This is a genomic window from Amycolatopsis sp. NPDC049159 (assembly GCF_040648295.1).
GTDB classification, from domain to species: Bacteria; Actinomycetota; Actinomycetes; order Mycobacteriales; family Pseudonocardiaceae; genus Amycolatopsis; species Amycolatopsis pretoriensis_A.
The window spans coordinates 56,830-97,286 of sequence record NZ_JBEZDL010000033.1; the positions used below are offsets into that span (position 1 = coordinate 56,830).

The window sequence follows — 40,457 nt, forward strand, 5'->3', positions numbered from 1 at the left end:
GCGTGTTCACCGTGCTGGCGAGCGCGGTGGTGCTGATGAACCTGCTCGCGGAGCTGCTCTACCGCGTGCTCGACCCGAGGGTGCGTACCTCATGACCACCGCGGAGACACCGCGCCGGATCGCGTGGAGCCGGCGGCGCGCGTCGATCGTCCGGACCTGGCGGGAGTTCGCCGGGCAACGGGCCGCGCTCGTCGGGCTGGTCCTGCTCGGCGCCACCGTGCTCGTCGCCCTGCTGCTGCCGCTGATCAGCGACCAGAGCGGCCTCGACGTCACCAAGGCGACCGGCGAGCCGCTTTCCCCGCCCAGCGGCGAGTTCTGGCTGGGTACCGACAACTTCGGCCGGTCCGTGCTGCTGATGACCGTCTGGGGCAGCCGGATCTCCCTGCTCGTCGGGTTCTCCGCCGCGCTGCTGTCGGTCATCATCGGCACGCTCATCGGCATCGCCGCCGCGCACTTCGGCGGCTGGGTGTCGGCCGCGCTGCTGCGGTTCACCGACTTCTTCCTGGTCCTGCCGTCGCTGATCCTCGCGATCGCGCTCTCGGCGGTGCTGCCCAAGGGCGTCGGCACGATCATCGTCGCCATCGGCCTCACCGCCTGGCCCAGCACCGCCCGGCTGGTCCGGGCGCAGACGCTGACCATCGAAAGCCGCCCCTACATCGAACGCGCCCACGCCCTCGGCGGCAGCCACCTGCACGTCATCGGCAAGCACGTCCTGCCCGGCGTCATGCCGCTCGTGCTGGCCAACACCACGCTCGTGGTCGGCAACTCCGTCATCGCCGACGCGACCCTGTCGTTCCTCGGCGTCGGCGACCCCAACTCCGTCACCTGGGGCCTGGTGCTCGAAAGCGCGCTCAACAACGGCGCCATCAGCCGCGGCGCCTGGTGGAACGTGCTCCCGCCGGGCATCGCGATCGTCCTCGTCGTCCTCTTCTTCACCCTGGTCGGCCGGGGCCTGGAGACCGTGCTCAACCCGAGGTTGAAGAAGTGACCACCCCGCTGCTGCAGCTCACCGACCTCACCGTCACCTACGCGGTGGGCGATCAGGAGGTGCCCGCCGTCCGCGGCGTCGACCTCACCCTCGACCCCGGCGGCACCCTCGGCGTCGCCGGGGAGTCCGGGTCGGGCAAGTCCACCGTCGCGATGAGCGTGCTGCGGCTCCTGCCGCGCTCGGCGAAGATCACCGGTGAGATCGCCCTCGACGGCGAAGACGTCACCGCCATGAAGTGGGGCCGCCTGCGCGCGGTCCGCTGGGCCGAAGCGTCGGTGGTGTTCCAGGGCGCCATGCACGCGCTCAACCCGGTCCGCAAGATCGGCGAGCAGATCGCCGAGCCGATCCGGCTGCACCCGCCCGAAGGCGGCGCGCTCACCGACGCCGCGGTCGACGCCCGCGTCGCCGAACTGCTCACCCAGGTCGACCTGCCCCCGGGCCGCGCCGGCGCCTACCCCCACGAGCTGTCGGGCGGGCAGAAGCAGCGCGTCATGATCGCGATGGCACTGGCCTGCTCGCCGCGGCTGATCATCGCCGACGAGCCGACCACCGCCCTCGACGTCATCGTCCAGGCCCAGGTCCTCGCCCTGCTCTCGCGGCTGGTCGCCGAACAGGACATCGGGCTGATCATGATCAGCCACGACCTCTCCGTCCTCGCCTCGACCTGCGAGCGCATCGCCGTGATGTACGACGGGCAGATCGTCGAGGAAGGGCCCAGCGCCGAGGTGATGGGCGCGCCGAAACACGAGCACACCCGGGCGCTCGCCGCGGCGTTCCCGACCGTCGGCGACCCCGTGTCCCGCTTCGCGCCGGCGACCGGCACCCCGCTGCCGCCCGAACCGGCCGACCGCGTCGCCGGCGGCGAGCCGCTGCTGGCCGCGGAGAACCTGCGCGTGTCCTTCCGCGACCGCACCGGCAAGCGGATCGACGCCGTCGCCGGGGTCGACCTCACGGTGTCGCGTGACGAGATCGTCGCACTCGTCGGCCAGTCCGGCTCCGGCAAGACGACGCTCGCCCGGACGCTGCTCGGCCTGCAGAAACCCGACTCCGGCGTGGTCCGCTACGACGGCAAGCCGGTCCCGGCCTCCGGCGCCGGCCTCAAGGCCTACCGCCGGCAGGTCCAGCTGGTGCTGCAGGACCCGACCAGCGCGCTGAACCCCGCCCACACGGTGTACGAGGCCGTCGCCGAAGGCCCGCGGATCCACAAGCTCGCCGACGAGCGCGCGGTCGTCCACCGGGCACTGGAGGCCGCGGAACTGCGGCCGGCGGAGAAGTACGCCGACCGGCTCCCGCACCAGCTCTCCGGCGGCCAGCGCCAGCGCGTCGTCATCGCCGGTGCCCTCGCGCTCGAGCCGTCGATGCTGGTGGCCGACGAACCGGTCGCCTCCCTCGACGCGTCGGTCCGCGGCGAGATCCTCGGGCTGCTGCTGCGGCTGCGCCGCGAACTCGGCCTCGCCGCGCTGGTGATCACCCACGACCTCGGGCTGGCCTGGAACATCGCCGACCGCGTCGCCGTGATGTACCGCGGCGAACTGGTCGAAACCGGGACGGTGGAACAGGTCCTGCTCGACCCGCACCACGAGTACACGAAGTCCCTGCTGGCCGCCCTGCCCGGCGGCACGGCCCAGCGCCGCACCGTGGAAACCTGACACTGCGGGAACCCCGCCCGGGCGCGGTGTGTAATCTCCGAACGGAAATGGCGACCACCACCGACCCCGCACAGACGCCCTCGGCCGGACTGGCCGAGCGGCTCCGCGTGCCCTCGCGATTCCCGTACCGCACGATCGCGATGGGCACCGTCGGGAGCACCCTGCTCATGCTCGCCGCGTTCGGCGCCGGCGGCATCCTGATCAAGGACCCCGTGCTCGGCCACGGCCCGCTCTCGTGGATCCGCTACGGCCACGGGCGCATGCTCGCCAACGCCGTCCTCTACACCGGCTTCGGCCTCGTCGTGTGGGCCTGGGTCCGCCTCGGCCGCTACGTGCTGGCCGGGCGCATCGGCAGCCGCCCGATCCTGGTCGCCGCGGGCTGCTGGATGGCGCCGCTGCTCATCTCGCCGCCGCTGTTCACCCGCGACGTCTTCTCCTACCTCGGCCAGGGCGCCCAGCTGCTCTACGGGCTCGACCCGTACGCCAACGGCCCGGCCGAGCTCGACGTGCTGCCGAACGTGGTGCAGAACGTCCACCCGCTCTGGCAGACCACCCCGGCCCCGTACGGGCCGCTGTTCCTGCTGATCTCGAAGGGCGTGGTCGCCACCACCGGCGACAACATGATCCTCGGCGTCATCCTGATGCGCGTCGTCCTGCTGGCCGGGCTCGCGGGGACGCTGTGGGCGCTCCCGCGGCTGGTCAAGCACCTCGGCGGCAAGCTCCCGGTCGCGCTGTGGCTCGCGGTGGCCAGCCCGATGATGGTGATCCACCTCTTCGGCGGCCCGCACAACGACCTGATGATGCTCGCGTTCCTCACCATCGGCGTCCTCGCCGCCCTGGAGCGCAAGCACGTCGTCGCGGTGGTCCTGGTGACGATCGGCATGCTCATCAAGCCGACCGCGGCGATCGCGCTGCCGTTCATCGTCTGGATGTGGGCCAGCCACCTGCCCGGCGAGTCCAAGGTCCGCAACTTCCTGCGCGCCGGCGCGGCCTCGGTCGGCCTGTTCCTGCCGGTGTTCGTCGCGGGCACGTGGATCTCGCTGGGCTCGCTCAACATGGGCTGGTGGTCCGGGCTCAAGGCCCCGCAGCTCATCGCGAACTGGCTCAACATCCCCACCGGCATCGGCGAGGTGTTCTACAACCTGGTCCACATCGTCGTGGACGTCCAGGTGTCGCCGTTCGTGACGGTCGCGCGAGCGGCCGGGATGCTCCTGCTGATCGCCTTCGGCGTCCGCCAGTGGTGGCTCGCCCGCGGCGGCGGCACGGAGGCGGTCTACCGCGCGGGCATCTCCCTGCTGGCGGTGGCGATCCTCATGCCGCCGACCCTGCCGTGGTACCTGACCTGGGGTTTCGTGCTCCTGTCGGCGTTCAAGTGGCAGCCGCGCCACCTGGCGCTGGTGGTCGCGGTGTCGGTGTTCGTGACGCTCGTTTACTACCCCACGGGCGAGCAGGCCCTGTACGACTGGTGGTTCATCGCCCTCGTCGTGGTGGCCAGCCTGTACTCGGCGGCGTCCCTGCTGCGGCCGGACCCGCTGGGCATCATCGACGCGTGGCGCCGCCCGGAGAAGTTCCTCCGCGACTAGGAGCCGGTCCAGCCACGCCAGGTGTTGACCTCCGTCACCACCACCGCGTGCTCCGGCGGCCTCTCGACGTACTGCTCGTACTTCGCCACCAGCCACGAAACCGGCTCGGCACCCGGCGCCAGCACCCGCGCGGTGCCGTCCGCCCGGGCCCACCACAGCCGCGACCAGTCCTCGGCGTAGCCGTCGGCCAGGAAGCACACCGCCGGGTTCTCCGCGATGTTGCGCAGCCGCCGCAGCGACGTCGTCGACTTCGGCTTGTGGTCCACCGCGAACACCACCTGGTCACCCCGCACCGCGAACGTCACCGGTACCAGGTGCGGCACCCCGGCCGCCGACACCGTCGCCAGGCGCGCCACCCGCGCCGCGGCGAAGCGCTCCCGCGCCTCTTCCGGGGTCATGAGAGCGCGGGGGAGTCGAACGTCAACGTCCCCAGGTCCGCGTCGAGCGTCACCGGCACGCCCAGCGGCAACGTCGGCGACGACGCCACGTGCCCGAACCCGAACTCCTCGACCACCGGCACCCCCAACGGCCCCAGCCGCTCCAGCAGCAACCCACGTACCTCCGCCGGGTCGCCGCACGCCGCCCACGAACCCAGCACGATCCCCCGGACGCCGTCGAACCAGCCGGCGCGCAGCAGCTGCGTCAGCATCCGGTCCAGCCGGTACACGCTCTCCGTCACGTCCTCCAGCAGCACCACCGCGTCCCGCGCCGAACCCTCCTCCGGCGTGCCGAGACCGCCCGCCAGCAACGACAGGTTCCCGCCCGTCAACGTCCCCGAAGCCCGGCCCGGCACCAGCGGGGCACCGCCGCGGACCACCAGGTTCCGCTCGGGCTCGAACAGCGCCCGCCGCAGGTGCTCCACCGCGAAGTCGTCGAACAGCACGCTCGCCGGCATGGGGGAGAACAAACTGGACAGTCCCAAGTGGACGTCCACCGCCCGGTGCAGCGCCGTGATGTCCGACGACCCGGCCAGCACCTTCGGGCCCGCGTCCCGCAACGCCGCCCAGTCCACCAGGTCCAGCATCCGCTGCGCCCCGTAGCCGCCGCGCGCGGCCAGCACGCAACGCACGCCCGGATCGAGCCACGCCTCGGTGAACTCCGCCGCCCGCGCCGCGTCCGAACCGGACAGGTACGGCGGCGATCCGGGCGTCGAACGCACGCACGGCCCGACGCGCACCTCGACACCCCAGCCGCTCAGCACCGGCAGCGCTTTCTCCAGCAGGTCCGCCGGCACCGGCCCGGACGGCGCCACCAGCGCCACCGTGTCACCGGCCCGCACCCGGGGCGGCCTCACCGGGACAGCTCCAGCCGCGCCACGCCCGGCGTCTCGAAGCCCAGCACCTGGCCGTAGAACGACAGCTCCGCCTCCAGCGCCGCCACGATCGTCGCCGCCTGCCGGAAGCCGTGCTGCTCACCCGGGAACCGCTGGTAGGCGTAAGCGATGCCGCGTCCGGCGAGTCCGGCCACGAACCGGTCCGCCTGTTCCGGCGGGCAGATCCGGTCCTCCAGCCCCTGCTGGAACAGCACCGGCCCGGCCAGCGACGCGGCGTTCGCCAGCGGCGACCGCTCGACGTACCGCTGCTTCGCCGACGGCAACGGCCCGACCAGCCCGTCGAGGTAGCGCGACTCGAAGTCGTGCGTGTCGCCCTCGTCGCCGGTCCACCCGGCCAGGTCCAGCACCGGGTACATCACCGTGCCCGCCCGGTACGTCTTCGTCGTGGTCAGCGACGCCGCCGCGGTGAACCCGCCCGCGCTGCCGCCGCGGATCCCCAGCCGGCCGCCGTCGGCCAGCCCGGCCGCCACCAGCGCCTCGGCCACCGCCACGCAGTCGGTCACGTCCACCACGCCCCACTGCTCGCGCAGCCGCTCCCGGTAGGCCCGGCCGAACCCGGTCGACCCGCCGTAGTTCACCGCCGCCACGCCGATGCCGCGGCTGGTGAAGTACGCGATCTCCAGGTCCAGCACCGGGAAGTGCTGCCCGGTCGGCCCGCCGTGCACCTGCACCAGCAGCGGCGGCAGCTCACCACCGGGGGCCGCGAACTCCGGGTTCGCCGGCAGGTACAGCACCACCGGGACCTCGTCGCCGCCGGCGGTCGTGATCACCCGCTCCTGCGGCACCGGCAGGTACTCGGCCGGCAGCTCCGGCTGCGGCGTCAGCTCGGTCAGCACCGACCCGGCCAGGTGCACGACCGCGGCTTCCCGCACCGGCCCCGCCGCGACCCCGGCCACCCCGCCGTCGAACGCGGCGAACCCGGTCGAGGACCACGCCGTCAGCTCCTCGCCCAGCGGCGCCACCGAGCCGTCCGCCTCGTCGAGCACGGCGAGCCGTCCCGACGCCAGCACCGCGTGCCGGCCGCCGCCCAGCGGGGCGAACCAGCGCGAACCCGCTTTCCAGAGCGGGCCGCCCAGTTCCTGTTCCACCGGCGCGAGGTTGACCACCGACCCGTCCAGGCCGACCCGGTGCAGGTTCCACCAGCCGTCCGGGTCCAGCAACGCCAGCAACGTCGAAGACGTCTCCCACTCGACCTGGCACACCGAGACCTCGGCGCCGCCGGCGAGGACTTCGTGCGGCCCGAACGAACCGTCTTCGGCCACCGGCGCGACGCACAGCTCGGTCCCGTCCCACGGCATCGCCGGGTGGTCCCAGCCGAACCAGGCCGCGTGCCGCCCGTCCGGCGACAGCTTCGCCACGGTCAGGAACCGGTGGCTCGCAGCCAGCACCCGCTCGCCGCCGGACAGCGCGATCGCCACCAGCTCCCGCTCGACGTCGGTCGGCCGCGGCCCGGTGGCGCGTTCGCGCACCGCCCACACCTCACCCGGCGCCCCGGCCCGGAGGTCGCCGTAGCGGACGCCCTGGGGCTCGGCGGGCTCCGGTGTCAGCGGCACCACACCGGTTTCGCTCAACGCGTAAACCCGCTGATCCGACCAGTGCGTGAACACGACGGCACCGCCGGTGACCGCCCACGGCCGCCCGCCGTACTCGTGCAGCCGGTTGCGGACGTTCCACGGGGCGGGCAGCACGTCCTCGGTCCCGCCCGGCACGGCCTTCACCAGCGCGACCCGGCCCTGCTCACCGGGCCGCGCCTCGGCCCACCACACCTCGTCCCCGACGACGTCGAGCCACTGCGGGCCGCCACCGGCGGCGGCCACCTCGGCGGCGGTGATGGGCGAAGACCAGGTTCCGTACGGGGAGATCCGAGACACCCCCAGAGGCTAGCGGCCCGCGAAGGTGGGGCGGCGGATGCCGATCATGCGGCCGTGGCCTAGGGTCGACAGTGCTATGTCTCGCGTAATCCACGTCTTCCGCCAGCCGGATCGTTTCGTCGCCGGCACCGTCGGCGAGCCCGGCGATCGCACGTTCTACCTCCAGGCATCCGAGGACGTGCGCACCATCAGCGTCACCATCGAGAAGCAGCAGGTCGTCGTCCTCGCGGAGCGGCTCAGCTCGCTCCTCGAAGAGGTCGCCAGCCGCTTCGGCGCCGACGTACCCGACGACGTCCCCGAGGACCTCGTCGACGTCGACCCCCTCACCGTGCCGGTCGAGGAGGAGTTCCGCGTCGGCACGATGGGCCTCGGCTGGGACGCCGACTCCAGCGCCGTCGTCATCGAGCTGCTCGCCATCACCGAGGGCGAGGTCGACGAAACGGTCGTGCTCGACGACACCGAGGAGGGCCCGGACGCCGTCCGCGTGTTCCTCAGCCCGGCCGCCGCCCGCGCCTTCGCCGAGCGAGCCGACCGCGTCGTCAACGCCGGCCGCAAGCCGTGCCCGCTGTGCGGCGAGCCGCTCGACCCGGCCGGCCACATCTGCCCCCGGCAGAACGGCTACCGGCGCGAGACCGACGCGGACGAAGACTGACCATGGCCCCCACCCCCGATCCGGCCGACCCGGCGTCGCGCGAGCTGGTCACCCACGGCCGCATCGACGTCGAAGGCCGGCTGGTGGACGCCTCCAACGTCACGCTCTTCTGCGCCATCGAGCTCGACGGCGTCACCGGCCGGGTCGTCTACAAGCCGGTGTCGGGGGAGCGGCCGCTGTGGGACTTCCCCGACGGCACGCTGGCCGGACGCGAAGTCGCCACCGCGATCATCGCCGACGCCGCCGGCGTCGGCGCCATCCCGCCGACCGTGCTGCGCGACGGGCCGTTCGGTCCCGGCATGGTCCAGCTGTGGGTCGAGACCACCGAGGACGACCTCGTCGAGGTCCTCCCGCCCGACGACGTCCCCGACGGCTGGCGCCCGGTGCTGCACGCCCACGACCGGCTCGGCGAACCCGCGGTGCTGGCCCACGCCGACCACCCCGGGCTGCGCGACCTCGCCGTGCTCGACATCGTCGTCAACAACACCGACCGCAAGGGCGGGCACCTGCTGCCCGGCGTCGACGGCCGCGTCTACGGCGTGGACCACGGCATCTGCCTGCACACCGACCCGAAGCTGCGCACCGTGCTGTGGGGCTGGATCGGCGAGCCGGTACCGCCGGACGTCGTCGAGAAGCTGCGCAAGCTGCGTTCGGAGCTCGACGGCGGCCTCGGCGAGACCCTGGCCGAGCACATCACCGGCTTCGAGATCCGCGCGCTCGCCGACCGCACCGACGTCCTGCTCGCCGAAGGCATCTTCCCCGAGCCGGGCGACGACTGGCGCGCCATCCCGTGGCCGCTGTTCTGATCGACGCCGCGACCCGGGCCAGGCTCGTCGGCCGCTTCGGCCCCGACCTGGCCGAACCCTGGTGCGACACCTTCCCCGGCCTGGTCGCCCGCCTGAGCGCGCGGTGGGGGCTGACCGTCCGCGAGGCCAGGCCCGGCAACACCGGCCGCACCCTGCTGTGCACCGGCCCCGGCGGCGACCTGCGCGTGCTCAAGCTGACCCCGGACCCCGAGGTCGCCCGGCTCGAGGCCACCGGCCTGCGCGCCTGGGCCGGCTGCACGCGGGCGGTGCAGGTCCTCGACACCGACCTCGACGCCGGCGCGATCCTGCTCGAAGGCCTGGTCCCCGGCACCGAACTGCGCGGCCGCGAGGTCCCGTGGCCGGACCTGGGCGAAATGCTGGCCGAGCTGCACGGCGTCAAGCCCCCTGAGGACCTGCCGCCGCTCACCGACCGGGTGACGTTCATGTACGACATCACCGAGCGCACCGTCGTGGGCTCGGGCTCCGCGGCCGAGCCGTACCTGACTCCGGCAGTCCTCGCGCGGGCCCGGCACCGGGCGATGGCACTGGCCCAGGACGGGCCGCTCGCGGTCGTGCACGGCGACCTGCACCCGGGCAACGTCCTCGACGCCGGCCCCGGCCGCGGCCTGGTCGCGATCGACCCGCGACCGAGCGTCGGTGACCCGGCCTTCGACCTCGCCGACTGGCTCTACCTGCCGCTGGCCGCGGGCGGCACGCTGGACGACGGCGTCGAAGCGCTCCGGCCGCACCTGCCCGGCCTCGACGCGGGCCGCGCCCTCGCGTGGTGCGCCGCGCTCGCTCCGCTGGCCGCCCACGCACCGCTGCGCCGGGGCGAGCGCACTCCGTTCACCGAAGCCCTGCTGGAACTGTCCCGCTGACCGGCGTGGCACGCCCCGCCGAGGGCGCCACGGCCGCTAAGTTCCCAGGTCGTGCGCTCCCACTCCTATGACGACGTGCTCGCCGGCAAGCGCCGCAAGAAGGTGCCGGAGGTCCCCGCCGAACCCGGGCTCGTGGTCGAGGACCCGGTCAGCGGTTTCTGCGGCGCGGTGGTGAAGATCGAGTACGGCAACGTCGTGCTCGAAGACGCCAAGGGCCGCCACCGCGTCTTCCCGTTCGCCCCCGCCGGCTTCCTGCTGGAGGGCAAGCCGGTGACGCTGGTGCCGTTCAAGGCCCCGGCCAAGGCACCCGAGCGGCAGATCTCGGCGTCCGGCTCGGTCAAGGTCCAGGGCCTGCGGGCCCGCGTCGCCCGCGACTCCCGCATCTGGGTCGAAGGCAAGCACGACGCGGAGCTCGTCGAACGCGTCTGGGGCCACGACCTGCGCGTCGAAGGCGTCGTCGTCGAACCGCTGGACGGCGTCGACGTGCTCGCCGACCGCATCGCCGAGTTCGGCACCGGCCCCGGCCGCCGCCTCGGCGTACTGGTCGACCACCTCGTCCCCGGCAGCAAGGAGTCGCGGCTGGTCGCGGCCGTCCGCGACGAGAACGTGCTGGTCACCGGGCACCCGTACATCGACGTCTGGGAAGCCGTGCGGCCCGCGGCGGTCGGGATCGAGGCGTGGCCGAAGATCCCGCGCGGCACCGAGTGGAAGCAGGGGATCTGCGACGCCCTCGGCTGGGGGCAACCTTTCGAAGGCTGGCAACGTGTCCTGAGCGGGGTGAGCAGTTTCCGCGACCTCGAGACCCCGCTCATCGGGGCCGTGGAGCGGCTCATCGACTTCGTCACCGAACCCGCCGAGGAGGACTGAATGTCCGATTTGTCCAAGGTCACGCGAAGGTCACGTCCCGTCACTGCGCCGGTGCGATCCGGCGCGATCTGAGAGCATGAAGCCATGTCTTGGGCACTGGTCTGGTTGATCGTCGGCATCGCCCTGATGATCGCGGAAGTCGTCTCCGGCGACTTCGTGCTGATCATGCTGGGGGTCGCCGCGCTCTTCGGCGCCGGCGCCGAGGTGCTCACCGGGAACGTCTTCATCGACGTCGCCGTGTTCGCCGTCGCCTCCGTCGGCATGCTCGTGCTGGTGCGGCCCGCGCTCAAGCGGCGCTTCCTCGCCGGCCCGACCCACCACACCGGCATCGAGGCGCTGATCGGGGCGCGCGCCGTCGTCGTGTCCACAGTGGACTACGAGGCGGGCCGGGTGAAGCTGGCCGGGGACGTCTGGTCGGCGCGCAGCATGTCCGAGCACCTCCCGCCCATCCAGCCCGGCACATCGGTCACGGTCGTCGAGATCTCCGGGGCCACCGCCGTCGTGGCGACCGAGCCGTGAGCCTCGGTCTCGTCACCGTCGGCGAAGGCCGGGCCGCGGTGATCGAACGGCTCGGGAAGTTCCGCGTCGTCCTCGGTCCCGGCCGCCACTTCGTGCTGCCCTTCGTCGACAGCGTCCGGGTGCGCGTCGACCTGGGCGAGCAGATCCTGTCCGCGCCGCCGCGGCCGGTCGCCACGGGGGACGGCAAGGAGGTCGACGCCGGCTTCGAAATCGTCTTCACGATCACCGACCCGCAGCTGGCCACCTACGCGATCAGCAACCCGGCCGTCGCGATCGAACAGCTGGTGCGCACCGCGCTGCGGCAGGAAGCCGGCCGGACCACCGCCGAGCGCGCCGTCGCCGCGCCGGGGGACCTCCACCGCACGGTGTGGACGGTCCTGCGCGACACCACCGGCCGCTGGGGCGTCGCCGTGCGGAAGCTCGAGCTTTCGGTGCGGCGCCCGGCGGCACCCGAGACACCGTCAACCGCGCAAGAATGGTACTAGGTAAGGGGAAATTCTCTTGACCGGATTTGTGATCGGGCTGGTCATAGCCTTGGCCTTGCTCGTGGTCATCACGATAGCCAAGGCGGTCATGGTGGTGCCGCAGGCCCAGTCCGCCGTGATCGAACGGCTCGGCCGGTTCCGCACGGTCGCCTCACCGGGACTGAACATCCTCGTGCCGTTCCTGGACAAGGTGCGCGCCCGGATCGACCTGCGCGAGCAGGTCGTCTCGTTCCCGCCGCAGCCGGTGATCACCGAGGACAACCTGACGGTGTCGATCGACACCGTCGTGTACTTCCAGGTCACCGACTCGCGCGCCGCGGTGTACGAGATCTCCAACTACATCGTCGGTGTCGAGCAGCTGACCACCACCACGCTCCGCAACGTCGTCGGTGGCATGAGCCTCGAGCAGACCCTGACCTCCCGCGACTCCATCAACACCCAGCTGCGCGGGGTGCTGGACGAGGCGACCGGCCGGTGGGGCATCCGCGTGAGCCGGGTCGAGCTGAAGGCGATCGACCCGCCGCCCTCCATCCAGGACTCGATGGAGAAGCAGATGCGCGCCGACCGCGAGAAGCGCGCCATGATCCTCACCGCCGAAGGTCAGCGGGAGTCCGCGATCAAGACGGCGGAAGGTCAGAAGCAGAGCCAGATCCTCTCCGCCGAAGGTGCCCGCCAGGCCACCATCCTCGCCGCCGAAGCCGAGCGGCAGTCCCGGATCCTGCGGGCGCAGGGTGAGCGGGCCGCGCGGTACCTGCAGGCGCAGGGCCAGGCGAAGGCGATCGAGAAGGTGTTCGCCGCGATCAAGGCCGGCCGCCCGACCCCGGAGGTGCTGGCCTACCAGTACCTGCAGACGCTGCCGCAGATGGCGCAGGGCGACGCGAACAAGGTCTGGATGATCCCCAGCGACTACGGCAAGGCCCTCGAAGGCTTCGCCCGCGCGCTCGGTGCCCCCGGTGACGACGGCGTCTTCCGCTACGAGCCGCCGAAGGAGGACGACGTCCCGGCCAAGCCCGACCTCGAGGACGAAGAGGTCTCCAGCTGGTTCGAGACCAAGAGCGACCCGAAGGTCGCCGAGGCCGTCGCGGCCGCGGAGGCCGTGGCCCGCAAGGAGGTCCCGGCGATCGGGGCCCCGTCGGCGCCGGCCGCGCGGCCGGCGATCCCGCGCCCGTCCCAGCCGCAGCCCGCGCCGGAGCCGGACGAGGACCGCGGCACGGAGGTCACGCCGGCCCCGAAGCAGCCGCCGACCCCGCAGAGCGGCCAGCCGGCGCTGCCCCAGCCGCAGTCCCCGGCCGGGCCGCCCCCGGGTGCCCAGCAGTACCAGGGCCAGCCGGTACCGCAGTCGCCGCCCCCGGGCCAGTTCGGCGGCCCGCAGCAGCAGAACCCGGGCAGCGGGCCGTTCCCGCAGCAGCCCCCGTTCGGCGGCCCCCAGGGCGGCCCGCGCCGCTGACGCACCGAACACCGTGAAGGCCACCTCGGCTCGAGGTGGCCTTCACGGCTTTTCAGCGCTGGTACACGGAAACGTCGTCGATGTCGGCCTTCGAACGGTCCTTCAACGCGATCACGCACGCCACCGTGACCACCGCCGAGAGCACGATGTAGCCCGAGATCGAGTACGGCGTCCCGGTCGTGTGCAGCAGCCACGTCGCCAGCAGCGGCGCCGGCCCGCCCGCGAAGACCGACGCCAGCTGGTAACCCAGCCCGGCACCGCCGTAGCGCAGGTGCGTCGGGAAGCTCTCGCCGATCAGCGCCGCCTGCGGCCCGTACTGCAGCGCGTGCGGGACGAACGACACCACCACCGCGACGAACACCAGCGCGTGGCTGCCGTGCGCCAGGATCGTGAAGTACGGGAACGCGATCACCGCGGTGAACACCGCGCCGGTCAGGTACACCTTCTTGCGCCCGAAGCGGTCCGACAGCGACGAGAACAGCGGGATCAGCGCCAGTTCGCACGCGGCCCCGACGAGGACCGCGTTGAGCACGAACGTCTTGCTGAACTCGTGGCGCGCGACGACGTAGATCAGCACGTAGCTGGTGAACAGGTAGAACGGCATCTGCTCGCTGAACCGGACGCCGGCCGAGAGCAGGATTTCCCGCCAGTGGTGCTTGATCGCGTCGAGCACCGGCGTCTTCGCGGTTTGCCGGTTTTCGACGAGCTTGGCGAACATCGGCGTCTCGAGGATCTTCAGCCGGATCACCAGGCCGACCCCGACCAGGATCAGGCTGGCCAGGAACGGCAGCCGCCAGCCCCAGGAGTCGAACGCCTCGGGGGAGAGCGTCGCCGAGAGCAGCGTCATGCCGCCGGTGCCGAGCACCAGCCCGACCGGGACGCCGATCTGCGCGAAACTGCCGAGCAGGCCGCGTTTCTTCTGGTCGCCCCACTCCATCGCGAGCAGCACCGAGCCGCTCCACTCGCCGCCGATGGCGATGCCCTGCACCAGCCGCAGCAGCACCAGGATCAGCGGCGCGGCGAACCCGATCGCCGACGTCCCGGGCAGCATCCCGACCACGCCGGAGGAGATGCCCATCAGCAGCAGGGTGACGATCAGCGTCGCCTTCCGCCCGATCCGGTCACCCCAGTGCCCGAAGATCGCGGCCCCGACCGGGCGTGCGGCGAACCCGACCGCGTAGGTGGCGAAGGACTGCATGGCTCCCGCGTACGCGCTCGACGCGGGGAAGAACAGGTGCGGGAAGACCAGTGCCGCCGCGGTGTTGTAGAGGAAGAAGTCGTACCACTCGATCGTCGTGCCGATCGCGCTCGCCAGCGCGGCCCGCCGGACCTGCACCTTGCCGGACTTGCTGTCCGCCTCCACCTTGTGAGTGACGCCGTTGTCGCCCAGGACCATCTCGCAACACCTCCGGTGACCGATGTCGCACAACAGTGTGACGCCCGTCGACGCTTTCGGCGATCGATGACCGGATTCTCGTCCAGTCGGTGACCAACTAAGTGCAGATTCGGAAACTTTGCAGATTCGGCAAGTAGGGCTATGGTGGGTACATGGACACCCAGAGCCTGCGTGAGCGCAAGAAGCACGAGACGCGCATCGCGCTGAGCTGGGCGGCCATCCGGCTGACCGTCGAACGCGGCTTCGACAACGTCCGGATCGAAGACATCGCCGCCGAAGCCGGGGTCTCCACGCGGACCTTCAGCAACTACTTCGGCAGCAAGGGCGAAGCCATCGTCGCCCGGCACCACGACCGCGCGCGGGCGATCGCCGCCGCGCTGCGGGAGCGGCCCGCCGGCGAACCGATCTGGGAGGCCGTCACCCAGGCGGCGCTCGAAGGGTTCGCGCTCGGCCGGCCCGTCCCGGACGGGCAGGCCGCCGACCAGTCGTGGATCGAAGGACTGCGGCTGATGGTCGCGGAACCCGCACTGCAGGGCGAGTTCCAGAAGGCCGGCGCGGCGGCCGAGGCCGAGTTCGCCACCGCCGTCGGCGAACGCACCGGCACCGACCCGGCCCGGGACGTCTACCCGCGGCTGGTCGCGGGGGTCGTCGGGGCCGCGCTCACCGTCGTCACCCAGCAGTGGCTCGTCACCGAGCCCGCACCACCGCTCGAAACGCTCCTGCGCGACGTGTTCGGCCGGCTCGCCGCCGGCCTGCCCGAACCGCGCTGACCCGGCCCCATCCGAGAAATGCCCGCTCGACGGGCCATTTCGTGCTGCCTCAAGGAGTTTCGCCATGGAAGACGTCGTCATCGCCGGAGCCGGCCCCAACGGCCTCATGCTCGCCTGCGAGCTCGCCCTCGCCGGAGTCCGGCCGCTGGTCCTGGAACGGCTGCCCGAGCCGACCACCGAGAACCGCGCCAACGGGCTCGTCGGCCAGGTCGTGCGCCTCCTCGACCGCCGCGGGCTGCACGAGCGGCTGGCCGGTCCGCTCGGCCCGCCCGCACCCGCGTTCGTCTTCGGCGCGATGCGCCTGGACCTCACCCTGGCCGAACCCAACCCCCTGACGATCCTCGGCGTGCCGCAACGGCGCATCGAGGCGATGCTCGGCGAACGCGCCGCGGAACTCGGCGTCGAAGTCCGCCGCGGCCACGAGCTCACCGGCCTCACCCAGGACGCCGACGCGGTCACCCTCGACGTCGCCGGTCCCGGCGGCCCGACCCGGATCAGCACCCGCTACCTCGTCGGCGCCGACGGCGGCCGCAGCGCCACCCGCAAGCTCGCCGGCATCGGCTTCCCCGGCGTCACCGAAGACCGCACCGTCTCCCACACCGCGAACGCGACCGTGCCGGCGGAATTCGCCGACGCGCGGTCCGGCGGCCTGCGCGTTCCCGGGCACGGCGTCATCCCGCCGTTCTTCCACTACCGCACCGAAACCGGGTTGTTCGTCTACGCGCCGTTCCCGGCCGGCACGCTCGTCACCACGATGGAGTGGACCGACGAGGAGGAAACCGGCGACGAGCCGCCGGCGACCCTCGAGGAGCAGCGCGCGAGCATCCGCCGGGTCCTCGGGTTCGACCTGCCGCTGGGCCCACCCGAAGGCGACGGCCCGCACCTGCTGCGGCGGCTGCGCGGGCGCAACACCCGGCTGGCCGACAAGTTCCGCGAGGGGCGCGTCCTGCTGGTCGGCGACGCCGCGCACATCCACTCCGCGATCGGCGGCCCCGGGCTCAACCTCGGTCTGCAGGACGCGGTCGGCCTCGGCTGGAAGCTCGCGGCGGTCGTGCGCGGCCGGGTCCCGGCGGGGCTGCTCGACACCTACGAGGGCGAACGCCGTCCGGTCGCAGAGCGCGTCGTCATGCACACCCAGGCCCAGTCCGCGCTGATCTCCCCGGGGCGCGACGTCACCGCGCTGCGCGAGCTGTTCGGCGAGCTGCTGCGGCTGCCGAGCACCGTGCAGCACATCGCCGACCTGATGTCCGGCGCCGACGTCCGGTACGAGCCGGCCACCGACCACCCGCTCGACGGCCGCTGGGCCCCGGACCTCGTGCTGGCCGACGGCACCCGGCTCGCCGAGCTGACCACCACGGCCCGGCCGCTGCTGCTGGACTTCACCGGCTCGCTCGGCGACGAGCTGCGCGGCTGGACCGACCGGGTCGACCTCGTGCCCGGCCGGGCGCCGGGCGAGGTGACCGCGCTGCTCATCCGTCCCGACGGCTACGTCGCCTGGGCGTCCGGCTCCGCGGAACCCGGTGACACCGAACGGAAAGCACTGCGCACGGCGCTGGAGCGGTGGTTCGGCACCCCGGTTGACATGTAGGAGATATCCTACGTATGGTCGGCGGCATGACGATCACGCACGTGCAGTTCCTGACCCTGCCCGTCGCCGACCACGCCCGCGCGCGGGACTTCTACGTCGGCAAGCTCGGCTTCGAGGCGCTCGTCGACCGCCGCACGCCCGAGGGCGGCCGGTTCGTGCTGGTCGCGCCGAAGGGGGCGAAGACCGGGGTCGTGCTGACCGACCAGCAGGTCACCGGGATCGAGCCGGGGCCGCGCCACTTCCAGCTGCAGACCACCGACCTCGACACCGACGTCGCCGCGCTGCGGGCCGCCGGGGTCGAGGTGGCCGAGCCGGAAGAGCGGCCGTGGGGGCGGGCGACGTCGTTCAAGGACCTCGACGGCCACACCCTCGGCCTGCTGCAGCCGTCGGACTTCGGCACCGTGCCGAACTGATGCCGGTCAACGACGACGTCTTCGCCGCGCTGGCCAGCCCGGCCCGGCGCGAGGTCCTGCGGCTGCTGCTGGACGGGCCGATGGCGGCCGGCTCGATCGCGGAACGGTTCGAGATGGCCCGGCCGAGCCTCTCGGAACACCTCCGGGTGCTCCGGGAGGCCGGCCTGGTCGCCGAGCAGCGGCAGGGCCGCAACCGCGTCTACCGCCTCGACGCGGCGCCGCTGGAGGAAGTCGCGGACTGGCTCACGCCGTACGAACGCTTCTGGCGGAGCAAGCTCACCACCCTGCGAGACCTGCTCGACGAAGAGGACGACCTGTGACCGACGACGATCCGACCGCGATCCACGTCGACCAGTTCCTCGCCCACCCGGCCCGCAAGGTGTGGCGCGCGCTGACCGAGCCGGACCTGCTCGAGCGGTGGATGAACATGCCCAACGACATCAAACCCGTGGTGGGACACCGGTTCCAGCTGCTGGCCGAGCCGGTGCCCGCGGCCGGGTTCGCCGGTGGCCCGGTGGCGTGCGAGGTGCTGGAGGTCGAGCCCGAACGCAAGCTCAGCATCCGCTGGGGTCCGCAGTGGACGGTCACCTGGCGGCTGGTGCCCGAAGGCACCGGCACCCGGCTGTTCCTCAGCCACGAAGGCTTCGACCCGGACGACGAGTTCCAGCGCGTCTCCCGGCGGATCATGGGCGGCGGCTGGCGCTCCCACGTGCCGAAGGCGCTGGCCCGGTTGCTGGACACGCTGCCGGACCCGGCCCGGTTACGATCGGGTGGTGAGCCCCGCGACCGCTGATCCCGCCGCGTCCAAACCGCTGCGCGCCGACGCCCGCCGCAACCGCGCGCGGGTGCTGGAGGCCGCCGAGAGCGTGTTCGCCGCCAAGGGGACCGGGGCGCCCACGGAAGAAGTCGCCCGCGCGGCCGGCGTCGGCATCGGCACGGTGTTCCGGCACTTCCCGACGAAGGAAGCGCTGCTCGAAGCGGTGCTCTTCGCCCGGTTGCGCCGCTTCGTGGACGAGGCCGAAGCCGCCGTCGCGGCGGACTCGGCGGATCCGGGCGGCGCGTTCTTCACGTTCCTGACCAGCTGGATCGAGATGTCGAGCGCGAAAAACACCTACTTCGAGGCGCTCACCGCGGCCGGGGTCACCGTGCCGGTGTCGAAGTCCGACATCGGTGCCCGCCTGATGGAGTCCCTCGGCGTGCTGCTTTCCCGCGCGCAGGATGCGGGCGCGGTGCGCGAGGACCTCGTCGTCGGCGAGCTGATCACGGTGATCATCGGGGTCGCGCGCGCCGCCGAGTACGCCGGCCCGGACGCGCGCCTGCGCGACCGGGCCGTGACGATCCTCTTCGACGGCCTTCGCCCGTCAGCGTGGGAGCGGCGCTGAGGCGACCGGCTCGAGCGCCGGGCGCTTCGCGGTGAGCGTGTCCCCGGAGGACTCGCCCCGCAGCCGGCGACGCACCCACGGCAGCGCGTGCTCCTGCGCCCACCGCAGGTTCTCGCTGCGCCGGACAGCGGCGCTCGGCACCTCGCGCGGCCCCAGCTCCGCGGCGGTCAGCGGGTGTTCGGCACCGAGAGCCGCCAGCACCGCGATGGCGACCTCGGTGTGGCCGTGGGCGTTGAGGTGCAGGCGGTCCGGGGCCCACCGCCGCCGGTCGCGCAGCTGCCGCATCGCCCACATGTCCACCAGCAGCGCACCGTGCTTCGTCGCGATGGCGCGCACGAACTCGTTGTAGATCGCGACCCGCCCGCGCATCTTGCGGAACAGCGCGTCCTCGACCCCGTCGACCCCGGTGAACAGCACCAGCCGCGCCCCGGTCGCCCGGATCCGCGCGACGGCGGCCTCGTAGTCGACCATCAGCGCGTCGATGTCGACCTTGGGCCGCATGAGATCGTTGCCGCCGGCGTAGAGGGTGACGAGATCGGGCGCCATGGCCAGCGCGGGCTCGAGCTGCTCGCCGAGGATCTGCGGCATCAGCTTCCCCCGGATGGCGAGGTTGGCGTACCGGAACCCGGGCTCCCGCGCGGCGAGCTGTTCGGCGACCCGGTCGGCCCAGCCACGCACACCGTTCGGGTAGGCGGGATCGTCGTCACCGACACCTTCGGTGAACGAATCCCCCAGGGCCACTAAGCGCTTGCTCATGTCGTCAGTTTAAGCATGCCTGCCAGTCGTCCTGACCCAAGGCTCCCTCATGGCCAGTACTGGTAAGGCGTCGCGGTCGACCACGCGAGTCGGCTACTGCGATGACGACCGCCACCTCGCTGGAGCATATTAATTCGAACCTCCATTTACGGATGCCGGGTACACCCTCGTTCCACATTCGCAAATTGGATACCGATTCACCGTGGAAGCGAGTGGAAAAGCTTCGCGAGGTCGAGTCCGATGCGTACTACGCACGCGCTCGGCAAACAATTCCCGTTTCGTTCAAGAAGCTCTGCGAGGTTTCGGTGGAGCTAGGCAGGTGACTCGATTCCGGTCAAGGTTTCACGCGGGATCGACGAGTGTGACTACTTGCTCGTACTCCTCAGTCCCATTTCCGTCGAATCCGGCTGGGTGCAACACGAATGGTCGGCAAAATACTGGTCCGAGGTGGAAAGTGGCGAAATTCGAGTAATTCCGGTTTTGCTCGAAGATTGCGCCGTGCCTACGCTGCTTCGCGCCAAGATATACGCGGATGTCCGATCGGACTACGCCAGTGGCCTGGAGCAGATTGTCGATTCCCTGTCGAGTTGACGCCGCCGGCCCTCGTCAGGCGCTGACCTGCCGCGCCCGGTGGTCGGCCACGTGCACCCGCGTCGCGCACCGGGTCGAGCAGAACCGCCGCCGGCCATTGCGGGACGTGTCGACGTACGCCACCTCGCAGCCTTCGCGGCCGCAGATACCCAGGCGGTCCGGGGCCTCGCACACCAGGTGTGCCAGCCCGCCCGCCGTGTACGCGCGGACCCGGCCGACCGGCCCGGCGTCCTCCGCCGAGTAGTGCAGGTGGGGCGGCTTGCCGTCGTGGCTGGTGATGTACGGGCGGCACGCCGCTTCCGCGAGCAGCGTGTTGACCAGCTCCGGGCGGTTTTCGGGGCGCGCGGCGAACACCGGCCGCAGGTGGTGGGCCCAGTCGGCGATGCGGGTGGCTTCGTCGTCGGTCAGCGCCTGGATCGCCATGCCGTTGCCGACCATGCCGTCCAGGAGCTCGCTCGCCGACCCGGCGTTCACCAGGTCCGCGGCCACGAGCGCCGCCGGGCCGCCGTAAGGGTTGAAGTGCACAAAGTCATTACAGCACGATCGGGGGTATGGACGTCAACCGTTGCCCCCGCTGCGGCTGGCCGCTCGCCGAACTGCCGGCGACCGCGGCCCAGCGCGCCTCCCACCGGCTCGACTACGTGCGCTGCGTCTGCGGCAGCTGGCTCGCCCGCCTCGACGGCGAAGTCGTCGGCGCCACCCGGCCGGCCCGGTGACTCAGAGGTCGAGCGCGCCCGCGGCGTTGTCGTTCCACTGGTCGACCCGGCGGATGTACTCGTAGAGCGCCCGGCTGCCGCGCACCCAGCGGCCCTGGTCGGCGATGGCGAGGTCGTCCGCGCCGGCCCGGCGCGCCTCGGTCGCGAACCCGGACCGCAGCGAGTGCCCCGTCACCGGGTACGGCAGGCCTGCCCGGACCCCGGCCCGGGTCAGGATCTGGTTGACGCCGGTGGTGCTCAACGCGGGTTCGCCGACGTTGCCGTGCCGATCGACCCGGCGGAACGCGGGGCCCTCGCTGATCCCGGATCCGGAGCGCCACGCGTGCCACGCCCGCACCGGGTCCGTTTCCGGGCTTTCGCGGCGCGGCACGACCATGTCGCCGGTGCTCTTGCCGTGCCGCACGGTCACCGCCAGCCCCCGGTCGTCGACCGGCTCGACGTCGGTGACCAGCAGGTTCGCCAGGTCCGAGCAGCGCGCGGCGATCGGGAACCCGATCAGCAGCATCGCCCGGTCGCGGGCGCCGGCGAGGGTGTCCGGGCAGGCGCGCGACATCGCCCGCAGGTCGGCGAGGGTCACCATGGTGGCCTTGCCGCGCCCGCGCTGGACGCCCTCCCGGGCGAGCCGCTGCCGGTACCCCTTCAACGCGCGCCAGGCGGCGCGGCTCGCTTCAGGGTCGACGACGACCTTGTGGTGCCGCAGCCCGGCGAGCGCCCCGGTGAGCCGCCGCTCGATCGTCGACGGCGCCGCCGGCGCGGCCCGCTCGGGCACTTCGGGCACGGCGCGTTCGTCCGGGCGCAGCGTGCGCCCGCGTTCGAGCCACACGACGAACCCGGTCAGCGCCCCGATCGTCGCCGACAGCGGCGGGATCCCGGCCTCGGCGGTGTAGTCCTGCCACACCTGCCAGTCCTGGGCGTAGGCCTTGAGCGTGTTGGGCGGCCGCTGCCCGTCGACGTGCCGCGCAGCGGCTTCGTCCAGCAGCGCGAGCCGGTCCTGCGGGCCGGCGGCGGCGAGGGCGGCGTCGGTCACCGGTTCCAGGTCGGGCACGCGCCGAGGTTACGGGATGTCGATCTCCGCGGGCAGGAACCGGTCCAGGGCGTCGGCCACCTCATCGGGGCGTTCGAGCGGCTGGATGTGCGGGGCGCCGGGAACGACTTCCAGCTTCGCGCCGCCGCCGATCCGCGAGGCGACGGCGGCCATGCCGTCGATGGTGATCGACGCGTCGACCTCACCGGCGAGCGCCAGTGCCGGCGCCGGGAAGCCGCGCAACCGCCGGAAGACGTCGAGACCGCCGTAGCCGCGCCAGATCGATGCCCACGTGACCGGGTCGAACGAGGCGAGGCACTCGCGGGCGTAGCGCACGCCTTCGGTGTCCGCTGCGAGCCCGGCCGCGGTGAACCACCGTTCGAGCGTCGGCCCGACCAGTGCGGCCATGCCCTCGGTTTCGGCGATCCGCGCGCGGTCCTCGAACGCCGCCGGGACCGGCCGGTCCGGGGCGCCCAGCAAGGTCAGCGAGGCGAAGCGGCCGGGTGCGGCGACGGCGGCGGTCTGCGCGATCGCCCCGCCCAGCGACAACCCGGCGACGTGGGCGATGCCGAGCTCGAGCGCGTCCAGCACCGCGACGAGGTCGGCGCCGGTGGCGGCCATGGTGAACGGCAGGGGCGCGCCGGCGGCGGAACCGTGCCCACGCACGTCGTAGGCGAACACCCGCCGGCCGGTGGCGAGCCGGTCGAGCACCGGGTCCCACATCCGGCGGTCCAGGCCGAGCGAATGGACGAGCACCACGGCGGGGCCGCGGGTGCCGCGGGCGGTCACGGTGGTCTCGTGGTCGGACGCACGGATCTGCACACCTTGATCTTGCCGGTCGTGTCCACGGAAAATGCGCCGGACGCTGTCGATCCGGCCGGTCTCCGTTCGTATCAGCGGTGAAGGCACCGAGGAGGACGACGTGAAGCAGTACCTGCTCAGCATCTACCAGCCCGACGGCCCCACCCCGCCCGCGGACGTGCTCGACGGGATCGTCAAGGAGCTCGACGCACTGAACGCCGATCTCAAGGCGGCCGGGGCGTGGGTGTTCGCCGGGGGCCTGCACCCGCCCTCGACCGCCACCGTGCTGCGGGCCCGGGACGGCGACACCCTCGTCACCGACGGTCCCTACGCCGAGGGCAAGGAGCACCTCGGCGGGTTCACGATCATCACCGCGCCCGACCTCGACGCCGCCCTGGTCTGGGGCGGGCGGCTCGCCCACGCGGTGGCACCGCTGCCGGTCGAGGTGCGACCGTTCAGCGGATGAGGGTCGAGGACGTCTACGCCGCCGAGTACGGGCGTGCGGTGTCGGTGCTGGTCCGGGTCTTCGGGGACATCGACGTCGCCGAAGAGGCGGTGCAGGACGCGTTCGCCGAGGCCGTCCGCCGGTGGCCGGCCACCGGGTTCCCGCCGAGCCCGGCGGGCTGGATCATCACGACCGCCCGCAACCGCGCGGTCGACCGCCTGCGCAGGGAGGCCGCGCGGGCGGACAAGTACGCCCAGGCGGCCCTCGTGCACGCCGAAGCCGAGCCCGTGGAGGAGGGCGCCGTGCCCGACGACCGGCTCCGGCTGATCTTCACCTGCTGCCACCCCGCGCTGGCCCGCGCCACCCAGGTCGCGCTGACGCTCCGGCTGCTGGGCGGCCTCAGCACGACGGAGATCGCGGCCGCGTTCCTGGTCCCCGAACCGACGATGGCCCAGCGGATCGTCCGCGCGAAGAACAAGATCCGCGACGCCGGCATCCCGTACCGCGTCCCCCAGGACGCCGACCTGCCCGCGCGGCTGTCCGGGGTGCTGAGCGTGCTGTACCTGATCTTCAACGAGGGCTACGCGGCGAGCACGGGGGAGCACCTGGTCCGCGACGACCTGTGCGAGGAAGCGATCCGGCTCGCCCGCGCCCTCGCCGGGTTGATGCCCGACGAGCCGGAGGTCTGGGGCCTGCTCGCGTTGCTGCTGCTCAGCCACTCACGACGAGCCGCCCGCACCACCCCGGACGGCGACCTGGTGCTCTTGGGCGACCAGGACCGGTCCCGATGGGACACGGCGTTGATCGCCGAGGGCCAGGACATCGTCCGCCGTTGCCTGCGGCGCAACCAGCCCGGCCCGTACCAGATCCAGGCGGCGATCCAGGCCGTCCACAGCGACGCGCCGACCGACTGGACGCAGGTCAAGGCGCTGTACGACCAGCTGCTGGCGGTCACGCCGACGCCGGTGGTGGCGGTGAACCGGGCGGTCGCGGTCGCCGAGGTCGACGGTCCGGCGGCGGGTCTGGCGTTGGTCGAGGGGCTCGATCTGCCGCGCTTCGGGCTGTACCACGCGATCCGGGCGGATCTGCTGGACCGGCTGGGTCGCGCGGGGGAGGCCGCCGAGGCGTACGCGGCGGCGATCGAGCTGACGGGCAACGCCGCCGAGCGGGCGCTTCTGGAGCGCAAACTCGGCGTCTCCGGGCGTCGCGGGTAGCCCACCCAGTTTTCGAGGGGCCGATTCGGCCTCCAGGGGGGTCTGAGTTGGGATATGTGACCTTATCCAAACTCAGCCATGTGTTCAGATATCTTCTGATTTTGAACAGTTGCTTTTAGTTCTGATCAGAAGCTTTGATAGGGTCCTGATCATGACGGAAGACGCTGGTCAGATCCGGGTTTGCGAGTACCGGCGGTGCGGGGCGCCGCTGCCGCCCGCGGTGGGGCGGGGAAGCCGGGCTCGGTTCTGCCAGGACGGGAAGACCTGGGGGCGGCGGAACCTCAACTGCCGGGACGCCGAAGCCGTGCTGGCCGACGCCGAGTCGCTGCGGGAGAGCGACACCGAACTCGACGACACCGCCGTCACCGCCCTCGCCGGGCAGGTCGACCGGGTACTCGAACCCGCTCGCGGGCTCGTGGAGACACTCACGACGCTGCGCCACCAGCTCGAGGCGACGACCGCCGCCGCCCTCTCCGAACGGGATGCGGCGCTGGCCGAGGCCGACGAACACCGCCTGCAGCGCGGCCGCGCCGAAGCCGCCGCCGCTCAAGACCGGGACGAGGCCGAAGCGGCCGTCGAAGCGGCGGCCGCGGCCGAGAAGGAAAAGGCCGCCGCGCTGCGGGAGCGGGACGAGGAGCGGGCAGCCCGGCGCGCCGCCGTGCAGGAGCAGCAGCGGGCCGAAGGGCAGCTGGCCGCGGTCCGGGACGAACTCGCCCGGGTCGCCGATCGTGCCGACGCCTCCGCGGCACTGGCCGGCGAGCGTGCAGCCGCGATCGCCGCGCTGACCGCCGAACTGGCCGCCGCCCGGACCACCGTCGACGAGGAACGGGGTCGCAGCCAGGCCGCCGAGGCGCGGACCGAAGCAGCCGAAAGCCGCGCGGACGCCGTTCAGGCACGCCTCGACGCCGTGCGCGAAGACCACGTCAAGGCGGTCGCCGCGCAGGAGGAGCGCGCCCGCGTCGACGCCGATCGCCTGCGGGCCGGGTTCGACCAGCGGCTCGCCGAGGCGCAGGCCGCGCACGAGCAGACCGTCCGGTCGATGCACGAGACCACCACGAACCTCGGCGCCGAACTGCGCACCGCGCTGACCCGGGGCGACGCGGCCGAGCGTGAACTGGCCCGGGTGCTCGCCGTCGTCCGGGAGACACCAGAGCTCCCCGAAACACTTAAGCGATTACTTGACCAATCGGCCGAGCGAGCCTAACTTAAGTAGATGCTTAACCATGAGGAGTCGCTGGACCTGGTGTTCCGCGCTCTGGGCGACCGGACGCGGCGGGCGCTGGTCGAGCGGCTCGTGCGCGGGCCGGCGTCGGTCAGCGAGCTGGCCGAGCCGCTGACCATGTCGCTGCCCGCGGTGGTGCAGCACCTGCAGGTGCTGGAAACCGCCGGGATCGTGCGGTCGGAGAAGGTCGGCCGCGTGCGCACCTGCCGGATCGAACCGGAGGTGCTGCGCGCCGGCGAGCACTGGCTGGGACGGCAGCGCACCACGTGGGAGGGCAGGCTCGACCGGCTCGGCGACTTCCTCGCCGGGCCGGGGACCTCGGAAGGGAGCACGTCATGACCGTCAAGCACGCCACCTTCACCCTCGAACGCGGCTACCCCGTGCCGCCGGAGCGGGTGTTCGCCGCGTGGGCGGACCCGGCCGCGAAGGCCCGCTGGTTCGTCCCCGCCGGCACGCACACCCTGGACTTCCGGGTCGGCGGTACGGAAACCGTCGGCGCGACGGGGCCGGACGACACCAAGCTGAGCGTCACCTCGACGTACCACGACATCGTGCCGGACCGGCGGATCGTCTACGCCACGACGCTGAGTGGCGACGAGGTGCTCGCCACGGTCTCGATCACCACGGTCGAGCTCGAAGCCGACGGCGGCGGCACCCGGCTGGTCCTGACCGAGCAAGGCACCTTCCTCGACGGCGCCGAGGAGCCGCAGTGGCGCGAGCAGGGCACGGGCGACTGGCTGGACCGCCTCGGCGAGGCGCTGAAGTGACCGCCGCGCTGATCGAAGCCCGGGTCGCGGCCGTGGCGGCGAAGGACGTTGAGGCCCTCGTCGCGCAGTACGCCGAGGACGTCACGCTGTTCGACGCGGTCGGTGCGTTGCGGGACCGGGGGCGCGACGCCGAGCGGGCCCGGCTGGCGCAGTGGTTCGGCGCCTACCGCACGGAAATCGGGATGAAGATCCGCGACCTCGAGGTGGTCACCGGCGGCGATGTCGGGTTCGCGCACTACATCTACCAGGTGGAAGGCACCATGACCGACGGCACCGAGGTGTCGATGTGGGTGCGCTCCACCGTCGGCTTCCGGCGGGATGACGACGGCTGGAAGATCGTGCACGAGCACAGTTCGGTGCCGTTCGACGCCGCCACCGGAGCCGCGCTCACGACGCTGGTTCCCGCGTCCGGTACTGCTGCGGGCTGACCCCGAACTCGCGCTTGAAGGCCGTGCTGAGGGCGAACGCGCTGCCGTACCCCACCTGGCGGGCGACCGAGCCGATCGTGGTTTCCCGGTGCTGGCGCAGCAGGTCCGCGGCCAGCGCGAGGCGCCAGCCGGTCAGGTAGGCCATCGGGGTCTCGCCGACCGCCACGGCGAAGCGGCGGGCCAGTGCCGCGCGGGAAATGCCGGTGGCCGAGGCGAGTTCGGCGACCGTCCACGGCTCGGCGGGCTGGTGCTGCAGCAGCCGCAGCGCCTGGCCGACGACCGGGTCGTCGTGGGCGCGGTACCAGGCCGGTGCCGCGGTGTCCGGCCGGTCGAACCAGGCTCGCAGCGCCGCGATCAGCAGCAGGTCGAGCAGCCGGTCGAGGACGGCTTCCTGGCCCGGTACGTCCCGTCCGATCTCCGCGGCGAGCAGCGTCACCAGCGGGGTCGGCCAGTCGGCCGCGCGCAGCACGATCAGGGCGGGCAGTGCCGCCAGGAGCCGTTTGCTCAGCTCGCCTTCCATCGTGTACGTCCCGGTGAGCAGCACGACCGGGCCGTCGGTGCTGTGGCCCCAGGTGCGGACGCCGAGGCCGGTGAGCTCGGTGAGGTGCCCGCCGTCGGGGGTGCGGCACTCCTGGCCGGGCAGGATGATCGCCTGCGGCGGGGTGCCGGGGTGGTCGGCGACCAGGTACGGGTCGGGGCCACGCGCGATCGCGACGTCGCCTTCGCCCAGCGAGACCGCTTCGCCGGCGTCGGGCACGATCCACGCTTCGCCACGGACCACGGCCACGACGGTCAGCGGTGCCCGGTCTTCGATGCGCAGCGCCCACGGCGGGGTCATGACCGAGCGCAGCAGGAACGCGCCGTGGGCGCGGGGGCCGTCGAGGAGGGCGGCGAGCGGGTCCATGATCGTGAGTGTAGACGCTGGAACATGCGATCGAGGCTCTGAGCTATGGAGAGTCTCACCGCGGGCCGGTTGACTCACTGCCATGACAACGAACTACTTGGTGGTGGGCGGGACCGGCAAGACCGGGCGCCGCGTGGCGGACCGGCTGCGGGAGCGCGACCTGCCGGTGCGGATCACCTCGCGCCGCGGTGCGCCGTCGTTCGATTGGAGTGACCGCGAGACCTGGAAGCCGGTGCTGGACGGCGTCGACGCCGTCTACCTGACCTACTACCCGGACCTCGTGGTGCCGGAGGCGGCCGGTGACATCCACGCGTTCGCCGAGCTGGCCGTGGCGAGCGGCGTGCGGCACCTGGTGCTGCTCTCCGGCCGCGGCGAGGAAGAAGCCGAAGCGTGCGAGCAGATCGTGCGGGACGCCGGCACCGGCTGGACGGTCCTGCGGTGCAGCTGGTTCGCGCAGAACTTCAGCGAGCACTTCCTCCTGGACGCGGTGCGCGGCGGCGAGATCGCGCTGCCGGCGGGCACGGTGACCGAGCCGTTCGTCGACGTCCGCGACATCGCCGACGTCGCCGTGCGGGTGCTCACCGAGTCCGGGCACACCGGGCGGCACTACGAGCTGACCGGTCCGCGGCTGCTGAGCTTCGCCGACGCCGCGGCGGATATTTCGGCCGCCTCGGGGCGGGATGTCCGCTATGTTCCGGTTTCCGCGGCGGAGTTCGCCGCTGGCGCGGCCGCCCAGGGGGTGCCGGAGGAGGAGGCCGGTGCGTTGGTCGAGCTGTTCGGCCGGGTGCTCGACGGCCGCAACTCGACGCTGACGACCGACGTCGAGCGGGTGCTGGGCCGCCCGGCGACCGACTTCGCGACCTACGCCGAAGATGCCGCGGCGACCGGGGTCTGGGTCCGGTGATGGAGAAGGGGAAACCGATGTCCACTGTGGTGCTGGTGGCCGCGCTGGTCGCGGCCGGGCTGATCGCCGGGCTGTTCTACGCCTACGCCTGCTCGGTGCTGCCCGGTTTGGCGCGTGGCGACGACAAGACGTTCGTCGAGGGCATGCGGGGGATCAACGTCGCGATCGTGAACCCGGTGTTCCTGCTGACGTTCCTGGGCGCGCCCGTGCTGGCGGGCGTGGCGGTGTTCCTCGACACCGGCGCGCGGCCGTGGGTGATCGCCGGGTTCGTGTTGCTGGTGGCGATGCTGGTGATCACCGGGGTGGTGAACGTCCCGCTCAACAACGCGCTGGACGCCGGCGGTGACGACTACGCGGCGGTGCGGGCGCAGTTCGAGGCGGTGTGGGTGCGCTGGAACGTGGTGCGCGCGGTGGTGAGCACGGCCGGCTTCGGCTGCCTGGTCGCGGCCGTGCTCACCCGGCGCTGATCAGTCCGCGACGCGGAAGAGCAGGTCGGTCACCCACTGCGCGGGGTCCGGCACTTCGAGGGGGTTGCTGCGCAGCACTTCCAGGCGGCAGCCCCACTCTTCGCCGCCGGCCGCTTCCCGGCGGTCCCATTCGATGCCCTCGGTGGCGCCCCACTCCAGGACCGACGCCGTCGCGGCGGCCAGGCCGTCCGGGGCGCCGACGTAGGTGTCGAGGACGTACCGGCCCGCCGGGAGCTCGTCGGGGAAGGCCGGGTCGTCCACCTCGACGTCGCCATCGACGGGCACGCCGGCTTCCACGGTGAACCGCATCCCGGGGTGCAGCACGCGGTAGCGGAAGAACGGCGCTCCCGCCAGGGTGACGCCGCGGGCGGCGAGGCCGCCGATCAGCGGCGGCAGCCGGTCGGCGATGCGCGGGAACTCCGGGATGGCGACGGTGGCCCGCTCGGCGACGTAGCGCTGGGCCGGGCGCTGGACGATCGTGGGCATCAGGCGAAGTCCGCCGGTCCGAGCATCGGGCGGACCTCGATGCTGCCGTAGGTGGCGGCGGGGTGCTTGGCCGCGATTTCGAGGGCTTCGTCGAGGTCGTCGCACTCGATGACGACGAAGCCGCCGATCTGTTCCTTGGCCTCGGCGAACGGCCCGTCGGTGAGCAGGACTTCGCCGTCGCGGACCCGGATCGTCGTGGCTTCCGACGGCGGGCGCAGGCCACCGCCACCGTGGATCTTGCCGCGGCGTTCGAGGTCCTCACTCCAGCCGCCGCAGCCGTCGTCCTGGTGCTCCTCGGCGCTCTCGTCGCCGGCGATCATCAGCAGGTACCGCATGTCAGCATCCTTCCAGCACGGCGCGCAGGCGCACGGCGAAGGCGGCCGGCTCGGCTTCGAAGCCGCCGTGGTCGCCGGGGAACGGTTCGGCGGTCAGCCCGAGGTCGGCGGCCAGGCCCAGGCCCGCTTCGTGGGCGGGCAGGCCGGCGGACTTCTCCCCGACGCCGACGACCAGCCGCGCGGACGTCGTCCGCAGCGCGTCGAGGTCGGGCTCGTAGGCGCCGATGGCGGCCATCAGGTGCCCGAAGAAGTAGGCGAAGTTGCCTTCCATCACCTTCATGCGGGCGAGTTCTCCGGGTGTGGGGTCGGTGGGCGGGGCGATGTCGAACCCGGCCATCTCCATGAACGCGGCGATGGCGGCGCCGATGCCGTGCTCGCGGTAGATCGCCGGGATGTCCGGGCCGTCGAGGACGTCGGGGCCGAGGTACCGCGTGACCGGCGGTTCGTGCAGCACGACGGTACGGACCTGGCCGGGGTGGCCCACGACGTGCTCGAGCAGCGTGATGGCGCCGCCGCTGCTGGCGAAGACGTCTGCCGGGCCGAGTTCGGTCAGCAGGCGGTGCACGTCGTCGGCGTGTTCGCGGATGGTGTCGGGCCCCGGCTCGCCGTGCAGCGGGCTGCGGGAGATGCCGCGGGGGTCGTAGGTGACGACGGTGTGGTCCTCGGCCAGGAGCGGCCGGATCGGGGCGAACATGGTGGAGTCGGCCGCGCCGCCGGGCACGAGCAGCAGGACGGGGCCGCTGCCGGTGACGTCGTAGGTGAGGGTGGCGCCGGGAACGTCGAGGGTGGTCATGGGATCTCCTCCGGTCGGGGTTCGTCCTCCCGACGAACGGGATCGCCCCGGATGGACAGCGTCTCCGAAATTCTTCGCGTGAGGTACGCCCGCTCGGCGTCGGTGGGCGCCAGCTCGCGGGCGGCGGTGTAACTCCGCACGGCTTCTTCGCGGCGGCCGAGCCGGCGCAGGAAGTCGGCGCGGGTGGCGGGCAGCAGGTGGTAGCCGCCCAGGTCCAGTTCGTCGAGCAGGGCGAGGCCGGCCGCCGGGCCCTCGGCCATGCCGACCGCGATGGCCCGGTTGAGCTCGACGACGGCGCTGGGGACGAACTTGCGCAGCTCGCCGTAGAGGCCGGCGATCTGGGGCCAGTCGGTGTCGGCGGCGCGGGCGGCGGTGGCGTGGCAGGCGGCGATGGCGGCCTGCACCTGGTACGGCCCGGGCCGGCGGCGGCGCAGCGCGGTCTCGAGGAGCTGCGTGCCTTCGGTGATCGCCTCGGTGTCCCAGCGGGTGCGGTCCTGCTCTTCGAGGGGGACGAGCTCGCCGCCGGTGCCGACGCGGGTGGCGCGGCGGGCGTGCTGGAGCAGCAGCAGTGCGAGCAGGCCGAGGGCTTCGGGTTCGTCGGGCATCAGCCCGGCGAGGACGCGGGCGAGCCGGACGGCTTCGGCGGCGAGGTCGGGGCGTTGCAGGTCGGGTCCGGCGCTGGCGGAGTAGCCCTCGTTGAACGTCAGGTACAGCACGCCGAGCACGGCGTTGGTGCGTTCGGGCAGCAGGTGCGCGGGCGGGACGCGGTAGGGGATGCGGGCGTGGCGGATCTTGCGCTTCACCCGCACGAGCCGTTGCGACATGGTCGCTTCCGGGACGAGGAAGGCGCGGGCGATCTCGGCGGTGGACAGGCCGGCGAGGGTGCGCAGCGCGAGCGCGACCTGCGCTTCGGTGGCCAGCGCGGGGTGGCAGCAGGTGAAGATGAGCCGCAGCCGGTCGTCGGTGACGCCGCTGTCGTCGGGTTCGGGGACGTCGGGGACGTGCACGCGGCCGGCCTCCTCGAGCTTGGCGGCGCCCACGGCGTCGCGGCGGAGCCGGTCGGTGGCGCGGTTGCGGGCGGCGGTGGTCAGCCAGGCGCCGGGCCGCTTCGGGACGCCGTCGCGGGGCCAGGTGCGCAGGGCGAGGGCGAACGCCTCCTGGGCGCACTCCTCGGCCAGGTCCCAGTCGCCGGTGACGCGGATGAGCGTGGCCACGACCTGGCCCCACTCTTCGCGGAACGCTGCGGCGACCGCGGTCTCGACGTCCACTTCTGCTCCTCCCGCCGGTTCACCTGCCCGACGAACGGGCCGGCCCGGGACCGACAGCGGCCGCGTGGCAGGCGCCGAACCCTTCGGCGCGGGCGACGATCCGGCCGCCTTCGACGCGGACGGCCGCTTCGGTGGCGTCGCTGACCGCGGTGACGCCGGCGGCCGCCGCCAGGGCCCCGCTCGCGTCGCAGACGAGCCGCAGCCGGGGACGGGCGGGCGGGCTGATCGCCTGGTCGAGGCAGCCGCGCAGGTCGGCGACGGCGAGGCGGGCCAGTGCCGCGAGTTCGCCGGGGTCGCTGGTGACGAGCACGGCGGTGACGTCGGCGCCGGTGCGGACGGCTTCTTCGAAGGCCGCGGCGCGGTGCAGGCCGAGGACGGTGACGACGCCGTCGCCGGGCTGGCTCGCCTCCCCGGTGAGGAGGTCCACGGCCGGCGGCGGCTGCCAGGGGTCGTCGGCGGCGCGGGCCTGGGTGGTGATCGGCGGTTCCGCCGGCCAGTCGTCGCGCAGGCCGAGGTCGAGCAGCGCGGCGCAGGCGGTGACGATGTGGAACGGCTCGCCGAAGCCGGGTGCGGCGGCCGCGAGCTGGCTCGCGCCGTGCAACGTCGTGAGGGCGGCTTCGGCGACCCGGACGAGCCGCCGTCCCGGGCAGGCGCGTTCGAGGGCGAGCCCGAGCAGGATGGCGTTCACGCGCATGAGCTGCGCGAACGGCCGCCGGGTGTGCTCGTCGGCGAGGACTTCGGGCAGCAGGTCGCGGGCGAGGCGGGCGTCTTCGCCCTCGCTGTCGGTGGCCAGGGGCAGGCGGGCGACCCAGGCGCGGGCGAACGCGGCCAGGACGTCGGGTGCGCTCGGGTCCGCGGGCGGGGTGGCGGGGCGGGGTGCGCGTTCGGCGAGGTCGGCCAGGACGGCGAAGTACAGGGCGCGCTTGCCGGGGAAGTTGGAGTAGACCGCGCCGCGGGTGAGCTCGGCGCGGTCGGCGATGACGTCGATCTTGGCGTCGCGGAAGCCGCGGTGGGCGAACTCGTCCCGGGCGGCGGCCAGCACCCTGGCGCGGTTGCGTTCCTGGGTTTCCGCCCTGCTGAGCCTGACCATCGTCCTCCTTGCCGCGGCGTCGCGGATCAAGATACCGTGACCACTGAGATGATAAGAACATCTGGTTTGAACATCTGGAGTGGTGGATGACCCCCGAAATCGATCTCACGGACCTCGCGGTCCTCACCGACCCGTTCACCGCCTACGACCAGGCGCGCGAAGTGAGCGCGGTGGCCAAGCTGGTCATCCCCGGGTTCGGCCCGTTCTGGGCGCTGACCCGCTACGCCGAAGCCCGCGCGATGCTGGCCGATCCGCGCTTCGAGGTCCGGGCCGAAAGCTTCCTGCGCCCGCCCGGCATCCCCGACCACTGCCTCGCGTACCTGAAGACCATGGCCGAGCAGGACGGGCCCGAGCACCTGCGGCTGCGGCGGCTGGTCGCCCCGGCGTTCACCCCGAAACGCGCCGCCCAGCTGCGGCCGCGCCTGGCCGCCGTCACCGAGGGGCTGCTCGACGTCCTGCCCGCGCACGCCGAGGACGGCGTCGTGGACCTGGTCGCGCACTTCGCGCGACCACTGCCGATGGACGTCATCTGCGAGCTGACCGGCATCCCGGAGGCCGACCGCCCACGCTGGCGCGAGTACGGCGCCGCGGTCGCGAGCGGAGTCGGACCGGACTTCGCCGCGGCCATCCCGGCGATCATCGAAGGCGCGAAGGAAGCCGTGGCGCGCAGCCGGGCTCAGCCGGGCGACGACCTCATCGGCGATCTCGTGCGCGCCCAGGACGACGACCGGCTCACCGACACCGAGCTGGTCACCCTGGTCTGGCACCTGGTGCTGGCCGGGCAGACCCCGGTGAACCTGATCGCCAACGCCGTCGAGGCGCTGCTGCGGCACCCGGATCAGCTGGACCTGCTGCGCGCGGAGCCCGGACGGTGGCCGGGGGCGGTCGAGGAGCTGATGCGTTTCTGCAGCCCGCAGCTGCTGACCACGCCGAGGTTCGCGCGTGAGGACGTCGAGATCGACGGCGAGCTCATCCGCGCGGGTGAGCGGGTGACCGCGGCGATGGTGGCCGCCGACCGCGATCCGCGGGCCTTCGACGGCGCCGATCGCCTGGACGTCACTCGCACCGGGCCGGCCCAGCTGGGGTTCTCGCACGGCCCGCACTTCTGCCTGGGCGCGTCGATCGCGCGGGTGGAGACCGAGGTGGCGCTGTCGCTGCTCTTCGCGCGCTTCCCGGACCTGGCCCTGGCCGGTGACGTGCCGCGCGCGCCCGACGGCGGGACCTGGCGGCCCGCTCGGCTACTGCTGGCGCTCTGAGACGAGCACTTCGATGCCGTCCAGGAGGCGGGCGAGGCCGAAGCGGAAGGTGTAGCCCGGGTTCTCCGCGGCGTTGTGGGCCTCGCCCGCGGCCGTGCCGACCCGGGAGGAGATCGGGTGGTGCGCCGCGCCGGCGGCCGGGATACCGGCCAGCACCGGCGCGGCGCGCTCCCACCACTGCGCGTCGGTCAGGCCGGTCGTGCGGACCAGCCGGGCGTTGTCGACCGAGCTGCGCGCGGTGGTCCGGACGAGGCCGGTGATCAGGCTGACCACGGCGTCCATCTCGACGTCGTCGAGGCCGATGCCCTCGACCGCGCGCAGCTCGTTTTCGTACTTGGCGAAGCTGTGCGGGCCGAGTGGCGAGCGGCTGGTGGTGACCTGCAGCAGCCACGGGTGGCGGTGGAAGAGGTGCCACTGCGCTTCGGCGACGGCGGTCAGCGCCGCACGCCAGTCCAGGCCCGGCTCGGGGGCGCGGAGCTCGCCGTGGACGTGGTCGATCATCAGGTCGACCAGCTCGGCGCGGCCGGGTACGTAGGTGTAGAGCGACATGGCGGAGACGCCCAGGAGCTCGGCGACGCGGCGGATGGTGACCGCCTCGATGTCGTCGGCGTCGGCCAGCGACACGGCCGCGCGGACGACATCGAGGGTCGTCAGCTTCGGTTTCGGGCCGCGGCGCGGGCGCTCCGAGACGCCCCAGAGCAGCTCGATCGCCCTGCGCGGGTCGCCTTCGTCGGTGTCCTCCGTGCTCATGTCGGTCATTGTGCCCACCCGTTCTTCGTACTTTGTACGGAGTTGTGCTAACCTCGATCTTCGTACAACGTACAGAGTAAGAGGGGGAGAATGACTTCGCAGATCCACGCCGAGGGGCTCCGCAAGCGCTACGGCGACGCGTACGCCCTCGACGGGTTCGATCTGTCCGTTCCGGCGGGCACCCTGTGCGGCCTGCTGGGGCCGAACGGCGCGGGCAAGACGACAGCGGTGCGCGTGCTGTCCACGCTGCTGCGCCACGACGGCGGCGTCGCCCGGATCGCCGGCTTCGACGTCGCCACCGAACCGGCGAAGGTGCGGTCGATGATCGGGCTGGTCGGCCAGCAGGCCGCGGTCGACGAAATCCTGTCCGGCCGGCAGAACCTCGTGCTGTTCGGCCGGCTGCACCACCTGGGCCGCCGCGAAGCCGCCCGCCGGGCCGACGACCTGCTGGAGCGCTTCGGTCTCGCCGAGACCGGGCCGAAGCCGGTGTCGGCCTACTCGGGCGGGATGCGCCGCCGTCTCGACCTGGCCGCTTCGCTGCTGGCGGCACCGCGGGTGCTGTTCCTCGACGAGCCGACGACCGGGCTGGACCCGCGCAGCCGCCTCGAGGTCTGGCGGGCGGTGCGCTCGCTGGTCGCCGACGGCACGACCGTGCTGCTCACGACCCAGTACCTGGAGGAGGCCGACCAGCTGGCCGACCGGATCTCGCTGGTCGAACACGGGCGCGTCGTCGCCGAAGGGACACCGGCGGAGCTGAAGGGCTCGCTGGGGGCGACGCGGATCGAGCTGGCGGTGACCGATCCGGCCGCGCTCGGCCCGGCGGCGGCGCTGCTGGCCCGGGTCACCGGCGCCGAGCCGGTCACCGAGGAGCTTCGGGTGAGCGCGCCGGCCGAGCCGTCGATGCTGACCGGCGTCGTGCGTGAGCTGGCGGCGTCGGAGCTGGCGTTCGCCGACGTGGCGCTGCGGCACCCGACGCTCGACGAGGTGTTCTTGGAGCTGACGGGGGTGGCGCGATGAGGTGGGCACTGGCCGACGGCTGGACGCTGACCCAGCGCTACCTGGCGCAGCTGGCGCGGCGCCCGGCCCGGCTGGCCACCGTGGTGGCGTTCCCGATCCTGATGGTGCTGATCTTCGCCTACCTGCTCGGCGGCGGGATGAGCGTGCCCGGCGGCGGCTCCTACCGGGAGTTCCTGATGCCGGGGATGTTCGCGATGACGATGGCCTTCGGGTTGTCCGGGACGATGCTCGCGGTCCTGGACGACGCGGCCAAGGGGGTCACCGATCGGTTCCGGTCGTTGCCGATGTCGCCGTCGGCGGTGCTCACCGGGCGGGTGGCCGCGGACCTGGCGAACGCGGTGCTGGCGCTGGTGGTACTGCTGGGCTGCGGGTTCGCCGTGGGCTGGCGCCCGCACGGCTCGCTCGGCGAGACGCTGGCCGCGGTCGGATTGCTGCTCCTGCTGCGGACGGCGCTGGTGTGGGCGGGGATCTACCTGGGGCTGCTGACGTCGGACCCGTCGATGGTGACGCTCGCGCAGACCCTGGAGTTCCCGTTCGGATTCCTCTCCAGCGCGTTCGTGGCGACGGCGACGATGCCGGCGTGGCTGGGAACCGTGGCGGAGTGGAACCCGTTGTCCTCGACGGTGACCGCCGCGCGGGTGCTGTTCGGCAACCCCGGCGCGGCCGGGACGTCCTGGGTGAGCGCGCACCCGGTGCTGATGGCGGTCGGCTGGCCGCTGGTGCTGCTCGCGGTCTTCGTGCCGCTGTCCGTGCGCCGATACGAGAGGCTGGGGAACTGAACGTCGACTTCACACCGGGGGAACCACCGCGGGCCGGACGGCTCGTCCTGGACGGCCGTGAGCTGTCGGTGGTGGACGGACTCGGGGAACTGCTGGGCGAGCCGGGCGGGTTCTGGGCGACCGCGGCGACGGCGGCGCTGCGGCTGGTCGCCGCGGGACGGCTGCTGCCGGGGGTGACCGCGGGCGGGTACGACGCCTGGCGCGTCGGCCCGCTGGAACCGGCCGAAGCCGCGTGGCTGCGCGACCTCGCGGCCGCGATGCCGCCGGACGAACGCGCTCCGGAGCCACTGCTGCGGGCCTTCCTCGACGCCGTCGCCGACACGCTGCCCCGCACACCCGCCGCGGCGAAGGCGGCCGGGACGAGGTTGTTCGCCGCGGTCACGCCGCAGCGGGCCGAGCCGCTGCGCGACTGGGCCGACGAGCTGGCCGCGGGCCTGGACTCCGGCATCCGCGTCTCGCTGCGGATCGAGGCGCCCGGCGGGTTCGACGCCGGGCGCTACCGCGCGGTGGTGCAGGTGCACAGCCTGGCCGAGCCCGGGCAGCTCGCCGACGCGGCGGAACTGTGGGAGACCGGCCGGTTCGGGCCGCGGGCGCGCATCGACGCCGTGCTGGCGTTGCGGCGGGGTGCTCAGGTCTGGCCAGCGCTGAGCCCGCTGCTGACCTCGGCGGTGCCGGACGAGCTGGCGCTGGGCGAAGACGAGGTGACCGAGCTGGTCGCGGCCGCGGCCCCGCGGCTGGCGGCCGCCGGCATCGAGGTGCACTGGCCGGCCGAGCTCGCCGGAGCGCTGACCGCGCGAGCCGTGGTCCGCTCCGGTGACGTACCGGGCGACCTGCCGTCGTTCTTCGGCGGCGGGCGCGCGCTGGAGTTCGACTGGCAGCTCGCGTTGGGCGGGGAGGTGCTGACCGAGGCGGAGCTGGACGAGCTCGCCGAGGCGCGCCGGGCGGTGGTGCGGCTGCGCGACCGGTGGGTGCTGGTCGACCCGGCGCTGGCGGCGAAGGCGCGGGAGCGGGTGCTGAAGCCGCTGACCCCGGTCGACGCGCTCGGTGCGGTGCTGACCGGGACCACCGAGGTGGACGGCGAAGCGGTCGAGGTCGTCACCGAAGGCTGGCTGGGGCAGCTGCGGGAACGGCTGTCCGCACCGCCGGAACCCGAGGTACCGCCGGCCGGGCTCGCTGTCCAGCTGCGGGACTACCAGCTGCGGGGGCTGCAGTGGCTGGCCACCGTCACGGGGCTGGGTCTCGGCGGGTGCCTGGCCGACGACATGGGCCTGGGCAAGACGGTCACGCTGATCGCGCTGCACCTGCACCGCGCTTCGGGGCCGACGCTGGTGGTGTGCCCGGCGTCGCTGCTGGGCAACTGGGAACGCGAAATCCGCCGGTTCGCGCCCAGGGTGCCGGTGCGGCGCTTCCACGGCAGCACCCGCTCGCTCGAGGAGCTCGACGGGTTCGTGCTGACGACCTACGGCACGCTGCGCACCGATCCGGCGCCGCTGGCCGGGGTGCGGTGGGGGCTGTTGGTCGCCGACGAGGCCCAGCACGTGAAGAACCACCGTTCGGGCACGGCGAAGGCGTTGCGGCTGGTGCCGGCGGCGGCGCGGGTGGCGCTGACCGGCACCCCGGTGGAGAACACGCTCTCGGAGCTGTGGGCGATCCTGGACTGGTCGGCACCGGGGCTGCTGGGGTCGCTGGCGGAGTTCCGGGAGCGCTGGGCGAAGCCGATCGAGGCCGGGGACCCGGCGGCGGCCGAGCGGCTTTCGCGGCTGCTGCGGCCGTTCCTGCTGCGGCGGCGCAAGTCCGATCCCGGGATCGCGCCGGAGCTGCCGCCGAAGACCGAGACCGACCGGCCGGTGGCGCTGAGCCCCGACCAGGTGGCGCTGTACGAGGCGGTCGTGCGGGAGCTGATGGCCGACATCGCCGCCAGCGACGGGATGGCGCGGCGCGGGCGGATCGTGAAGCTGCTGACCGCGCTCAAGCAGATCTGCAACCATCCGGCGCAGTACCTCAAGGAGCCGGGCGGCCGCTCGGGCAAGGTGGAGCTGCTCGACGAGCTGCTGGACACGATCCTCGCCGAAGGGGGCGCGGTGCTGGTGTTCACCCAATACGTCGCCATGGCGCGGCTGCTGGAGAAGCACCTGGCCGGGCGCGGGATCGCGACGCAGCTGCTGCACGGCGGCACGCCGGTGCCCCGGCGCGAGGAGCTGGTGGCGCGGTTCCAGGAGGGTGCGGTGCCGGTGTTCCTGCTGTCGCTGAAGGCGGCCGGGACGGGGCTGAACCTGACCCGCGCCGACCACGTCGTGCACTTCGACCGCTGGTGGAACCCGGCGGTGGAGGACCAGGCGACCGACCGCGCGTACCGGATCGGGCAGACGAAACCGGTGCAGGTGCACCGGCTCGTCGCCGAGGGCACGGTCGAGGACCGGATCGCGGCGATGCTGCGGGAGAAGCGGGCACTGGCGGACGCGGTGCTGGCCGGTGGCGAGGCGGCGTTGACGGAACTGTCGGACACCGAGCTCGCGGAGCTCGTCGAACTGAGGAGCCGCGGATGACCGACGACCGGGTGCGCGGGTTCCCCGCGTTCGGGGCGGCCGGGCACCTCGCCCGTTCGTGGTGGGGACGGGCGTGGGTGCGCGCGATGGAGGACACCGCGCTGGACCTGCGGCAGCTGAAGAAGGGCCGCCGGTACGCCGCGGCCGGGCTGGTCGGGCCGATCACGGTGAGCCCGGGCCGGATCGCGGCGGTGGTCGACGACGCCGACGGCGGCCCGTACCGCACGGAGCTGCGCCTGGCCGAGTTGTCCGACCTCGACTGGACGCGGTTCTTCGACCGGGTCGCCTCGCGAGCGGGGCACCTGGCGGCGCTGCTGGACCGGGACATGCCGCACGACCTGGTCGAGGCGGCCGACGACGCCGGCGTGCACCTGCTGCCGGTGATCGGCGACCTCGACCCGGAGTGCGACTGCCCGGGCTGGGAACTGCCGTGCCGGCACGCGGCGGCGTTGTCGTTCCAGGCGTCGTGGCTGCTGGACGCGGACCCGTTCGTGCTGCTGCTGATGCGCGGGCGGGGTGAGCGGGAGATCCGGGAGGAGCTGGAGAGCCGGCTGGCGCCGGTGGTGTCCGCGGTCGCCGCGGCGGACCGGACACCGGGGCCGCTGCCGGAGCTGGACGCGTTCCGGCCCTCGGGGTCGCCGTCGATCCCGGCGGCGCCGGGGGTGCCCGCGGAGGTGTTCGCGCTGCTGGCGGCCAACGCTTCGGCGCAGGCCCGGGCGGTGCTGGCGGGCGAGCCGTGGCCGGGACGGCGCCCCGACGCGGTGCGGCTGGCGGCGGAGTTCCCCGCCGTGGCGGAGCGGCTGGGCACGGGTGAAGAGTTCGACCGGGCGGTCGCGGCGTGGACGTTCGGCGGCCGGGACGGGCTGGAGGTCCTGGACTCGGCGTGGACCCCGCCGAAGCCGGTGCTGGCGGCCGCGCGGGCCGCACTCGCCGACGAAGACCCGGTGTTCGAGCGCAACCACTGCACGATCGGCGCGCTCCAGCTGCGGCTGGACCGCCGCGGCCGGTGGCACCCGTACCGCCTCGACGGCGACACCTGGTGGCCCTCGGGCCCGCCGGAGCCGGATCCGGGATTGCTCACGGGCTGAAATCCACGAAATTCGCGGTATCCAGCGCACGGCCAGCTGCCTCCTGTCCGGCAACGGCGGCGTACCGCCGGGCCACTGGGGGTGCGGGCGCGCGGGCTCCTCCCCGCGTGCCAACGGCGTCGTGTGGCGGATCGGCGTCTTCTACGTCGGATCCGTGCTGATGCTGGCGATGTTGCTGCCCTG

Annotated in this window: 47 protein-coding genes (1 of these 47 running past the window's edge); 32 read left to right on the plus strand and 15 right to left on the minus strand. The window is 73.0% G+C overall.

What is annotated here, in order from left to right:
• The 4 genes in view from AB0B33_RS42060 to mptB are tightly spaced (at most 47 nt apart) and all read left to right on the plus strand, a layout consistent with a single transcriptional unit that may run on beyond the window.
• Nucleotides 1-95, plus strand: partial view of an ABC transporter permease gene (locus AB0B33_RS42060; RefSeq protein WP_247023377.1) — the 3' end only. The gene continues 931 nt to the left of window position 1, outside the view; 95 of the gene's 1,026 nt are visible here — the last part of the coding sequence; its start codon lies off the left edge, out of view; the stop codon is at nucleotides 93-95.
• Nucleotides 92-988, plus strand: a complete 897-nt coding sequence (locus AB0B33_RS42065) for an ABC transporter permease (protein ID WP_360782443.1) — start codon at nucleotides 92-94, stop codon at nucleotides 986-988. The genes AB0B33_RS42060 and AB0B33_RS42065 overlap by 4 nt, the downstream gene beginning before the upstream one ends.
• Nucleotides 985-2,637 (plus strand): ABC transporter ATP-binding protein, encoded by a 1,653-nt coding sequence (locus tag AB0B33_RS42070; RefSeq protein WP_360782446.1) that lies wholly within the window; start codon nucleotides 985-987, stop codon nucleotides 2,635-2,637. The genes AB0B33_RS42065 and AB0B33_RS42070 overlap by 4 nt, the downstream gene beginning before the upstream one ends.
• 47 nt (nucleotides 2,638-2,684) lie before the next feature.
• Nucleotides 2,685-4,220 carry a polyprenol phosphomannose-dependent alpha 1,6 mannosyltransferase MptB gene (gene mptB, locus AB0B33_RS42075; protein ID WP_360782448.1) on the plus strand — a complete coding sequence of 512 codons (1,536 nt, stop codon included), beginning with the start codon at nucleotides 2,685-2,687 and terminating at the stop codon, nucleotides 4,218-4,220.
• Here mptB and AB0B33_RS42080 read toward each other — a convergent pair.
• The 3 genes from AB0B33_RS42080 to AB0B33_RS42090 are packed head-to-tail and all read right to left on the minus strand — an operon-like array spanning nucleotide 4,217 to nucleotide 7,424.
• Entirely contained in the window at nucleotides 4,217-4,618 is a 402-nt protein-coding gene (locus AB0B33_RS42080) for a TIGR03668 family PPOX class F420-dependent oxidoreductase (RefSeq protein ID WP_360782451.1), read from the minus strand. The genes mptB and AB0B33_RS42080 overlap by 4 nt on opposite strands.
• A complete protein-coding gene (locus AB0B33_RS42085; protein WP_360782453.1) occupies nucleotides 4,615-5,514 on the minus strand; it encodes an LD-carboxypeptidase in 900 nt (299 codons plus the stop codon). The genes AB0B33_RS42080 and AB0B33_RS42085 overlap by 4 nt, the downstream gene beginning before the upstream one ends.
• Nucleotides 5,511-7,424, minus strand: a complete 1,914-nt coding sequence (locus tag AB0B33_RS42090) for a prolyl oligopeptidase family serine peptidase (protein ID WP_360782456.1) — start codon at nucleotides 7,422-7,424, stop codon at nucleotides 5,511-5,513. The genes AB0B33_RS42085 and AB0B33_RS42090 overlap by 4 nt, the downstream gene beginning before the upstream one ends.
• A 76-nt stretch (nucleotides 7,425-7,500) precedes the next feature.
• Here AB0B33_RS42090 and AB0B33_RS42095 point away from each other — a divergent pair, with 76 nt between their 5' ends.
• The 7 genes from AB0B33_RS42095 (at nucleotide 7,501) to AB0B33_RS42125 (ending at nucleotide 13,078) form a co-directional block, all read left to right on the plus strand.
• Nucleotides 7,501-8,076 (plus strand): DUF3090 domain-containing protein, encoded by a 576-nt coding sequence (locus AB0B33_RS42095; RefSeq protein ID WP_247023370.1) that lies wholly within the window; start codon nucleotides 7,501-7,503, stop codon nucleotides 8,074-8,076.
• Between the two features lie 2 nt (nucleotides 8,077-8,078).
• Entirely contained in the window at nucleotides 8,079-8,882 is an 804-nt protein-coding gene (locus tag AB0B33_RS42100; protein WP_247023369.1) for an SCO1664 family protein, read from the plus strand.
• Nucleotides 8,867-9,760, plus strand: coding sequence for an aminoglycoside phosphotransferase family protein (locus AB0B33_RS42105; protein WP_360782461.1), 894 nt, complete (start codon nucleotides 8,867-8,869; stop codon nucleotides 9,758-9,760). Before AB0B33_RS42100 ends, AB0B33_RS42105 begins: the two co-directional genes overlap by 16 nt.
• Before the next feature lie 51 nt (nucleotides 9,761-9,811).
• Nucleotides 9,812-10,627 (plus strand): DUF3097 domain-containing protein, encoded by an 816-nt coding sequence (locus AB0B33_RS42110; protein WP_360782464.1) that lies wholly within the window; start codon nucleotides 9,812-9,814, stop codon nucleotides 10,625-10,627.
• A gap of 84 nt (nucleotides 10,628-10,711) precedes the next feature.
• Entirely contained in the window at nucleotides 10,712-11,146 is a 435-nt protein-coding gene (locus AB0B33_RS42115; RefSeq protein ID WP_360782467.1) for an NfeD family protein, read from the plus strand.
• The gene (locus AB0B33_RS42120; protein ID WP_360782469.1) at nucleotides 11,143-11,631 is read left to right on the plus strand and encodes an SPFH domain-containing protein; all 489 of its coding nucleotides are present in this window, start codon (nucleotides 11,143-11,145) and stop codon (nucleotides 11,629-11,631) included. Before AB0B33_RS42115 ends, AB0B33_RS42120 begins: the two co-directional genes overlap by 4 nt.
• Before the next feature lie 16 nt (nucleotides 11,632-11,647).
• Nucleotides 11,648-13,078, plus strand: a complete 1,431-nt coding sequence (locus AB0B33_RS42125) for an SPFH domain-containing protein (protein WP_360782472.1) — start codon at nucleotides 11,648-11,650, stop codon at nucleotides 13,076-13,078.
• A gap of 52 nt (nucleotides 13,079-13,130) precedes the next feature.
• On the opposite strand, the gene AB0B33_RS42130 is transcribed toward AB0B33_RS42125, so the two are convergent.
• Entirely contained in the window at nucleotides 13,131-14,474 is a 1,344-nt protein-coding gene (locus AB0B33_RS42130) for an MFS transporter (protein WP_360782474.1), read from the minus strand.
• A 152-nt stretch (nucleotides 14,475-14,626) separates the two neighbouring features.
• On the opposite strand from AB0B33_RS42130, the gene AB0B33_RS42135 reads away from it, so the two are divergent.
• From AB0B33_RS42135 to AB0B33_RS42160, 6 genes are all read left to right on the plus strand, one after another.
• Nucleotides 14,627-15,244: a TetR family transcriptional regulator gene (locus tag AB0B33_RS42135; RefSeq protein WP_360782477.1), complete on the plus strand. Its 618-nt coding sequence runs from the start codon at nucleotides 14,627-14,629 to the stop codon at nucleotides 15,242-15,244.
• 64 nt (nucleotides 15,245-15,308) lie between these two features.
• Entirely contained in the window at nucleotides 15,309-16,832 is a 1,524-nt protein-coding gene (locus AB0B33_RS42140; protein ID WP_360782479.1) for an FAD-dependent monooxygenase, read from the plus strand.
• A gap of 26 nt (nucleotides 16,833-16,858) precedes the next feature.
• The gene (locus AB0B33_RS42145) at nucleotides 16,859-17,245 is read left to right on the plus strand and encodes a VOC family protein (protein ID WP_360782482.1); all 387 of its coding nucleotides are present in this window, start codon (nucleotides 16,859-16,861) and stop codon (nucleotides 17,243-17,245) included.
• Entirely contained in the window at nucleotides 17,245-17,565 is a 321-nt protein-coding gene (locus AB0B33_RS42150; protein ID WP_247023359.1) for a metalloregulator ArsR/SmtB family transcription factor, read from the plus strand. The genes AB0B33_RS42145 and AB0B33_RS42150 overlap by 1 nt, the downstream gene beginning before the upstream one ends.
• Nucleotides 17,562-18,038 (plus strand): SRPBCC domain-containing protein, encoded by a 477-nt coding sequence (locus AB0B33_RS42155; RefSeq protein ID WP_247023358.1) that lies wholly within the window; start codon nucleotides 17,562-17,564, stop codon nucleotides 18,036-18,038. Before AB0B33_RS42150 ends, AB0B33_RS42155 begins: the two co-directional genes overlap by 4 nt.
• Nucleotides 18,019-18,627 (plus strand): helix-turn-helix domain-containing protein, encoded by a 609-nt coding sequence (locus AB0B33_RS42160; protein ID WP_360782486.1) that lies wholly within the window; start codon nucleotides 18,019-18,021, stop codon nucleotides 18,625-18,627. The genes AB0B33_RS42155 and AB0B33_RS42160 overlap by 20 nt, the downstream gene beginning before the upstream one ends.
• Here AB0B33_RS42160 and AB0B33_RS42165 read toward each other — a convergent pair.
• The gene (locus AB0B33_RS42165) at nucleotides 18,607-19,383 is read right to left on the minus strand and encodes an SGNH/GDSL hydrolase family protein (RefSeq protein WP_360782489.1); all 777 of its coding nucleotides are present in this window, start codon (nucleotides 19,381-19,383) and stop codon (nucleotides 18,607-18,609) included. The two genes, AB0B33_RS42160 and AB0B33_RS42165, sit on opposite strands and share 21 nt — an antisense overlap.
• A gap of 327 nt (nucleotides 19,384-19,710) precedes the next feature.
• On the opposite strand from AB0B33_RS42165, the gene AB0B33_RS42170 reads away from it, so the two are divergent.
• Nucleotides 19,711-19,974, plus strand: a complete 264-nt coding sequence (locus AB0B33_RS42170; RefSeq protein WP_360782560.1) for a toll/interleukin-1 receptor domain-containing protein — start codon at nucleotides 19,711-19,713, stop codon at nucleotides 19,972-19,974.
• A gap of 15 nt (nucleotides 19,975-19,989) precedes the next feature.
• On the opposite strand, the gene AB0B33_RS42175 is transcribed toward AB0B33_RS42170, so the two are convergent.
• Nucleotides 19,990-20,499, minus strand: coding sequence for a CGNR zinc finger domain-containing protein (locus AB0B33_RS42175; protein ID WP_360782492.1), 510 nt, complete (start codon nucleotides 20,497-20,499; stop codon nucleotides 19,990-19,992).
• A gap of 26 nt (nucleotides 20,500-20,525) precedes the next feature.
• On the opposite strand from AB0B33_RS42175, the gene AB0B33_RS42180 reads away from it, so the two are divergent.
• On the plus strand, nucleotides 20,526-20,690 hold the full coding sequence (locus AB0B33_RS42180; protein ID WP_166640695.1) for a hypothetical protein: 165 nt from the start codon (nucleotides 20,526-20,528) through the stop codon (nucleotides 20,688-20,690).
• Between the two features lies 1 nt (nucleotide 20,691).
• On the opposite strand, the gene AB0B33_RS42185 is transcribed toward AB0B33_RS42180, so the two are convergent.
• Both AB0B33_RS42185 and AB0B33_RS42190 read right to left on the minus strand, forming a co-directional pair.
• The gene (locus AB0B33_RS42185; RefSeq protein ID WP_360782496.1) at nucleotides 20,692-21,735 is read right to left on the minus strand and encodes a site-specific integrase; all 1,044 of its coding nucleotides are present in this window, start codon (nucleotides 21,733-21,735) and stop codon (nucleotides 20,692-20,694) included.
• A gap of 9 nt (nucleotides 21,736-21,744) precedes the next feature.
• Nucleotides 21,745-22,536, minus strand: a complete 792-nt coding sequence (locus AB0B33_RS42190) for an alpha/beta fold hydrolase (protein WP_360782499.1) — start codon at nucleotides 22,534-22,536, stop codon at nucleotides 21,745-21,747.
• A 100-nt stretch (nucleotides 22,537-22,636) separates the two neighbouring features.
• Here AB0B33_RS42190 and AB0B33_RS42195 point away from each other — a divergent pair, with 100 nt between their 5' ends.
• The 6 genes from AB0B33_RS42195 (at nucleotide 22,637) to AB0B33_RS42220 (ending at nucleotide 26,591) form a co-directional block, all read left to right on the plus strand.
• Nucleotides 22,637-22,981, plus strand: coding sequence for a YciI family protein (locus AB0B33_RS42195; RefSeq protein WP_360782502.1), 345 nt, complete (start codon nucleotides 22,637-22,639; stop codon nucleotides 22,979-22,981).
• The gene (locus tag AB0B33_RS42200) at nucleotides 22,978-24,174 is read left to right on the plus strand and encodes a sigma-70 family RNA polymerase sigma factor (protein ID WP_360782505.1); all 1,197 of its coding nucleotides are present in this window, start codon (nucleotides 22,978-22,980) and stop codon (nucleotides 24,172-24,174) included. The genes AB0B33_RS42195 and AB0B33_RS42200 overlap by 4 nt, the downstream gene beginning before the upstream one ends.
• Nucleotides 24,175-24,325: 151 nt before the next feature.
• Complete coding sequence (locus AB0B33_RS42205) at nucleotides 24,326-25,378, plus strand: hypothetical protein (RefSeq protein WP_360782508.1); 1,053 nt, start codon at nucleotides 24,326-24,328, stop codon at nucleotides 25,376-25,378.
• 9 nt (nucleotides 25,379-25,387) lie between these two features.
• Complete coding sequence (locus AB0B33_RS42210; protein ID WP_360782511.1) at nucleotides 25,388-25,735, plus strand: metalloregulator ArsR/SmtB family transcription factor; 348 nt, start codon at nucleotides 25,388-25,390, stop codon at nucleotides 25,733-25,735.
• Complete coding sequence (locus tag AB0B33_RS42215; RefSeq protein WP_360782514.1) at nucleotides 25,732-26,163, plus strand: SRPBCC domain-containing protein; 432 nt, start codon at nucleotides 25,732-25,734, stop codon at nucleotides 26,161-26,163. Before AB0B33_RS42210 ends, AB0B33_RS42215 begins: the two co-directional genes overlap by 4 nt.
• Nucleotides 26,160-26,591, plus strand: coding sequence for a nuclear transport factor 2 family protein (locus tag AB0B33_RS42220; RefSeq protein WP_360782517.1), 432 nt, complete (start codon nucleotides 26,160-26,162; stop codon nucleotides 26,589-26,591). The genes AB0B33_RS42215 and AB0B33_RS42220 overlap by 4 nt, the downstream gene beginning before the upstream one ends.
• Here the strand turns inward: AB0B33_RS42220 and AB0B33_RS42225 are convergent.
• Nucleotides 26,551-27,495, minus strand: a complete 945-nt coding sequence (locus tag AB0B33_RS42225; protein WP_360782520.1) for an AraC family transcriptional regulator — start codon at nucleotides 27,493-27,495, stop codon at nucleotides 26,551-26,553. The two genes, AB0B33_RS42220 and AB0B33_RS42225, sit on opposite strands and share 41 nt — an antisense overlap.
• Before the next feature lie 82 nt (nucleotides 27,496-27,577).
• On the opposite strand from AB0B33_RS42225, the gene AB0B33_RS42230 reads away from it, so the two are divergent.
• Both AB0B33_RS42230 and AB0B33_RS42235 read left to right on the plus strand, forming a co-directional pair.
• Entirely contained in the window at nucleotides 27,578-28,399 is an 822-nt protein-coding gene (locus AB0B33_RS42230; RefSeq protein ID WP_360782523.1) for an NAD(P)H-binding protein, read from the plus strand.
• Nucleotides 28,400-28,416: 17 nt separating this feature from the next.
• Nucleotides 28,417-28,866 (plus strand): anthrone oxygenase family protein, encoded by a 450-nt coding sequence (locus AB0B33_RS42235; RefSeq protein ID WP_360782563.1) that lies wholly within the window; start codon nucleotides 28,417-28,419, stop codon nucleotides 28,864-28,866.
• Here AB0B33_RS42235 and AB0B33_RS42240 read toward each other — a convergent pair whose 3' ends face one another.
• Genes AB0B33_RS42240 through AB0B33_RS42260 form a run of 5 tightly spaced genes read right to left on the minus strand, consistent with a single transcriptional unit; the run spans nucleotide 28,867 to nucleotide 32,838 of the window.
• Entirely contained in the window at nucleotides 28,867-29,352 is a 486-nt protein-coding gene (locus AB0B33_RS42240) for a GyrI-like domain-containing protein (protein ID WP_360782526.1), read from the minus strand.
• Nucleotides 29,352-29,687 (minus strand): YciI family protein, encoded by a 336-nt coding sequence (locus AB0B33_RS42245; protein WP_360782529.1) that lies wholly within the window; start codon nucleotides 29,685-29,687, stop codon nucleotides 29,352-29,354. Before AB0B33_RS42245 ends, AB0B33_RS42240 begins: the two co-directional genes overlap by 1 nt.
• A gap of 1 nt (nucleotide 29,688) precedes the next feature.
• Nucleotides 29,689-30,480: an alpha/beta hydrolase gene (locus AB0B33_RS42250; protein WP_360782532.1), complete on the minus strand. Its 792-nt coding sequence runs from the start codon at nucleotides 30,478-30,480 to the stop codon at nucleotides 29,689-29,691.
• Nucleotides 30,477-31,748 carry an RNA polymerase sigma factor gene (locus AB0B33_RS42255; RefSeq protein ID WP_360782534.1) on the minus strand — a complete coding sequence of 424 codons (1,272 nt, stop codon included), beginning with the start codon at nucleotides 31,746-31,748 and terminating at the stop codon, nucleotides 30,477-30,479. The genes AB0B33_RS42250 and AB0B33_RS42255 overlap by 4 nt, the downstream gene beginning before the upstream one ends.
• Before the next feature lie 19 nt (nucleotides 31,749-31,767).
• Nucleotides 31,768-32,838: a TetR/AcrR family transcriptional regulator gene (locus AB0B33_RS42260; RefSeq protein WP_360782537.1), complete on the minus strand. Its 1,071-nt coding sequence runs from the start codon at nucleotides 32,836-32,838 to the stop codon at nucleotides 31,768-31,770.
• Between the two features lie 86 nt (nucleotides 32,839-32,924).
• Between AB0B33_RS42260 and AB0B33_RS42265 the strand changes: the two genes are divergently transcribed.
• The gene (locus AB0B33_RS42265; RefSeq protein WP_360782540.1) at nucleotides 32,925-34,094 is read left to right on the plus strand and encodes a cytochrome P450; all 1,170 of its coding nucleotides are present in this window, start codon (nucleotides 32,925-32,927) and stop codon (nucleotides 34,092-34,094) included.
• Here AB0B33_RS42265 and AB0B33_RS42270 read toward each other — a convergent pair.
• Nucleotides 34,077-34,853 (minus strand): TetR/AcrR family transcriptional regulator, encoded by a 777-nt coding sequence (locus AB0B33_RS42270; protein WP_360782543.1) that lies wholly within the window; start codon nucleotides 34,851-34,853, stop codon nucleotides 34,077-34,079. The two genes, AB0B33_RS42265 and AB0B33_RS42270, sit on opposite strands and share 18 nt — an antisense overlap.
• An 81-nt stretch (nucleotides 34,854-34,934) precedes the next feature.
• On the opposite strand from AB0B33_RS42270, the gene AB0B33_RS42275 reads away from it, so the two are divergent.
• The 4 genes from AB0B33_RS42275 (at nucleotide 34,935) to AB0B33_RS42290 (ending at nucleotide 40,274) form a co-directional block, all read left to right on the plus strand.
• Nucleotides 34,935-35,861, plus strand: coding sequence for an ATP-binding cassette domain-containing protein (locus AB0B33_RS42275; RefSeq protein WP_247023336.1), 927 nt, complete (start codon nucleotides 34,935-34,937; stop codon nucleotides 35,859-35,861).
• On the plus strand, nucleotides 35,858-36,640 hold the full coding sequence (locus tag AB0B33_RS42280) for an ABC transporter permease (RefSeq protein WP_360782546.1): 783 nt from the start codon (nucleotides 35,858-35,860) through the stop codon (nucleotides 36,638-36,640). The genes AB0B33_RS42275 and AB0B33_RS42280 overlap by 4 nt, the downstream gene beginning before the upstream one ends.
• Before the next feature lie 71 nt (nucleotides 36,641-36,711).
• Nucleotides 36,712-39,186 carry a DEAD/DEAH box helicase gene (locus tag AB0B33_RS42285; protein WP_360782549.1) on the plus strand — a complete coding sequence of 825 codons (2,475 nt, stop codon included), beginning with the start codon at nucleotides 36,712-36,714 and terminating at the stop codon, nucleotides 39,184-39,186.
• Nucleotides 39,183-40,274 carry an SWIM zinc finger family protein gene (locus tag AB0B33_RS42290; RefSeq protein ID WP_360782551.1) on the plus strand — a complete coding sequence of 364 codons (1,092 nt, stop codon included), beginning with the start codon at nucleotides 39,183-39,185 and terminating at the stop codon, nucleotides 40,272-40,274. The genes AB0B33_RS42285 and AB0B33_RS42290 overlap by 4 nt, the downstream gene beginning before the upstream one ends.
• Nucleotides 40,275-40,457 lie beyond the last annotated feature (183 nt).

Excerpts from the sequence above, each read along its gene's own strand:
- AB0B33_RS42200 (WP_360782505.1), top strand. The coding sequence starts at position 22,978 with ATGAGGGTCGAGGACGTCTACGCCGCCGAGTACGGGCGTGCGGTGTCG.
- AB0B33_RS42140 (WP_360782479.1), top strand. The coding sequence starts at position 15,309 with ATGGAAGACGTCGTCATCGCCGGAGCCGGCCCCAACGGCCTCATGCTC.
- AB0B33_RS42080 (WP_360782451.1), bottom strand. The coding sequence starts at position 4,618 with ATGACCCCGGAAGAGGCGCGGGAGCGCTTCGCCGCGGCGCGGGTGGCG.
- AB0B33_RS42275 (WP_247023336.1), top strand. The coding sequence starts at position 34,935 with ATGACTTCGCAGATCCACGCCGAGGGGCTCCGCAAGCGCTACGGCGAC.
- AB0B33_RS42215 (WP_360782514.1), top strand. The coding sequence starts at position 25,732 with ATGACCGTCAAGCACGCCACCTTCACCCTCGAACGCGGCTACCCCGTG.
- AB0B33_RS42235 (WP_360782563.1), top strand. The coding sequence starts at position 28,417 with ATGTCCACTGTGGTGCTGGTGGCCGCGCTGGTCGCGGCCGGGCTGATC.
- AB0B33_RS42245 (WP_360782529.1), bottom strand. The coding sequence starts at position 29,687 with ATGCGGTACCTGCTGATGATCGCCGGCGACGAGAGCGCCGAGGAGCAC.
- AB0B33_RS42205 (WP_360782508.1), top strand. The coding sequence starts at position 24,326 with ATGACGGAAGACGCTGGTCAGATCCGGGTTTGCGAGTACCGGCGGTGC.
- AB0B33_RS42065 (WP_360782443.1), top strand. The coding sequence starts at position 92 with ATGACCACCGCGGAGACACCGCGCCGGATCGCGTGGAGCCGGCGGCGC.
- AB0B33_RS42100 (WP_247023369.1), top strand. The coding sequence starts at position 8,079 with ATGGCCCCCACCCCCGATCCGGCCGACCCGGCGTCGCGCGAGCTGGTC.
- AB0B33_RS42210 (WP_360782511.1), top strand. The coding sequence starts at position 25,388 with ATGCTTAACCATGAGGAGTCGCTGGACCTGGTGTTCCGCGCTCTGGGC.
- AB0B33_RS42265 (WP_360782540.1), top strand. The coding sequence starts at position 32,925 with ATGACCCCCGAAATCGATCTCACGGACCTCGCGGTCCTCACCGACCCG.
- AB0B33_RS42135 (WP_360782477.1), top strand. The coding sequence starts at position 14,627 with ATGGACACCCAGAGCCTGCGTGAGCGCAAGAAGCACGAGACGCGCATC.
- AB0B33_RS42150 (WP_247023359.1), top strand. The coding sequence starts at position 17,245 with ATGCCGGTCAACGACGACGTCTTCGCCGCGCTGGCCAGCCCGGCCCGG.
- AB0B33_RS42280 (WP_360782546.1), top strand. The coding sequence starts at position 35,858 with ATGAGGTGGGCACTGGCCGACGGCTGGACGCTGACCCAGCGCTACCTG.
- AB0B33_RS42250 (WP_360782532.1), bottom strand. The coding sequence starts at position 30,480 with ATGACCACCCTCGACGTTCCCGGCGCCACCCTCACCTACGACGTCACC.
- mptB (WP_360782448.1), top strand. The coding sequence starts at position 2,685 with ATGGCGACCACCACCGACCCCGCACAGACGCCCTCGGCCGGACTGGCC.
- AB0B33_RS42290 (WP_360782551.1), top strand. The coding sequence starts at position 39,183 with ATGACCGACGACCGGGTGCGCGGGTTCCCCGCGTTCGGGGCGGCCGGG.
- AB0B33_RS42260 (WP_360782537.1), bottom strand. The coding sequence starts at position 32,838 with ATGGTCAGGCTCAGCAGGGCGGAAACCCAGGAACGCAACCGCGCCAGG.
- AB0B33_RS42230 (WP_360782523.1), top strand. The coding sequence starts at position 27,578 with ATGACAACGAACTACTTGGTGGTGGGCGGGACCGGCAAGACCGGGCGC.
- AB0B33_RS42145 (WP_360782482.1), top strand. The coding sequence starts at position 16,859 with ATGACGATCACGCACGTGCAGTTCCTGACCCTGCCCGTCGCCGACCAC.
- AB0B33_RS42130 (WP_360782474.1), bottom strand. The coding sequence starts at position 14,474 with ATGGTCCTGGGCGACAACGGCGTCACTCACAAGGTGGAGGCGGACAGC.
- AB0B33_RS42095 (WP_247023370.1), top strand. The coding sequence starts at position 7,501 with ATGTCTCGCGTAATCCACGTCTTCCGCCAGCCGGATCGTTTCGTCGCC.
- AB0B33_RS42165 (WP_360782489.1), bottom strand. The coding sequence starts at position 19,383 with ATGAGCAAGCGCTTAGTGGCCCTGGGGGATTCGTTCACCGAAGGTGTC.
- AB0B33_RS42270 (WP_360782543.1), bottom strand. The coding sequence starts at position 34,853 with ATGACCGACATGAGCACGGAGGACACCGACGAAGGCGACCCGCGCAGG.
- AB0B33_RS42225 (WP_360782520.1), bottom strand. The coding sequence starts at position 27,495 with ATGGACCCGCTCGCCGCCCTCCTCGACGGCCCCCGCGCCCACGGCGCG.
- AB0B33_RS42240 (WP_360782526.1), bottom strand. The coding sequence starts at position 29,352 with ATGCCCACGATCGTCCAGCGCCCGGCCCAGCGCTACGTCGCCGAGCGG.
- AB0B33_RS42115 (WP_360782467.1), top strand. The coding sequence starts at position 10,712 with ATGTCTTGGGCACTGGTCTGGTTGATCGTCGGCATCGCCCTGATGATC.
- AB0B33_RS42180 (WP_166640695.1), top strand. The coding sequence starts at position 20,526 with ATGGACGTCAACCGTTGCCCCCGCTGCGGCTGGCCGCTCGCCGAACTG.